The organism is Stenotrophomonas sp. PE591 (assembly GCF_018320795.1).
Classification (GTDB): Bacteria; Pseudomonadota; Gammaproteobacteria; order Xanthomonadales; family Xanthomonadaceae; genus Stenotrophomonas; species Stenotrophomonas maltophilia.
Genome location: NZ_JAAOKO010000004.1, coordinates 113,026 through 168,672, shown reverse-complemented (window position 1 = coordinate 168,672; position 55,647 = coordinate 113,026). Strand labels below are relative to the sequence as shown.

50 protein-coding genes (2 of these 50 cut by a window edge) are annotated in these 55,647 nt (G+C 66.3%); 16 read left to right on the top strand and 34 right to left on the bottom strand.

Annotated features, from left to right (window positions below):
* Positions 1–451 carry the 3' portion of a TIGR03885 family FMN-dependent LLM class oxidoreductase gene (locus JLDANKMP_RS12680; protein WP_212561291.1) on the top strand. It extends 536 nt beyond the left edge of the window, so the window shows 451 of its 987 coding nt (coding positions 537–987); its start codon lies off the left edge, out of view; it ends in the stop codon at positions 449–451.
* Here the strand turns inward: JLDANKMP_RS12680 and JLDANKMP_RS12675 are convergent.
* Positions 421–2,007 carry an alpha-amylase family glycosyl hydrolase gene (locus tag JLDANKMP_RS12675; protein ID WP_212561290.1) on the bottom strand — a complete coding sequence of 529 codons (1,587 nt, stop codon included), beginning with the start codon at positions 2,005–2,007 and terminating at the stop codon, positions 421–423. The genes JLDANKMP_RS12680 and JLDANKMP_RS12675 overlap by 31 nt on opposite strands.
* 161 nt (positions 2,008–2,168) lie before the next feature.
* Between JLDANKMP_RS12675 and xth the strand changes: the two genes are divergently transcribed.
* The 3 genes from xth to JLDANKMP_RS12665 all read left to right on the top strand — a co-directional run bounded on the left by xth (position 2,169) and on the right by JLDANKMP_RS12665 (position 6,171).
* Entirely contained in the window at positions 2,169–2,960 is a 792-nt protein-coding gene (gene xth, locus JLDANKMP_RS12670) for an exodeoxyribonuclease III (RefSeq protein ID WP_212561289.1), read from the top strand.
* Between the two features lie 218 nt (positions 2,961–3,178).
* Complete coding sequence (locus JLDANKMP_RS22410) at positions 3,179–3,304, top strand: hypothetical protein (RefSeq protein WP_254913561.1); 126 nt, start codon at positions 3,179–3,181, stop codon at positions 3,302–3,304.
* Between the two features lie 158 nt (positions 3,305–3,462).
* On the top strand, positions 3,463–6,171 hold the full coding sequence (locus JLDANKMP_RS12665) for a lanthionine synthetase LanC family protein (protein WP_212561288.1): 2,709 nt from the start codon (positions 3,463–3,465) through the stop codon (positions 6,169–6,171).
* A gap of 30 nt (positions 6,172–6,201) precedes the next feature.
* Here the strand turns inward: JLDANKMP_RS12665 and JLDANKMP_RS12660 are convergent, their stop codons facing one another.
* The 14 genes from JLDANKMP_RS12660 to JLDANKMP_RS12595 form a co-directional block, all read right to left on the bottom strand.
* The gene (locus tag JLDANKMP_RS12660; RefSeq protein WP_212561287.1) at positions 6,202–7,914 is read right to left on the bottom strand and encodes a PAS domain S-box protein; all 1,713 of its coding nucleotides are present in this window, start codon (positions 7,912–7,914) and stop codon (positions 6,202–6,204) included.
* 120 nt (positions 7,915–8,034) lie between these two features.
* Positions 8,035–8,229 (bottom strand): hypothetical protein, encoded by a 195-nt coding sequence (locus JLDANKMP_RS12655; RefSeq protein WP_005413550.1) that lies wholly within the window; start codon positions 8,227–8,229, stop codon positions 8,035–8,037.
* Positions 8,229–8,864, bottom strand: coding sequence for a DNA-3-methyladenine glycosylase (locus JLDANKMP_RS12650; RefSeq protein ID WP_212561286.1), 636 nt, complete (start codon positions 8,862–8,864; stop codon positions 8,229–8,231). The genes JLDANKMP_RS12655 and JLDANKMP_RS12650 overlap by 1 nt, the downstream gene beginning before the upstream one ends.
* Before the next feature lie 72 nt (positions 8,865–8,936).
* On the bottom strand, positions 8,937–9,896 hold the full coding sequence (locus tag JLDANKMP_RS12645; protein ID WP_033834272.1) for a cation diffusion facilitator family transporter: 960 nt from the start codon (positions 9,894–9,896) through the stop codon (positions 8,937–8,939).
* A gap of 69 nt (positions 9,897–9,965) precedes the next feature.
* Positions 9,966–10,538 (bottom strand): AprI/Inh family metalloprotease inhibitor, encoded by a 573-nt coding sequence (locus tag JLDANKMP_RS12640; protein WP_212561285.1) that lies wholly within the window; start codon positions 10,536–10,538, stop codon positions 9,966–9,968.
* A 191-nt stretch (positions 10,539–10,729) separates the two neighbouring features.
* A complete protein-coding gene (locus JLDANKMP_RS12635) occupies positions 10,730–10,987 on the bottom strand; it encodes a hypothetical protein (protein WP_005409784.1) in 258 nt (85 codons plus the stop codon).
* The gene (locus JLDANKMP_RS12630) at positions 10,984–12,336 is read right to left on the bottom strand and encodes a membrane protein (RefSeq protein ID WP_012480360.1); all 1,353 of its coding nucleotides are present in this window, start codon (positions 12,334–12,336) and stop codon (positions 10,984–10,986) included. The genes JLDANKMP_RS12635 and JLDANKMP_RS12630 overlap by 4 nt, the downstream gene beginning before the upstream one ends.
* Positions 12,337–12,356: 20 nt before the next feature.
* Complete coding sequence (locus JLDANKMP_RS12625) at positions 12,357–13,496, bottom strand: SPFH domain-containing protein (RefSeq protein ID WP_005409782.1); 1,140 nt, start codon at positions 13,494–13,496, stop codon at positions 12,357–12,359.
* Between the two features lie 137 nt (positions 13,497–13,633).
* The gene (locus JLDANKMP_RS12620) at positions 13,634–14,926 is read right to left on the bottom strand and encodes a transporter (RefSeq protein ID WP_212561284.1); all 1,293 of its coding nucleotides are present in this window, start codon (positions 14,924–14,926) and stop codon (positions 13,634–13,636) included.
* A 46-nt stretch (positions 14,927–14,972) separates the two neighbouring features.
* Entirely contained in the window at positions 14,973–15,722 is a 750-nt protein-coding gene (locus JLDANKMP_RS12615; RefSeq protein ID WP_212561283.1) for a hypothetical protein, read from the bottom strand.
* Between the two features lie 12 nt (positions 15,723–15,734).
* Positions 15,735–16,439: a C39 family peptidase gene (locus JLDANKMP_RS12610; RefSeq protein ID WP_212561282.1), complete on the bottom strand. Its 705-nt coding sequence runs from the start codon at positions 16,437–16,439 to the stop codon at positions 15,735–15,737.
* A gap of 99 nt (positions 16,440–16,538) precedes the next feature.
* On the bottom strand, positions 16,539–17,855 hold the full coding sequence (locus JLDANKMP_RS12605; RefSeq protein ID WP_005409778.1) for a hypothetical protein: 1,317 nt from the start codon (positions 17,853–17,855) through the stop codon (positions 16,539–16,541).
* Positions 17,856–17,898: 43 nt separating this feature from the next.
* Positions 17,899–18,516, bottom strand: coding sequence for a hypothetical protein (locus JLDANKMP_RS12600; RefSeq protein ID WP_212561281.1), 618 nt, complete (start codon positions 18,514–18,516; stop codon positions 17,899–17,901).
* Positions 18,513–19,043, bottom strand: coding sequence for a hypothetical protein (locus JLDANKMP_RS12595; RefSeq protein WP_033834313.1), 531 nt, complete (start codon positions 19,041–19,043; stop codon positions 18,513–18,515). The genes JLDANKMP_RS12600 and JLDANKMP_RS12595 overlap by 4 nt, the downstream gene beginning before the upstream one ends.
* Positions 19,044–19,438: 395 nt before the next feature.
* Here JLDANKMP_RS12595 and JLDANKMP_RS12590 point away from each other — a divergent pair, with 395 nt between their 5' ends.
* The gene (locus tag JLDANKMP_RS12590) at positions 19,439–20,794 is read left to right on the top strand and encodes a sigma-54 dependent transcriptional regulator (RefSeq protein ID WP_212561280.1); all 1,356 of its coding nucleotides are present in this window, start codon (positions 19,439–19,441) and stop codon (positions 20,792–20,794) included.
* On the opposite strand, the gene JLDANKMP_RS12585 is transcribed toward JLDANKMP_RS12590, so the two are convergent.
* From JLDANKMP_RS12585 to JLDANKMP_RS12570, 4 genes are all read right to left on the bottom strand, one after another.
* Positions 20,795–21,100 carry a hypothetical protein gene (locus tag JLDANKMP_RS12585; protein ID WP_057499415.1) on the bottom strand — a complete coding sequence of 102 codons (306 nt, stop codon included), beginning with the start codon at positions 21,098–21,100 and terminating at the stop codon, positions 20,795–20,797. It abuts the gene before it with no gap.
* Positions 21,093–21,629 carry a hypothetical protein gene (locus JLDANKMP_RS12580; RefSeq protein WP_212561279.1) on the bottom strand — a complete coding sequence of 179 codons (537 nt, stop codon included), beginning with the start codon at positions 21,627–21,629 and terminating at the stop codon, positions 21,093–21,095. The genes JLDANKMP_RS12585 and JLDANKMP_RS12580 overlap by 8 nt, the downstream gene beginning before the upstream one ends.
* A 68-nt stretch (positions 21,630–21,697) precedes the next feature.
* A complete protein-coding gene (locus JLDANKMP_RS12575; RefSeq protein WP_212561278.1) occupies positions 21,698–22,579 on the bottom strand; it encodes a PD40 domain-containing protein in 882 nt (293 codons plus the stop codon).
* Positions 22,576–23,616 (bottom strand): twin-arginine translocation signal domain-containing protein, encoded by a 1,041-nt coding sequence (locus JLDANKMP_RS12570; RefSeq protein ID WP_212561277.1) that lies wholly within the window; start codon positions 23,614–23,616, stop codon positions 22,576–22,578. Before JLDANKMP_RS12570 ends, JLDANKMP_RS12575 begins: the two co-directional genes overlap by 4 nt.
* 91 nt (positions 23,617–23,707) lie before the next feature.
* On the opposite strand from JLDANKMP_RS12570, the gene JLDANKMP_RS12565 reads away from it, so the two are divergent.
* The 4 genes from JLDANKMP_RS12565 to JLDANKMP_RS12550 are packed head-to-tail and all read left to right on the top strand — an operon-like array spanning position 23,708 to position 25,785.
* The gene (locus JLDANKMP_RS12565) at positions 23,708–24,634 is read left to right on the top strand and encodes a LysR substrate-binding domain-containing protein (protein WP_212561276.1); all 927 of its coding nucleotides are present in this window, start codon (positions 23,708–23,710) and stop codon (positions 24,632–24,634) included.
* Positions 24,631–25,092 carry an AraC family transcriptional regulator gene (locus JLDANKMP_RS12560; protein WP_099497459.1) on the top strand — a complete coding sequence of 154 codons (462 nt, stop codon included), beginning with the start codon at positions 24,631–24,633 and terminating at the stop codon, positions 25,090–25,092. Before JLDANKMP_RS12565 ends, JLDANKMP_RS12560 begins: the two co-directional genes overlap by 4 nt.
* 10 nt (positions 25,093–25,102) lie before the next feature.
* A complete protein-coding gene (locus JLDANKMP_RS12555) occupies positions 25,103–25,528 on the top strand; it encodes a VOC family protein (RefSeq protein WP_212561275.1) in 426 nt (141 codons plus the stop codon).
* Entirely contained in the window at positions 25,525–25,785 is a 261-nt protein-coding gene (locus tag JLDANKMP_RS12550) for a hypothetical protein (protein WP_212561274.1), read from the top strand. The genes JLDANKMP_RS12555 and JLDANKMP_RS12550 overlap by 4 nt, the downstream gene beginning before the upstream one ends.
* On the opposite strand, the gene JLDANKMP_RS12545 is transcribed toward JLDANKMP_RS12550, so the two are convergent.
* The 3 genes from JLDANKMP_RS12545 to JLDANKMP_RS12535 form a co-directional block, all read right to left on the bottom strand.
* The gene (locus JLDANKMP_RS12545; protein ID WP_212561273.1) at positions 25,761–26,456 is read right to left on the bottom strand and encodes an HAD family phosphatase; all 696 of its coding nucleotides are present in this window, start codon (positions 26,454–26,456) and stop codon (positions 25,761–25,763) included. The two genes, JLDANKMP_RS12550 and JLDANKMP_RS12545, sit on opposite strands and share 25 nt — an antisense overlap.
* A gap of 105 nt (positions 26,457–26,561) precedes the next feature.
* Positions 26,562–27,302 (bottom strand): DNA/RNA non-specific endonuclease, encoded by a 741-nt coding sequence (locus JLDANKMP_RS12540; RefSeq protein ID WP_212561272.1) that lies wholly within the window; start codon positions 27,300–27,302, stop codon positions 26,562–26,564.
* Between the two features lie 291 nt (positions 27,303–27,593).
* Positions 27,594–28,898, bottom strand: a complete 1,305-nt coding sequence (locus JLDANKMP_RS12535) for a hypothetical protein (RefSeq protein WP_249336905.1) — start codon at positions 28,896–28,898, stop codon at positions 27,594–27,596.
* Between the two features lie 150 nt (positions 28,899–29,048).
* On the opposite strand from JLDANKMP_RS12535, the gene JLDANKMP_RS12530 reads away from it, so the two are divergent.
* Together JLDANKMP_RS12530 and JLDANKMP_RS12525 are read left to right on the top strand one after the other, a co-directional pair.
* On the top strand, positions 29,049–30,623 hold the full coding sequence (locus JLDANKMP_RS12530) for an alpha/beta fold hydrolase (RefSeq protein ID WP_212561271.1): 1,575 nt from the start codon (positions 29,049–29,051) through the stop codon (positions 30,621–30,623).
* A gap of 87 nt (positions 30,624–30,710) precedes the next feature.
* On the top strand, positions 30,711–32,162 hold the full coding sequence (locus JLDANKMP_RS12525) for a S41 family peptidase (RefSeq protein ID WP_212561270.1): 1,452 nt from the start codon (positions 30,711–30,713) through the stop codon (positions 32,160–32,162).
* A gap of 58 nt (positions 32,163–32,220) precedes the next feature.
* On the opposite strand, the gene JLDANKMP_RS12520 is transcribed toward JLDANKMP_RS12525, so the two are convergent.
* From JLDANKMP_RS12520 to JLDANKMP_RS12490, 7 genes are all read right to left on the bottom strand, one after another.
* Positions 32,221–33,150: a DUF6708 domain-containing protein gene (locus tag JLDANKMP_RS12520; protein ID WP_212561269.1), complete on the bottom strand. Its 930-nt coding sequence runs from the start codon at positions 33,148–33,150 to the stop codon at positions 32,221–32,223.
* A 62-nt stretch (positions 33,151–33,212) separates the two neighbouring features.
* On the bottom strand, positions 33,213–34,232 hold the full coding sequence (locus tag JLDANKMP_RS12515) for a sugar kinase (protein WP_212561268.1): 1,020 nt from the start codon (positions 34,230–34,232) through the stop codon (positions 33,213–33,215).
* A 10-nt stretch (positions 34,233–34,242) separates the two neighbouring features.
* Entirely contained in the window at positions 34,243–35,430 is a 1,188-nt protein-coding gene (locus tag JLDANKMP_RS12510) for a GDSL-type esterase/lipase family protein (protein WP_212561267.1), read from the bottom strand.
* A gap of 21 nt (positions 35,431–35,451) precedes the next feature.
* Complete coding sequence (locus tag JLDANKMP_RS12505) at positions 35,452–36,204, bottom strand: glucose 1-dehydrogenase (protein ID WP_212561266.1); 753 nt, start codon at positions 36,202–36,204, stop codon at positions 35,452–35,454.
* Positions 36,205–36,246: 42 nt separating this feature from the next.
* Positions 36,247–37,551 carry an MFS transporter gene (locus JLDANKMP_RS12500; protein ID WP_212561265.1) on the bottom strand — a complete coding sequence of 435 codons (1,305 nt, stop codon included), beginning with the start codon at positions 37,549–37,551 and terminating at the stop codon, positions 36,247–36,249.
* Positions 37,548–39,776: an oligoalginate lyase gene (locus JLDANKMP_RS12495; RefSeq protein WP_212561264.1), complete on the bottom strand. Its 2,229-nt coding sequence runs from the start codon at positions 39,774–39,776 to the stop codon at positions 37,548–37,550. The genes JLDANKMP_RS12500 and JLDANKMP_RS12495 overlap by 4 nt, the downstream gene beginning before the upstream one ends.
* The gene (locus JLDANKMP_RS12490; protein ID WP_212561263.1) at positions 39,773–41,212 is read right to left on the bottom strand and encodes a polysaccharide lyase 6 family protein; all 1,440 of its coding nucleotides are present in this window, start codon (positions 41,210–41,212) and stop codon (positions 39,773–39,775) included. Before JLDANKMP_RS12490 ends, JLDANKMP_RS12495 begins: the two co-directional genes overlap by 4 nt.
* Before the next feature lie 241 nt (positions 41,213–41,453).
* On the opposite strand from JLDANKMP_RS12490, the gene JLDANKMP_RS12485 reads away from it, so the two are divergent.
* From JLDANKMP_RS12485 to JLDANKMP_RS12470, 4 genes are all read left to right on the top strand, one after another.
* On the top strand, positions 41,454–44,345 hold the full coding sequence (locus JLDANKMP_RS12485) for a TonB-dependent receptor (protein ID WP_212561262.1): 2,892 nt from the start codon (positions 41,454–41,456) through the stop codon (positions 44,343–44,345).
* A gap of 102 nt (positions 44,346–44,447) precedes the next feature.
* Positions 44,448–45,191: a FadR/GntR family transcriptional regulator gene (locus JLDANKMP_RS12480; protein ID WP_005409753.1), complete on the top strand. Its 744-nt coding sequence runs from the start codon at positions 44,448–44,450 to the stop codon at positions 45,189–45,191.
* Between the two features lie 117 nt (positions 45,192–45,308).
* Positions 45,309–47,075: a wall associated protein gene (locus JLDANKMP_RS12475; RefSeq protein WP_212561261.1), complete on the top strand. Its 1,767-nt coding sequence runs from the start codon at positions 45,309–45,311 to the stop codon at positions 47,073–47,075.
* A gap of 215 nt (positions 47,076–47,290) precedes the next feature.
* Positions 47,291–47,890: an NADPH-dependent FMN reductase gene (locus JLDANKMP_RS12470; protein ID WP_212561260.1), complete on the top strand. Its 600-nt coding sequence runs from the start codon at positions 47,291–47,293 to the stop codon at positions 47,888–47,890.
* 19 nt (positions 47,891–47,909) lie between these two features.
* Here JLDANKMP_RS12470 and JLDANKMP_RS12465 read toward each other — a convergent pair whose 3' ends face one another.
* On the bottom strand, positions 47,910–49,556 hold the full coding sequence (locus tag JLDANKMP_RS12465) for a fatty acid--CoA ligase (RefSeq protein ID WP_212561259.1): 1,647 nt from the start codon (positions 49,554–49,556) through the stop codon (positions 47,910–47,912).
* Positions 49,557–49,685: 129 nt separating this feature from the next.
* On the opposite strand from JLDANKMP_RS12465, the gene JLDANKMP_RS12460 reads away from it, so the two are divergent.
* Positions 49,686–50,360, top strand: a complete 675-nt coding sequence (locus JLDANKMP_RS12460) for a response regulator transcription factor (protein ID WP_212561258.1) — start codon at positions 49,686–49,688, stop codon at positions 50,358–50,360.
* 4 nt (positions 50,361–50,364) lie between these two features.
* Here the strand turns inward: JLDANKMP_RS12460 and JLDANKMP_RS12455 are convergent, their stop codons facing one another.
* The 4 genes in view from JLDANKMP_RS12455 to JLDANKMP_RS12440 are tightly spaced (at most 36 nt apart) and all read right to left on the bottom strand, a layout consistent with a single transcriptional unit that may run on beyond the window.
* Positions 50,365–53,694, bottom strand: a complete 3,330-nt coding sequence (locus JLDANKMP_RS12455; RefSeq protein WP_212561257.1) for a PAS-domain containing protein — start codon at positions 53,692–53,694, stop codon at positions 50,365–50,367.
* A gap of 36 nt (positions 53,695–53,730) precedes the next feature.
* Entirely contained in the window at positions 53,731–54,207 is a 477-nt protein-coding gene (locus JLDANKMP_RS12450; RefSeq protein ID WP_212561256.1) for a MaoC family dehydratase, read from the bottom strand.
* On the bottom strand, positions 54,204–55,082 hold the full coding sequence (locus JLDANKMP_RS12445; RefSeq protein WP_212561255.1) for an alpha/beta hydrolase: 879 nt from the start codon (positions 55,080–55,082) through the stop codon (positions 54,204–54,206). The genes JLDANKMP_RS12450 and JLDANKMP_RS12445 overlap by 4 nt, the downstream gene beginning before the upstream one ends.
* A 32-nt stretch (positions 55,083–55,114) precedes the next feature.
* On the bottom strand, positions 55,115–55,647 hold the end of the coding sequence (locus tag JLDANKMP_RS12440) for a TonB-dependent receptor (protein WP_212561254.1). The gene runs 1,642 nt beyond the window's last position; only the last 533 of its 2,175 coding nucleotides appear in the window; the start codon falls outside the window, past its right edge; its stop codon occupies positions 55,115–55,117.

Genomic DNA, 55,647 nt, shown 5'->3' with positions numbered 1-55,647 from the left:
CTGGGCCGATGGCCTGATCACCATCAGCCAACCGCTGGCGCAGTTGCGGCGTGTCGTTGCGGCGTTCGAGGACGGCGGTGGCCGGGGCAAGCCGATGTACCTGCAGGCCAAGCTCTCCTACGCGCGCGCCGAACAGGCGGCGCTGGAAGGTGCGATGGAGCAGTGGAGCGCCAACGTGCTGCCGCCGGAACTAGCCGAAGGCCTGGACCAGCCCGAACAGTTCGAAGCACAGGCCCGATCGGTCAGCGCCGACGAGGTGCGCCAGCACGTGCATGTCTCGGCAGACCTGGGCCAGCATCGGGCCTGGCTGCAGGAGCTGCAGGGACTGGGGTTCGATCGCATCTACCTGCACAACGTGAACCGCGAGCAGGAACGCTTCATCGACGACTTCGCCGAACATGTGCTGCCCGCGCTGCGCACTCAGGCACCTTCGGCAGCCAGCCACGTATAGCCGTGGTCCTGCAGGTAACAGCGGCGACCCTGCAGTTTGGCGCCGTGGCCCACCAGCGTGTTCAACGGACCGTGCAGGGGTACGTCCACCTCAACCGGCTCGTCGCCGAAGTTGATCAGTGCCAGTGCCTGATGGGGTGTCTCACCGTAGCGGAGCATCAGCAGTGCAGGTGAGGGTGGGTCGAGCGTGTGAGGACCCTGCTGCAGCACGGGATGTGCATTGCGCTGCTGCAGCAGCTCGCGCACCCGCAGCAGCAGTGAACCTGGCGTCACGCGTTGCGCCTCGACGTTCACCGTGCGGTAACCGTAGGGGCCGTCTGCCGGTGGCGCGCGCCAGGCATGCCGCGGTTCGTCGGTGAACCCAGCCTCTGGACCGTTATGCCAGTGCATCGGCATGCGCACGGCATTGCGTTCGGGCAGTTCCAGGCAATCACCGAGGCCGATCTCTTCGCCATAGCGGATCACCGGCACCTGGCCCAGCGACAGCAGCGCCGCCCAGGCCATGGCCTGCCATGCGATGTCGCCCTCCAGCATCGGTGCCAGCCGGCGGCGGATGCCACGGCCATAGATGCGCATGCCACGCTCAGGGGCGAAGCGTTCCATCACCGCTTCGCGCTCATCCGGCTCCAACTGCTCAAGGTCCAGTTCATCATTGTTGCGCAGCCAGGCAATGCGTGTTTCCGGCGGCGCGTGCGGGCCGTACTCGGCCATGACCCGCACCACTTCGCTGGCATCGCCGCGTGCCAGTGCCAGGAAGAAATGATTGTTGAGGTGGAAATCCAGCAGGTGCGAAAGCCGCCGCCCGTGGCACAGGAAGTCACCGTAGTGGGACGCTCGGACATCCGCTTCACCGATCAGTGGCAGCCCTGGTTGCTGCGCGTCTGCCGTGGCGCGCATCGCCTCCAGCAGCCACAGCCCGACGTCGCGCGGGTCGGCGTGGCGGGCGCGCTCGAGCATGTACGGAACGGCGTCCACGCGGAAGCCGGCCACGCCGCGCTGCAGCCAGAACGTCATTACCCGCAGCAGTTCCTCGCGTACCGGCGCATGGGCCAGGTCGAGGTCTGGCTCGTGCCGGTAGAACATGTGCCGGTTGAACGCGCCGGCCGTGGCATCCCATGTCCAGACAGCGGCTTCGATCGGCGGGAACATCGGCTGCAGGCCGTCGTCAGGCATGTGGTCGCTCCACAGGTACCAGCGGCGCCAGGCCGGGTCGCCCTGCTGTGCGGCGACGAACCACGGGTGCGCGCTGGCGGTGTGCTGCATCACCAGTTCGACGATGATGCCGATGCCGCGCCCGTCGGCCGCATCGACCAGGCGCTGGAAGGCGGTCTCGTCGCCCAAGCGTGGATCGATGCGGTAGTGATCGGTGACATCGTAGCCGCCATCGCGGCCGGCGTTGCAGTAGAACGGCAGCAGCCACACATGGCTGATGCCGAGCCACTGCAGGTAGTCCAGCTTTTCGGTGATGCCATCCAGGGTGCCCCAGCCGCGGCCTTGGCTGTCGCGGAACAGATACGGGTCGACCTGGTAGATCGCGCGCAGCGGACGCACCGCCATGGGCCTTCTCCGGCACTGTTCACGGGTGACCAGCCTGCTGTGCGCCGTGGCAGCGGTTCGTGAACCGAATGGCACCGCATCATGACGTGGCATCCACGGCCCGTGCATGCCCGGGCGCGCAGAGTCAATGCTCGTCCCGCTGCGCCGAGGAACCTTTATCCATGCCCCGCCGCAAAACGCTTCGTATTGCGACGTTCAACGTCAACGGCATCGGCACGCGCCTGCCGCAGCTGCTGGACTGGCTGCACAGGGAATCGCCGGACGTGGTTGCCCTGCAGGAACTGAAGGCGACCGACGCCGCGTTTCCCGCTGCGGCATTGGAAGAGGCCGGCTACGGTGCACTCTGGCAGGGTGAGGCGCGCTGGAACGGCGTGGCGCTGCTGGCCCGGGGGACCATGCCGGTCGAGAGCCGCCGCCGATTGCCGGGCGAACCCAAGGATACGCAGAGTCGCTACCTGGAGGCGGCGGTGCACGGCGTCATCGTGGGTGCCCTCTACCTGCCCAACGGCAACCCGCAGCCCGGACCCAAGTTCGACTACAAGCTGCGCTGGATGGAACGCCTGATCCGGCATGCACGCAGCCTGGTCGAGCTGCCGCACCCGGCGCTGCTGCTGGGTGACTTCAACGTGATTCCCACAGACGCCGATGTCTATGATCCCAAGGCCTGGCGGCGCGATGCACTGTTCCAGCCAGAGGTGCGCGAAGCCTTTGAACGACTGCTGGCGCAGGGCTGGACCGATGCGGTGCGGAAGGTGCACGGCGATGCCACGATCTATACCTTCTGGGACTATTTCCGCCAGCACGCCGAGCGCGACCGTGGGCTGCGCATCGATCATCTGCTGTTGAGTCCCGTACTGGCGGAGCGACTGAAGGATGCGGGCGTCGACCGTTGGGTGCGGCTGCAGGAAAAGGCCAGCGACCACGCGCCGGCTTGGGTGACGGTGCGGGCTTGATCAACGCGCGGCAGGGCCCGGATCCGGCATCTGCAATGGAGTAATCAAAGCAGGGTGGTCCATACTGTGATGGATAAAACGGAATTTGATAATGCGATTTGACATCGAAAACCCGCTGAGATTATAAGTGGCGCGCGGTGCAGCTATATTGAGCAAAAATGCTGATCTGCTGCACCGTATTCAGCAGTGTTCATCTCCATTAAATAAGGAAGTGACGAATGAACAATGTACTTGCCCTGCAGGCCCTTGAAATCGAGTGCCTCGATGTCTCTGAAACCTGCACTGCCTGCCTGTCTCTGATCAGTTCGGATGCAGGCATCGAAGATGGCATGGATCAAGCCTGATCGATCCCGCGTCCTGTTGCCGGCGAGCGCTTTTTGACGGCATCGGGCAGCTGATCTAACGTGCGCCGCCGGCATCGCGTTGGCGGCGCATTTGTACCTGGCCAGCGGGATGTTTCCGGATCAACCCAGCTTGGGCCGGGATGACAGGGAGGTTGTTCATGGTCGACACGACGGCACGGATGTATACGTTGTTAGACGATGTTCATTTCGAGAACATCGAACGCTATAGGCCGACGGATGAGTATTCTTCCGTTGCTCGTAACCTGCTCCCTGCCGACTGGCAGTTGCAGCCACGTGGATTCTGGACACACTGCCGGCCGCCGGGATGGAAGAGCCGCTCCCACGGCTGGAAGATCCACATATCGAGCATCCCGGAGAACGCCGAAGAGACCATCGCGGTAGCGTGCGAAGAGATCGCGGCCGCGGGTGCCATGTTCAAGTTCTGCTCCGATCCGCGCATGCTGGCAATGTCGCTGGGAAAGGGATGGTCACGGTTCCAGCTTGGAAAGTTCATCACGCTCTATCCGGCAGGCGAGGCCCAGTTTCTCAGCCTGCTGGAACGGCTGCACGTACGTACGCAGCACCTCGGTGGACCACACATTCTTACTGATCGCCCGTACAAGGGGAGCAGTGTTGTCTACTATCGCTACGGTGCCCACTCGGAGGGCTTCCGACCCGACATCTATGGCAGCAGGCAGCAGGGATTCCGGCTGGAGGACGGCTCTTGGCACGACGACGTGCGAGGTGCCCACTTCCGGCTCCCTCCAGGCTGCACGGACCCGGTGGTTCCGTTGGAACGTCCTGCGGTCGATCCGCCGCCGGCGGAGATACTGCTCAACCAGCGCTACCGGGTCCTGGGCGCGCTCAAATTCAATGGTACAGGCGGCGTCTACCACGGCGTGGATATGGATACAGGCCAGCGAATCGTGATCCGCGAGGTGCGCGGCTTCGCCGGCTCAATGCAGGCACTTGCTCCGCATGTGCTCGTGGGCGGTATCCAGCGTGAGGCCAGGATTCTGCAGAAGTTGTCGGGCACTGGCTTGGTACCTGAGTTCGTGGCGCTGTTCAAGGAGTGGAACAATTGGTTTCTTGTCGAGGAACAGCTGGAGGCTTCGACACTCTGGGACAGCGCAATGGACTTCTACTTCTCGGAGGAGCTGCAGACGGCCGCCGATGGCTTCAGGCGCATCCGGGAGAAGATTGTCAGCATTGCAGAGGCGCTCTCCGTCGTGCATTCACGTGGTGTCGTACTTCGCGACCTGACACGTAGTAACGTAATGTTCACCGCCGCCGGGCAGGTGAAGTTCATCGATCTCGAATTTGCGCATGAAATCGGTGTTGACGACCGCTGGGTGAAGGGGTGGACACCCGGATATGCATCGGCGGAACAGCGTGCGTCGCGGCGACCGACCGTGCAAGAGGATCACTATGCGCTGGGTGTGCTGATCCTGGATATGCTCACCTTCTGTGCCTCCGGTCTCGACCTGGCCCGTGGGCAGATCGTCGACGGAAAGTTGCCTCAGGTTCTGGCAGATCTGGGCCTGCCCGAGGCGCTGCGGGATATCGTGGTCGGGTTGACCGATCAGGATGCAGGCAGGCGCTGGGACATCGCCAAGGCGTTGAAAGCGCTGGGGAACATTGAAGTGCCATCGCCACGGCGGGTGATGTTTCCGTCCCGCCAGGAGCTGCTGACCGCGCCGGTGCCGGCTCCCTCCGGGTGCCGGGCGCTCCAGGACATCCTTTCAGGGCTCGCGGCCTATCTGCACTCCGTTGTCGACACCGGGCGTGATGATCGTCTCTGGCCAGCCGGACCGCAGCTGTTCTTCACCAATCCGGTTTCGCTTCAGTTTGGCGCGACGGGAACCGCATGGTTCCTGCTACGGCATGAGGGGCACCTCGACCCGGCGATTCTTGACTGGATCCAGGACAGGGCGGTCAGTGAGCGGTGCCCGCCAGGGTTGTACTCCGGACTAGCCGGGGTCAGCCTGCTGCTGTTGCAGGCCGGGAGACGGGAAGCGGCGATGCGGGTGCGCGCGGGCGTCGCGCAGTCGGGCGACGCAATGGCAACTCCTAGCCTGTACTTTGGTGCGGCCGGACAGGGCCTGATGGACCTGCACTTCTGGCAGGCCACCGGTGATGGCGCTTACCTGTCATCGGCGATCAGCATCGGCGAAGGCCTGCTGGAAAGCTCCCGGCGTACCCAGCAAGGTCGATTCTGGTCATCGCAGGGCAAGGTCTTCCTTGGGTTGGGTGATGGTCAATCCGGGATTGCACTGTTCCTTAGCTACCTTGGCCTGGCCAGCGGCGATGCCCGATTCCTGGAGGCGGCGTCGCAGGCGCTGGATTACGATATTTCCCATGGCATCCGTGTGGCCGGACGGCTGTTCTGGAAGAATCTGGCGGATGCGCCCGCCAATGCGAGCAACTCACCGCACACACGGTTTGGCGCAGCGGGCATCGGTACCGCCTGCCTTCGGCACTTTGCTGCAACGGGTGAGGTGCGTTTCCGCGAGATTGCCCTGGAGTGTGCCTATTCGGTCCGATCAAGGGTGACCAACAAGTTGTGGCAGGAGAGCGGCAATGCCGGATTCGGTGAGTACATGCTGGATCTGGCTTGCGTCTTGGGGGATGAGCGTTACGCGAATGCGGCCTTCCATCACGCCGAGGCCATCGCACAGCACGCAGTTCCCATGCCCGTCGGGGTGGCGTTCGCGGGCCCGGCACATCACCGGGTCTGCAATGAGTACAGCGTTGGGGGCGCCGGCATCGGCATCTTCCTGGACCGGCTGCTGAAGCGCTCTCCACGATTGCTGATGCTTGATGGCCTGCTCGACCGACGGTCCGGTGCATCGAAGCGACTTGCGTGAGCAGCGCGCGGTGGCGATCCGCGGGCGGTCCTAATCCTTCTGCGCGCGTGGCTCCCGACGCACGCGCGCGCGGGTTCGGTACAGGCGGCTGTCCGCCTTCTGGATGGTGTCGGCCACGGGCTCACCGGCCGTGTTGATGGCCGCACCCATCGAGAACGCGCTGGGCGAAAGCGCGGCGTGGTCCTGGTACCAGTGCTCGAGTTCGCTCAGGCGGCCATTCGCTGGCGCGACCAGCACTACCATGAACTCGTCGCCACCCAGCCGTACCACGGTCTCGTCCTTGCCCAGCGGCGAGCGCAGGAAGGTGGCGAACTCGACCAGCACGGCATCGCCACGGCGGTGGCCCTGGGTGTCGTTGATGTGCTTGAAATGGTCCAGATCGAACATCACGCAGGCCCAGCGCTCGTCAATCAGTTCATCCAGCCGGTGCAGGTAACGCCGGTTGTAGCACTGCGTGAGCGGATCCTTGAAGGACATGTCGCGCAGCTGCTGCTCCTGCATCCTCAGCGCGGTGACGTCCTGTGCATGCCCCAGCACGTAGGGCGGGCTGGCTTCGTTGTCGAGCACGTTGTGGTACGCCCAGTAGTGGCGCGTACCATCGGCGGCAATCAGCTCGATCACGCCAGCGTCGGTGTGGTTTGCCTGGATCCGGGCGAGGTAGGCCCTGAAACCTTCGCGTTTTTCCGGCGGCATCAGGTCACACAGGCTGCGCCCGATCATCTGGCTTTCCTCGAAGCCCAGCGACTGCACCGCCGCCGGATTCACCGAGGTCAATGTGCCGTCCAGCGTGTGGGTGCAGATCAGGCCCAGGCTGTAGTGGAACAGCCGACGGTAGCGGGTTTCGCTCGCTTCCAGCGCGTCCAGCGCGGCTCGTTCGTCCGTGATGTCCTGGATCGCCCCGACCAGGCGCGGATGGCCGTCGACCTGTTGCCGGCTGCCGACCACCCGGGTCCAGATCGCGCGCCCGTCGGCCGTGGTCATCGGCAGCTGTACTTCCCACGATGTCCCCTCGTCGATGCAGCGCTGTACCGCCGCCTGGATGATATTGCGGCTGTCCTCGCGATAGAACGAGAGTGCGGTCTCCAACGTGGGGGTGAAGTTGCTGCGTACGCCATGCAACTGCTTGGTTTCCCGTGTCCAGCGCACCTCGTTGGTCAGCAGGTCCATCTCCCAGCCGCCCACCCGTGCGGCACGGTTGGTACGCTCCAGGAAGTCCTCACTGCGTTTCAGCTCGCGATGCAGCGCCTTGGCCTGGCCAACCTGCGCCATCAGGGTGCTGCGCTGTTCCAGCACCTGGGTAGTGACCCGAGCCAGATGCACCATCAGTTCGCGCTGGGAGACGGACAGCACGCCGGGCATCGGGTCGAGCAGGCACAGCGTGCCGATGCGTGCGCCGTGCGTCGATCCCAGGGGAATGCCGGCGTAGTGGCGGATGCGCGGCCCACCGGTGACCAGCGGATTGGTGGAAAAGCGTGGGTCCTGGCGCGCATCGGGAATCTCGAACAGCTCGTCCTGGCGTATGGCATGGGTGCAGAAGGAGATCTCGCGGGCGGTCTCGCTGACGCCCTCCAGGCCGATGTTGGCCTTGAACCATTGGCGGTCTTCGGCCACCACGGTGATCAGGCCCATGGTCAGTCCGGTCGCGGCGCGGGCCGCGGCGACGATGGCATCGAACACCGGCTCCGGTGGCGTATCCAACAGGTGCAGTCGTTCGATTTCGAGCAGTCGTTCGGCTTCGTCCATGGCGCTTTTCAGGGCTGGGTGGCGAGGGCGGTTGCGGCGGCTGTCTGGCGCTACGCTAGTGCGCGCGCCGTTATGTATCGCCACGGCGGGGTGATGCCGATGTGAGGTGGGCGCGCCGGCTCAGTGCTGTTGGAGCGATGCCTGCAAGGCGGTGGCCAGCGCAGCGTCTCCGGATACCAGGTCCTGCCAGCGCAGTGTGATGCCCTTGCGTCGCCCCTTCTCAACCAGCTTGAGGCCCTCAGGGGCCACGGTGAGAGTGTAGGGTTGGCCGTCGATGTGCAGTTCGCGGCGCAGTGGTTTGTCGAGCGGGGTCATCATCGTTTCCTCGCTGGGGCGGAAGCGCGACGTGGCTGGATCGATACGTGACGGTGATCACGGATGTGCCAACGCCAGGGGAAATCAACAGCGCGGGTGATGCCGATGCGGGGCCCGACCACTGGATCCTCCGGCGGCGGCATGCCATCGCTGGCGATGACAATGCCGTGGTTGCCGGTCACCAGATCAGCGCCGTCGAAGCTGCGGTCCAGCCCGAAGGCCTGCGAGAGCTTGCCGGGCCCGCTGGCCAGATCGTGGTCGCGGCGCGCGGCGGGGCGCAGTTCGCGCATGCGCTCCAGGCCCAGCAGCGGCTCGATGGCCCGCAGCAGCACCGCCACGCCTTCACCCACTTCGCCGCAGACAACGTTGCTGCCCCAGTGCATGCCGTAAGTGAAGTAGACATACAGGTGGCCGGCCTCGCCGAACATGCTGGCCGTGCGCGGGGTCTGCCCGCGGTAGGAGTGTGCGGCCGGATCGACACTGCCCGCGTATGCTTCGACTTCAACGATGCGACCGGCCCGGCCATCGTCACGGACCAGGAGTTTGTTGAGAAGCTCGGGCGCAACCTCGACGGGCGGGCGCCGGTAGAAGCTGCGCGGGAGGATCTGAAGAGAGGCGGGCAACCAATCCGGCACGGTAGAGGCAGGCTCGGGCAAACGGTGATGGCACTGTGCCACCAGACAGGTGAAACGGGCGCAGACGCAGTGTCATTCCTGCGCAGGCGGAACGGCCAGTGCGGCCCGGCGGGAGGCATAGACCTCGGGTGTCTGCGGCTTGATGAACAGTGCCACCAGTTCCGGATACTCGCGCTTCACGGCTGATTCGATGCGGGTGATGCACGCCTCGATCTGCGGTGTCTTCCGGTCATCCTCGAACTCGGCGCTGAGCATGGCCACGACCTGTTCGGGGCCCATCTGCATGGTGGTCACGCCATTTGCGCGGCGCAGGTCCGGATCGGTTTCCGCCACGGCCATGATCCGCTCGGCCACGGCCGGGTGGGCCGGCTCACCCACCAGCAGACCCTTGGTTTCGCGTGCGAGAAGAAAGGCGGTGGCGGCAAGCACGCCGGCGATGCACAGCGACGCCACACCATCAAGCACCGGCATGTCCAGGACCTGGGCGGCCACGAGCCCGATCAGTGCGAAACCCAGGCCCAGCAGGGCCGCGCTATCCTCCAGCAACACGGTGAAGGTGGACGGGTCCTTGCTGCGACGGAAGGCTTCGAAGTAGCCCAGTTTGCCCTTGGTACGCCGGAACTCCCGTAGCGCGACCCACCATGAAGCCCCCTCGAACAGGATGGAGATGCCCAGCACGCTGTAGCTCAACGCGTGGTTGGTGGCCGGCTCCGGCCGGCGGATGTGCTGGATGCCCTCGTAGGCCGAAACACCGGCGCCGGCGGCGAACACCAGCAGGGCGACGATGAAACTCCAGAAGTACAGCTCGCGGCCGTAGCCGAACGGATGCACGGGGTCTGGCGCCTTGCCGGCGCGGCGCAGGCCGTACAAGAGCAGGAGTTCATTCAATGTGTCGACCAGCGAATGCACGCCCTCGCTGAGCATGGCCGAGCTGCCGGAGATGCCGGCAGCAATGAACTTGGCGATGGCGATGGCCAGGTTGCCCGCGAGGGCGGCGTAGATGACCAGACGGGAACCGGTGGGGGCAGACATTTCGGCGGCGGGGTGAGGCGGATTCCTGATCTTCCTGATCAGCGCGTGCCTACTGTGTGCACGGTGCGATCAGCGCCCCTTGGGATTGAGGTACAAACGCGCCCCATCCGATTCACGGTAGCCCGTCCAGCGCCCACCGCCGGACGCGCGGAAGCGCCCGAACACGGTGTTGCTGGTGTCGGTGAGCAGCAGCTGATTGCCCGACAGTACCCAACGGTTGGCCGAGAAGAAGCCATCCGGGCAGCCGGCGGGCACGTAGGCACTGTAGCCGCCGAACCACTCGATGTTCTTCAGCTCGATGGAGCAGGTGTTGCCGTTCTCCTGGCCCAGCGTCCAGCTGCCGAACAGATCGCTGTCGCGCACATCGCGGCCGCCACGGTCCCAGTCGTCGTTGTCGTCGTGGAAACCGAAGCCCACGTCGATCTCCTTGCTTTCGCTGCGTGACTCGGACTGCGAGCTGCTGCTGGTGGTGGTCTGGGTGGTCACCGCGCCACTGCTCTGGGTCTGGGTGCTGCTGGATTGCGTGGTCTGGTCGGTGTGGGTGGTCTGTTCGCCGAAGCCGAACGAGGCGTCCTGGGCCAGGGCGGGCAGGGCCAGGCAGCACAACGCGGACAGGCAGGTACGGGCGAGCACGGCAGCCATCGCAGGATCCTCGGAAGGGTGGATCGCGCGAGTATCGAACCGGTGGGGTGGGAGACGGTGTGAGGGTGTGCGCTGGGGCAGCCCAGCGAAGGGTAGTGCCGGCCGCTGGCCGGCTCCCCTTTTGACGCCCAGAGACCGAAGGAATGCCGGCCAGCGGCCGGGCACTTCCAGCAGCCAGGCATCGCCTGGCGCTACGGGTCCGGCTTCACCCTCACCACCCGTTTCCGGTACTCGTACACATTGTCACCGCGGATGCGCTTTTCCTCGGTGCCGGTGACCCGGCCCACCTGCTGGTCCGAACCGGTCACGGGCTGCGCCTCGATTTCGGTCTCGTGCTCGAAGGAATGTGATTTGTCGGTGTTGCGGTAATAGCGGTACAGGGCCCAGTACAGCGCGGTTGCGCCGGCTGGACCTGCCGCCAACAGCCAGAGGCCACTGTCGTCGCTCATGTCGATGCCACCAGGAAGGCAATTGCGAGGGCTTCAATGACGGTGCCGGTGGCCAGTGCCGCCAGCAGCATCTTCCATTGCTGCACGGGCACGCTGCCCATGGTTTCGCCGGTACGGCCGTTGACTGCGATGTAGTGCAGCATGCCGCCGTTCTTTCCGGGCTGGTGGTACGAGTACAACCACACCGGCAGGTACATCGACACCCAGCGGGTGCCATGCACCTCCAGCTGTTCCTGCTCCCAGCGCACGCCACGGTTGTAGCGCTTCACCGAACCTTCCACCTGTGCGCGGGCAATCGACAGCAGCTGGTCTTCCAGCCGCGGCCGCAGCTTTTCCACATCCAGGTTACGCTTCTCCGAAGTGAAGCCGGCCAGATAGGACGCGTTCCACTTCACCGCGTTCTTGGTGTCGAACGGCAGGATGGTGTTGATGATGTTGTTGGTGTTGGCGCGGATATCAAGATTCCCGCGCTCGGCCGAGGATTCCAGCGGCAGGTCATCAACGGTGAAATCGACCTGGCGTTCGACCTGGTAGACATCGGCGTCGTAGAGGGTGCGCTTGTTCTTCTCGCTGCCCACCGTGTACTCGCGCGTCTTGATCTCGCCCTTGCCGGCCACGGCCGCGCTGACATTGCTGTCGACGATCATGTAGGGCAGGAACACGCCCACCACGTTTTCCGGGGTGAACTGGTCCTTGAAGGCCTTCAGCGCGAACATGCGGCGTTTGTCGACGAACTGGCGGATGCGCGCGACCGCGTCGTCCTTTTTGATATGGAAGGGCAGCACTGCATCAGGTACCGCGCCATTGCTGATCTGTTCGTTGACGCCGAACACGTGGCGGCACCAGTGGCAGCGCGCCGTCATCGTGCTTTCGGTATTGACCGTGACTTCGGCGCCGCAGCCGGTGCACTTGAACGTCATCAACGCCGAGGTGTCGGCATCGATGTCGCGTGCGCCGGACGCGATGACGGTGCCGCGCAGCTGGTCGATGGCCTCGCCCAGCCCGAATTCCTCCTCGACCCGCGCGCCATGCCATTCGTGACGGCAGTACAGGCAGACGAGGATGTCGGTGCCGGCCTTGGGCCGGATGTCGGTGGCGCCGCACTTCGGGCAGCGGTTGAGGCCGTCCTTCAGCTCGCTGGCCGAGGTATCGATGGCCACGGGATCGGGCGCTTCCACTTCATCGCGGATCGCCTGCGGCAGCTTCGAAGTGTCCAGCGGGAAGCTGCCGGGCAGGGGAGGGACGTCCTGCGGCGAACCGGGCCCATCCAACGACGCCGCCGGCAGGGGCGGCGGCGTCGCGGGCGCGGATCCGGGCAGCGGCGGTGGGCCGTTTCGGGGATCGGACATGTCGGTTGTGCGTCCTGCTGTTACAGGCCCAGTGCCTTGGCCTTGAGCGCGTCGTAATCGCTCTGGGTGATCAAGCCCAGGTCCAGCATTTCCTTGGCCTTCTTCAGCTTGGCGACCGGATCGTCGGCAGCCGGGGTGGCCGGCTGCTGCATGCCGCCGACACCGAACATGCCCGAGGCCATGCCGACACCGACCAGGCCCGCCGCACCGCCGTTCTCGCCGGCCGACTGGATGCCCTGGGCGACGCTGGCCTGCAGGTTGGAATTGCCGCGCGAACCGGACAGCGCATCGGCGCGCTGCACGGTCTTCAGCAGTTCGCGGGTGTTGGCGTCGTACTCGATCGAGACGATGGCGGTCTTGACGATGGCCAGGCCGCGGTCGGACTTCCACTGGTAACCCTGCTCGACGGCGGCCGACAGGCTCTGCGCGAAGCCCAGCGAGTCCTGCTGCAGCTTGGTGATGCGGTTGCCCTTGCCCGGATCGTTGGTATACAGGCTGAAGGCCGGGGCCAGCGAACCGACCACTTCATTGAACAGTTGGCTGGCAGCGGCGTTGTCCAGATCGGTGAAGTCGAACACCTGGCCCGGCCGCAGGTAGCTGGCCGGTACGAAGTTCTTCACGAACAGGATCGGGTCGACGATCTTCAGCGTGTACGAGCCGCGGGTGATCGCACCGACCTGGGTATTGAGGAAACCGTCGTCCCAGTAGATTTCCGACTGGGTGCCGAAGCGGTTGTCCGGCAGTTCCTTCAGCGAGACGAAGTAGGCCGCCTGCTGCGCGCCCGGCTGGCCGCCGAACTTGAAGCGTTCCCAGCTCTGCTTGATGAAGGTGCTGACCAGGCCGTCGCCAGCGAAGATCGACTGCGAGTTCAGGTCGTCCGAACGCCATTCGTAGCCACCCGGTTCGGCGACGAATGCGGTGATCGCGCCGTCCTGGAACAGCAGCAGGCCGTAACCTTCGGGCACGATGATCTTCGAGCCGTTGGTGATGATGTTGGACGAGCCGCTGGTGTTGGAGCCGCGGCCGGCATTGGTGCCCTGCGGCACCGCCGCGAACAGGGCGGCCGTGGACGGCAGGCCCGCCGGCACGGTGTAGAAGTCCTTCCACTGGTCGGCCAGCACACCGCCAACCGCACCCTTCACCGCCTGTACCAGACCCATGTCCAACTCCCTGTGATTCGAGGGCAGGCACCATGCCTGCCGAGCTGGACTGAATATAGCAGCGGGCAGGGACCGCTGTGGTGCCGGAAGATGAATCCGGGCCATGCCGATGCACGGCGCCGTGCCTGGCGCTGTTGCTACAACATGTACGGAATCTTGAACGCCAGCGTGAAGTCCGGCGCATCCGGGGTCAGCCCGATGCCCAGCAGCGTCACCAGCGTGGTGTGCTGGTTCAACGCATAGGTCACGCCCAGGTTCAGGGATGCCGCATTGGCATCACTGCCGATCACCTTCATCCACTTGCCGCCCTGGAAGCGGGTGGAGGCGCGGGCGCTGATGCGGTCACTGAAGGACAGGCTCAGGCTGGTCCGCTCGTTGAACGCAAAGGCCACGCCTGCGCCGAAGTACACCGAGCCACCCAGCTTCACGTCGCCCGGATTGACCGTGTCCGGATTGCTATCGATGTCGTTGAATCCGCGCGGGATGGAGTGCACATAGCCGATGTTGGCGAACAGGATGGCCGGGTCGGCGGTCTTCACCATCGACAGGCCGAGGTTGGCCTGCCATACGCCGTTGCCCGTGGGCTGCTCGCGCGGCACGGCGAAGCGGATGTAGTCATCGTCATCGCGCTCGATCACCTTCCAGTCCAGACCGTAGGGTGCGCGTCCGGTGGGGGCGGTGACGCCGGCCGTGAGCACGGTCTCCGGGCGCCAGCCGCGTTCGCCGAACAGCCGGTAGTTCGCGCTCAGGCCAATGTCGCCCAGGCCGTTGCCGTCGGTCTGCTCCTGCGCGATGGCGGCTGCTGCACCGCCGGCGCCGCCTTTCTGGTACACGGTGCGCCGCGCCAGGTAGGGCACATCCAGGTTGAGCGTCAGGTTCGGGCTGACGCCCCAGCGGGCCGCCACGTTGTAGGTCAGCGAGTCGGACTCCACATTCTCGATGGCGATATTGCCGAGGAAGATGGCGTCCAACGCGAGGAAGCCGTTGAGGGTGAGCTGCTTGCGGTCGTAGCGTGCGTAGGTGAGGCTGTTCTCGATGGTGAAGCGGCGCGAGAACAGGGCCGATTGCTGCTGCTTCACATCGTCCACGCTGCGCCGCGACTCCTGCCTGGCCTGTTGTGCTTCTGCGGCGGTACTGGCGTAACCCTCGCTGCTCGGTGGAGCCGCGGCGGCCGCTGCCTGCGCCAATGGCGCGGCCGGTGGGGTCGAGGCTGGGCCAACCCGCCCGCCCAGGCGCGCCTGCATGGCCTGCACCTGCATGTCCAGTTCGCGCAACCGCCGCACTTCCTGTGCGTAGTTGGCCTTCAGCTGTTCCAGCTGGTTGGCCAGGGCCTGCACGTCGGCGCCATCGTCCGGCGTCGTCGGTGCGGCAAGGGCGGTGCCCGCCAGCGCCGCCAGCGCCATCGGGGTGATCCTCATAAGGGTGTGCATGTTCGTGTCCTGCGTTGTGGAGCGTGTCCCCCAATGCCGCGCCGTGCTACTGGCCCGGCCCCATGCCGCGGTTCAGCGCAATCGCCTGGGCCACGTTCTGGCTCAACGGCAGGTTGCCGCCTACGGTGTCGCGTACCAGTTCCAGCCGCAGCTGGTTGCTGGCGATCTGGCCGTCACCGGCGAGGGCGATGCCCTGGCCGACGCTGCCATTGCGGATCCACTGCTGTACCAGTCCCTGGCCGTCCACCTGCAGCAGCAGGCGTGCCTGGTTGCCTTCCAGCACCGCCGTCGCGCTGGCGCCGCCCTGCTGCGCACTGACACTGCCTGCGCCATCAGAAAGAGCCGCCGGCACGCCACCCTCGCGAACCGTCAGCGTGGTGACGTTGCGCGCAAGATTGCCATCGCCGGCCACCTGCACGCTCTGCACCAGACCGCTGGCGTTGGCCAGGCCGCTGCTGTCGATGCTGCGTCCGTGGGTATCGGGCAGCGGCGCATCGGCTGCCGTGACATGCACGCTGGGCTGGAAGCTGAGTTTCGGCGCGCCACCGCCACGGAAGTCCATGCCCAGGGTCAGGCCGCCCTGCAGGGTCGTGCCGTTGCTGACCTGCCACTGCGACACCATGGTGACCCCGAACCAGGCGACGTTGTTGCCGCCCACGGTGTAGCGCCCCCGCATCAGGCTCAGCTCCGGATCGGGGATTTCCGTGAGGCCACGCCCGGCCCTGCCGTCTGCGGCCTGCAGGGGCAGGGCAGGGGCCATCAGCAGCAGAGCCATCCATACGTGTTGGCGGAACATGGTCGTACCTCCTCAGAACAGGTCGGCGTGGCTGAAGCCGAAGTCGACCAGTTCGGCATCGGTGATCGGCCCTTGCCGCGCGAAGAGCGCGCGGGCACTGGGCCGTTCGCTGGGTTGCAGAAGAACGGTGTTGCGATCGAAGTCGCTGCCGATCACCACGAAGACCGCGCGCGATGGCCAGGCGGCCAGGAACTCCGGCAGCGCCAGGCTGCGGTCGCCGAGGATCGGGTCAGCCACTTCCACGATGCCGTTGCGCACCTGCTTGAGCACCACGAAATGGCGGAAACCACTCACGTCCATCAGCACCAGTCCTGGCACGCGAAGGGTGCGCAGTCGTGTTTCATCGATGCGGTAGCCCCGGCCACGCATGCCCAGCGATTCCACGTAGCGCTTGATGTCGAGCAGGGAGAAGCCGCGTTCGGCCACCAGCGCTGGATCGGACACCCCCATCATCCCTTCAATCACCGTCGCCTCGTCGGTCTGCAGGTGGTAGGCGTGGCGAAGGATGGTCGCCAGCGCCGCAGCCCCGCAGCTGTAGTCGGTGTGCTGGCGTACCACGTTGCGGTAGCGCCGCTCCTGCATGCTCTCCACCTTCTGCTGCAGCAGCGCGCCATTGGGCAGTACGCCACTGAAGCGCACGTCGCCTGCCCACGCAGGAACAGTGGCCAGCAGCAACAGGCAGGCCAGCAGGCACATCGAAAGACGGCAACGGATCATCACAGTCTCCGGCAGCAGGGGGGAGCCCCTGCCCCAAGGGGGAGGAGGGACAGGGGCTCCCGGGAACCCGGCCATTGGCGGACGGCCGGGGTGTTGCGCTTACTCGCCGCTGCCACCACCGCCGCCGGTGCTGGGCTGGGCGACTGCCAGGGCCAGGCTGTTGGCCTGCAGGTTGCCGGTGCCTGCAGCCACGTTCACGCCGATGTTGCCGGAGGCGCCGGAGAAGGCGCTGCCCGACAATGCCGAGGTGTTGGTGGCGTTGACGTTCACCCAGCGCGTGGTGCTGACCGTGCCGCTGAGGCTGGCATACAGGTCGGCCACGCCCAGTTCGACGAACTGGCTGGTGCCACTCTCACGCGTATCGAAGCCCAGGCCGCCCACCCCCGGCCGGTTGGGGTTCATCGTGGCGTTCTGGATCTGGTTGTCCAGGTCGATGTGGCCGGTGCTGTTGCCACCCGGGTGTGGCAGCTCGCCACTCCACGTATCCAGGTAGTAGTTGGCCATCTGGTAGGCGTTGCCGGTACCGCGGTAGGTGCCCGCGCCATAGGCCAGGGTCAGGCCGCTGACGCCGCCATGCATGCCGACCTGCACGGTATCGGTGTAGGACTGCACGAAGCCGGCGTTGCTGACCGTATTGCCGGTGGAGACCTGGTTGGAGCTGATGCTCGACTGGGCCACCGCCGTGGTCGCGACCGAGGCCGCGAGCGCGTTCTTCTGCTCGTTGTTGTTGCCCGAGGCGATGTTCACGCCGATGTTGCCGGACGCGCCGCCGAAAGCGTTGCCGCCAAGACCTGCGGCGTTGGTGACGCCGGAGTTCATGGTCGCGTTGCCGAAGCCGGCCTGGTTGACGAAAACCTCGGCGTCAGCCATGCCGAAGCTGAAGGACGCATCGGCAGCGGACAACGACGCGGCATTGTCCTGGGCATTGTTGTCGCCGGAAACCACGTTGAAGCCGAGATTGCCCGATGCGCCGGCACCCACGCTGTCACCGATGGACGCACTGTTGGTGACCAGGCTGTTGCTGGTGGCGTTGTTGCTGATCGACTGGCGGTTGTCGATCACGGCAATGGCCGCCGAGTCGAGGTCGATGTCGCCGGTGATGTTCGGATCGCCGGAGAAATTGATGTCGGTGCTCAGCCGCAGGTCCTTCTCCAGGTTCACGTCGACGCCGTGGTTGTTCTTCTCCTTGCGTTCGTCGGCCTGGATGTTGCTGTGCTTCTGCACATTGACGTTGACGGTGCGGTTGCGCACGTCGTTGTCGGTGTGGTTGTGCGTATCGTTGCGGGTTTCGCTGACGGTGTGGTTGTGGTTGATGTTCGCGTTGGCGTTCTGGTTGTCCCAGCCATTGGCCGCAGCGGCGGTCGAGGCAGTGGCAATCGCCATGGCGAGCATGGTCTGTTTGACGGTCGCTTTCATGGTGCCCTCTCTCTCATCAGGTGGTGCATCGGTTGGGTGGTTGTCACGGGCGGTCCTGCACGACCAGGCCCAGTACGTTGGCCGTGTCGTTGCCGTTGCCCGCGATCTGATTGAGTTGCAGGACCCCGTCGAATCCCCGCAGCGCGGTGCTGGCTACACCGGCGCTGCGGGTGCCCGTCGCGACGCCGCGACCGGTGTCGTCCCGCCCCCCTGCCAACGCGGAACCCTCGGCGGCCAAGGCCGTATCGTCGGTTTCGCGTATGCCCTGTCGGGCCAGCGTCGCGCTGACGACGTTGAGCGTCGTGTTGGCGATGCCGCTGGCCTGGTTGATGGATGCGATGCCACTGGCACCGGCCAGCGCGTCACCTCCAATGAATGCAGTGGCCCGCAGCGGCCCGGACAGCACGCGGTTGCGCTGCTGCAGTTGCCGCGCATTGATCGCCACGTCGGCGCGATCGCCCTTGGCGATACCCCGCAGGTTGGCCTGCACGTTGAGGTCGCCGGCGGCCTGGTTCACGGCGATGGCGCCATTCGCCCCGGCCAGTGCGTGGCCGTCGATCCGGGCCACGTCGAGATAGGCGAGCATGCCGCTGTAGTCATCGGCCCGGGTCGCCGAGGGCGCGGCAGCGAGCAGCAGAAGCACGCCGTGCAGGGGCTTCATTTTCCACCTGCCGGGGCCGTGCCCTGCAGCGGGAACTGGGCCAGTGCGCCGCGCACGGTATCGGCGATACCGCGGGTGCTGCTGCCGACCGCACCGAGCGGCCCACTCATGGCGCCCCCCAGGCTGCTGCCGACCATGCCGTCGCCACTGCGGCCCAGCGTGCCGCCCAAGGCCTGCTGGGTGACCCGTTCAACGGTGGTTCCGCCCGGCGCCGCGATGGACGCGGCCTGGCCGGCGCCCATGCCGGCATAGTCCTCATCGCTCAACTCGTCCATGCCGGTCGTCGTGCCGCCGACACCCAATGCGGCGGCGATCTCGCGCTGCGGCTTCGGGTCGGCAATCAGCGCCATGCCCGGTGGTGCCATGCGATAGGCCGGCCGCGCGGAGACGTCCCGCAACAGGACGATTTCGCCCGGTTGTGCCTTCACGCCCTGGCGGGCGCCCGACGCGGACGCGTCGGTGCCAACCGACAGCAGGGCTATTGCCAGCGCTGCGGCCAGGCCGCGAATCAGGGTGGTGCCGTCCATGCCGATCTCCCGCGATGGGTGCGGCGGAACCACGCATCAACCGTGCCAACTCCGAAGCGCCCACGCGCCAACAGGGTGACCGTGCAGCACCTGACCGGGTTGCTGCCATGCTGTTACAGGCACGTCGCGGAATTGTTGGGATTTCGAAGCGCCAAGCACCGCAGGGCAAGGCCTGCGGGCGACTGTCGCATCGGTGTTACAGGTGGCGTCGCCGTCTGCTACGGTGCCGCTTCAGCCAGGAATTTCTTGACGCACTGCTCATTGCGCCGCCGTTTAGGGAAGCGCTAGGATCCGCCCAACAAAGGCCATCCCGGTGGCCGTAGAGGTCCCGGCGGGGGGCGGCACGCCGGTGATTGCCTGACAGTCCGCCGACGGTGTCCGGATGCTGGGGAAGCATGGCAGCGGTCCCGGAGGCTTCTACGTCACGTTGCGTGCTCTGGTTTGGCGAGCCGTTGGCGAACGAGCGCAGTGCGCTGGCGGCAGCGGGCTGGTATGTGCGCAGCATCCATCCCGATCCCGCCATGGCGATTGGCCTGCGCGCGCGCGATCGATTGCTCGCCGTGCTCGATCTGCGCCATCTCGATGCGGTCGCGCTGCAGCTGCTGGCGCCGTGGATCGAGCAGCACCAGCATCTACCCTGGCTGGCGGTACTGCCACCGGGTGCCGGACCCACATCGCCGGCTTGGCTGCCGTTGCTGCAGCGATGCTGCGCGCGCTTCACGCTGCCGTTCGGCCTGCAGGACCTGGTCTGCGCAATGCGCCAGCAGTTCGACGCGGATGATCCGCCTGTCGACGCAACCTGCGCTGGGCATGGACCGCACGCGCTGATTGGCGAAAGCGCCGCGTTGCATGCGGTGCGCACGGTGCTGCACAAGTTTGCGCCGGTGGAGCTGCCTGTGCTGATCACAGGTGAAACCGGTACAGGCAAGGAACTGGCCGCACACGCGCTGCATGCGCTGTCGGGGCGTGCCGGCAGGCCTTTCATTGCAGTGAACTGCGGTGCGATTCCGGCCAACCTGGTGCAGTCGGAGCTGTTCGGCCACGAACGTGGCTCGTTCACCGGTGCCGACAAGCGGCAGATCGGCGTGTTCGAATCGGCCCATGGCGGAACGGTGTTTCTTGATGAGGTGGGCGATCTGCCGGCAGAAGCACAGACCAGTCTGCTGCGCGTGCTGCAGGAGGGAACCTTCGAGCGCGTGGGCAGCAGCCAGCCGCTGCGCGCAGACGTGCGTGTGCTTGCCGCGACCCACGTCGAACTGGAACACGCGGTGGCGCAGGGGCGGTTCCGCAGCGATCTCTACTACCGCCTGAATGTGCTGCGCCTGCTGATGCCGCCGCTGCGCGAGCGCGGTGCCGACGTGCAGCTGCTGGCCGAGCACTTCCTGCGCTGCTTCCGGTTGCGCCACAGCGTGCGTGCACGCGGCTTTGCACCGGCCGCAGTACAGGCCATGCGGCGCTTCGACTGGCCCGGCAACGTACGCGAACTGCTGAACCGTGTGCAGCGTGCAGCGATCATGGCCGAAGGCGAGCTGATCAGCGAGCGTGACCTGGAACTGGGCGCATCGGCGGCGGCCCTGCCCGCGGCGATGCTGCACGATGCACGGGGGCAGGCCGAGCGCGATGTGCTGCTGCAGACCCTGCGCCAGACCGGCTACAACGTCTCCGAGTGTGCGCGGCAGATGCAGATTTCTCGCGTGACGGTGTATCGCCTGTGCCGCAAGCACCGGTTGGAGCTGCCTGCGCAGCGCTGATCAACCGGCCAGGTGCTTGAACAGGCGCAACGGCTTGCCCGCGACGCGCTCGATCACGCCCTTGGCTTCCAGGTCCAGCTGCACGGCCTTCAACCACCAACCGGCAGTGGCACCTGCCGGGAACAGGGCGGCGGGAAGATGTGGCAGCAGTGCCTGTTTTGCCTGCGCAACGGTCAGGCCGGGCGGTTGCGCAGGCAGGGCCCGCAGCAAGGCATGGCGCATGGCGAGATACTTGGCACGATCCACGCGATGGATGTGCCCAGGCGTGGTGATGCTCTCGATCTCGATCCGCTCGGGCTCAGACATGGGTATCTCCCGCGACTTCGATGCGTGGGCTGCGGAAGCCCATGGCGACCCACGCCTTCATCAACCGGGCATAGAACCGCAGCGACCGGGTCTCCAGGTTCGGCACATCGTCGGGAAGGACAGACGCATCAGGAAGATCACTGACCATCGTCCGCATCTCCACGGCGGGTCTTGCCGATGCCGGCCACAACAGGCCATACAGGCTCAGCCAATGGCCGCCGCTGAACTCCAGGAAGAGTGGTGTGTTGCAGCATCCCGCCACGACGCGGCGGCTGCCGCCCCTGCCGGACAACCGCAACGCGCGCAGCATGGCATGCCCGGCATCGATGCTGACGCGATCCTTGCGGTGCATTACGAAATGCGTCTGGCCCTGTGGCCCCAGGACCTGCGGCGCTCCGGGCATCGACTGTAGTTGGGCGCCGGCCCTGCGACAGCTGTCGCAGCAGCATTCGACGGTGGCGATGGGACTGCCGGTGGTGGTCAGGCGCACCTGGCCGCAGGTACAGGCAAGGGATTGATGGGAGGGCATCTGCGTTTTTCTCCTGGGGTTTCATCCTCTCGACGAACCGGGGCGCCGAGAATCGACAACATCCGCCTTCAAGGCCGCATCATCCGATAGCGGATGCGGTACAGGTCCAACCCTGCACCGTCCGCGCGCCGCGCCGAATAGGTCAAGGTGTCGGGTTGCGAGCCATCCAGCATCGCGCCGTAGCTGTCGCCGGAGGCCTCGTTCAAGGGGGAGGGCAATGCAAGGCCCGCGTCATAACGGCCTCCACGCTCGTGGGCAATGAACTGGCGTACCGGTGCACTGCCGAAGTCCAGGGCGCGGGCAAACACCAGCGTCCGGCCGTCGCCCAGGAAGGTGGCATCGAACTCCTGCGCTGCGGTATTGAGGTCTCCCGGCAGCGGCCGTGCCGGCTGCGCCACGCCACGGACCATTGCTGCGACATAGAGGTCATGGCCACCCGCACCGCCTGCGCGATCGCTGGAGAACAGCAGCGTGGCCGCGTCGGGCGAGAGCATCGGCGCGAATTCATCGGCCGCGCTGTTCACTGCCGGGCCAAGATTGACCGGCTCCCCGAATCGACCGTCGCTCCCCATGCTGACCCGGTACAGGTCGTCGCCACCCTGGCCGCCTGCGCGATCCGAACAGAAATACACCACGCGGCCATCGGTGGAAAAGGCGGGATCGAAGTCGCGCCCCGGCGTGTTGAACGGCACCGGTGTCGCCGGCCGCCAGCGCTGCCCATCGTTGCGGGAGACCCAGATGTCATACCCGCCCGGACCGCCGGGCCGGTTGCGGCTGAACCACAATGCGGTTTTTCCGTCCGGGCTCAAGGTCAGTCGAATCTCGTCGTATTGCGTGGATGCAACGCCCGGGGCAAAGCGCTCGGCGGGGCCGACGATCCGCAGCCCCCTGGATGGAGACGCGGGAGGCGACGCAGCAACCAGCAGCATCACGGCCAGCAGCGCCTTCATGCCTGTCGCTCGAAGTCGCTGACCCAGTTGGTTTCCCAACTGCGTCCACCATCGGTCGAGGCCGCCTGTTCCCAGCGCGCCGAACGCGGGGTGATGCGTGACCAGATCACCCGTGTCTGGATTGTTCGACCGTCGTGCTGGTCTTCGCCGAAGAAGCGGCCGACACCGGCCTGGAAACCACCGCGCAGTGGCGCGCCGATCCGGGTTGGCTCCCGGCCATCCAGCCACCAGCTCAGCCAGTGCCGCTCCGCCGCATTCCAGGCGCGGATGCCCATGCCGCGCAGCGGCGCTCCAGGCATGTCCATCAAGTTGTCACCCACGTTGCCGAATCCTCCCAGGACCGGCCAGTTGTGCAGGGTGCCGTTGAACGCGTCCCATGCATCGCTGCCTGCCAGCCGAGCGCGCAGGCGACGATGGCGCACGTTCCAATGGCCCACCAGGAAATCAAAATCGCCCGGTGCATCCGGCAGCTTTGGAAGCGGAGAGGGGACCGCAGCAGTGCGGCGGAACCAGTTGCGCCAGTTCACTTCCCAGTGCGCACCGGCATCGTCGGAGAACGCCTGTTCCCACCACGGCTCCTCGCCGTGGATGTCATGCCAACGGAACCAGACCTCGATGGGGCGCCCGTCGATCCGGTCGGCGCCGCGGAAGCTGCCGGCATCGCCCTTGAAAGCGCCGCGCACAGGGGCTTCGATATGGGCAGGGTTGCGGCCATCGATCCACCAGATCGACCACGTGGAAGACACCGGATCGAATGCGCGCACGCCCAGGCCCCTGTAGGCGCCCGAAGGCAGCGCCATGACGTTGTCATCGATGGTGCCGAGTCCGCCCAGGGTGAGCCAGACCGCGCTGGAACCGGTGAAGGACTCCCAACGGGTATCGCCGACCAGGCGCTCCTTCAGGCGTCGGTGCCGAACCTGCCAGTTGCCCTGCAACCATTGCCAGTCTTTGCTGTGGCTGGGCAGGGCCCACCCGGGGGGCAGCGCCGTAGATGCCGCCGCGGCGGCCAGGGTGGCCAGGAACTGCCGTCGATCCATGTGCGTGATCCCCTGTCGAAGGTGCCTCCATCGTTGCGCTTACCAGGGGGATTGACCACGCAGATATCGGGGCTCAGGCTAAGTCACACTTATGGTCACCCAACGCCAGCTGCCATCGCTTGCCGCCATCCGTGCCTTCGAGGCGGCGGCGCGGCTGGGCAGCTTCGCGCGCGCCGCCGAAGAGCTCGACACCAGTGCGGCATCGGTGAGCTACCACGTGCGGCGGCTGGAGGCCCAGACCGGGATCTGCCTGTTCCTGCGCCACGCACAGCACGTGGAACTGACGGTGGCGGGTGCCAGCGTCGCCCAGGAGGCGACCCGGGCATTCGATGCACTGCGCGCCAGCTTCATGCGCGCCGCTGACAGGGATGCGGCGCGACTGCGCCTGTCCGTGCTGCCGACGCTGGGCACCAGTTGGCTGACGCCGCGGCTGGGCACGTTCCGCGCCCGCCACCGGCAGTTCGTGCTGGAACTGGACCTGTCGGCAGCGCCGCAGGATCTGGCCGCCGGTCACTTCGATGCCGCCATCCGCAATGGCCAGGGCGAATGGCCGGGTCTTCAGGCAACTCCCTTGTTTCCCAGCCTGTTCACACCGTTGTGTGCGCCGGCGCTGCTGCACGAGGCGCGTGGGCTGGGCAGCAGCGCGCTGGAGATTCCCCTGCTCGGGCGGCCGGACTGGTGGGCCCTGTGGTTTGCCGCGCACGGGCACATTCCACCGCCGGCACCGGAGAGTTTCGTCGCGCCCTTTGCCGTCGAGCATCTGGATGTCGGCGCCGCGATCGCCGGGCAAGGCATCGCCATTGGCTCGCCGATCCTGTTCCAGGCCGAGCTGGACAGCGGGCGGCTGGTGCAGGCGCATCCGGGCGTCGCCAGCGACGGTCGCAGCTTCTGGTTCGTGGCACCCACGGCGCGAAATGGTAGTGCCAAGGTCATTGCATTGCGTGACTGGCTGGTCGAGCAGGCCGCTGAGGCGCGGCACGCGGCACGCCACTACCTGGCCCAGGCGGTGGTGCCATGAACCAGAGCCCCGAACTGCTGCGGCGCCTGCTGCGTGCCAAGGACCGGATGGACCGCGCCAGCCATGAGGAATGGCCGGTCGCGCGCCTGGCCGAGGTCAGTGCGGTGTCGCCGGCGCACTTCGCCCGCTCGTTCAAGCAGGCCTTCGGGCTGCCACCGCACCGCTATCTCCTCAGCCGGCGCATCGAACGGGCCGTGGCGATGTTGCGTGAGACCGAGTTGCCGGTCACCGAAATCGCCGCGCAGACCGGGTGGAGCAGCCTGGGTACCTTCGGCCGCATCTTCCGTGACATCACCGGTGACAGCCCGGGCAATGTGCGTGAGCGTGAGCGTGCGGGCCAGGCGGCGTCGGCCAGCGTGCCGGAATGCCATGCACGCGCCGCGCAGCGCCCGGACCTGAAGATCGCAGTTTTGGAGAAGCGCCGCCGCGAGGCGGTTGCTAACGTGGACCCTACCTGAGGGAGGTCCCATGACGAACACTGTGAACACGGTCGGCCTGTATGTGCGCGACCAGGATGAGGCGCTGGCGTTCTACGTCGGCAAGCTCGGCTTCGAAGTGCATACCGACGTACGCAATGGCAGCTACCGATGGCTGACGGTACGCAGTCCGGGCCAGGACGGTTTCCAGCTGGGCCTGTTCGTGCCAGGCCCGCCCACCCACGACGCCGCTACCGCGCTTTCGCTGCAGCAGCTGGTCGCCAAAGGCGCAATGCCGCCGCTGGTACTGGCCGTGGATGACTGCCAGGCGCGCTACACGCAATGGCTGGCACAGGGCGTGGAATTCACCCAGGAGCCGATCGAGCGCTATGGCGCCGTCGACGCCGGATTCCGTGACCCATCAGGCAATGGTTGGAAGATGATCGAAGCCCGTTCCGATGCGAGGCGCCGGCAATGAGCCGCGGTGGCTGGGCACGGCCCGTGCATCGTTGGACCTCGATCGTGTTCACCCTGGCGGTGATCGCCAACTTCGCCGTTCGCGGGCTGGGGCAGGGCGAACCTGCAGCGTGGATCACCTATTCGCCGCTGCCGCCGCTGTTCCTGCAACTGTTCACCGGCCTGTACCTGTTCGCGCTGCACTACGCCGGAAAGCGCCGCAGCGCCGCACTGGCACTGCGGGCTGAGCAGGGTCAGGCGACGGCGTCCACCGCGTAGGCGGCAAGCAGGCCCGGCAGCTGGTCCATGCGCTGGAAAATCACCTTTGCACCCGCAGCACGCAGGGCTTCCGGCGTACTGTGGTGCGGGCCACCCTCACTGAAGCCGAACACGGTGGCGCCTGCGGCAACGCCGGCAGCGGCGCCGGTGACGGTGTCCTCGATCACTGCACAGCGCGTCGGGTCGGCGCCCAGCGCTGCAGCTGCAGCCAGGTACACGTCCGGGTGGGGCTTGGTGCGCGGCATGTCCTGGCCACTGAACACATGGGCACCGAAGGCATCAAGGATGCCGACCTTGCCCAGCTGCAGCTTCACCTTGTGCAGGTCGGCACCGGATGCGCAGGCGATCCGCCCGTCGGTGGCCGCAGCGATCTCACGCACGGCCTCGGGTGCCCCCTGGATCGCTTCAAGGTCACGTTCCAGTGCCCGGTTGCGCTGCTGGCGGAACTCCTCCAGCCATTCCTCGGTGAACGGCTTGCCGGTGCGCTCTGCGATCAGCCCTGCCAGATGGGCCACGGACTGGCCGAGGAAGACTTCACCCGCCTGCGCCGGGGTCAGCGGCCAGCCGCGTGCGGTCAGCATTTCCGAGAGAACGCGGGCGACCAGCGGCTCGGAATCGACGAGTACGCCGTCGCAGTCGAACAGCACGGCATCAAACGGGAAACGGGACATCTACAGCTCCAGGGGGGCAATGCAGTGGTGCAATTGCCCGCCATTTTCCCACAGCCATCCCTGTGTGGCACCCGGACTGGGTGCCACCCATTCCCGGCCGGCCGGTCAGCCCAGGTCACAGCCCGCCGGCTGCGGCCAGGTGCTGGCCGGCAGCATGTTCTTCAGCGAGGCCGGTGCGTTGATCGCGACGTAGCTCGCACCCAGCAGCTCCTCCAGATCGGCGATGGTCACCAGATAGCTGTCGAGGCTGCCCAGATTGGCTTCGTTGGGAATGATCCAGCTGATCGCCTTGGCGGTGCCGGTGTTCGGGTCACGGGTGATGATGGTCTTCCAGAAGAACTCCGGCGTCGGGATGCCGTGGCTGGAAAGGAAGTAGTCGTTGGAGGCGTCGCCGTAGACCACGCCACCATAGACATCCACCGGCGCGATGTCGCGGTAGCACTCGGCCACGTTCTCGGCCTTCACCCAGATGCCCTGGTTGAAGCTGGACACCTGCGGAACGATGTTGGTCATGTAGTTGGCGCGGCGGATGTAGGTCGCGTTGTAGTCCATGTGGTTGGACGTCACCAGATGGCCCCGGTCATAGCCGGACGTGATGCTGGCGTAGGAGGCGGTGCTGGTCTGGCCGAGGCAGCCTGCCGGCAGGTCCGGATCCTTGTAGAAGCTGGACGGGCGCGCGGCCGAACCGGTGTCTGCGGTCAGGGTGTATTCGTAGCGGGTGGCGCTGTGGATGCTGCAGTCGTAGGTGAGCACGAAGCCGCCCTTGTTGAGGGTGACGACCTGGGCCTGGGCAGCGCCGGCGAAGGCACTGAGGACGAACGCGAAGAAGAAGCTTGCAAGGCGCATTGCGGTTCTCCAGCAGAAGTTCAGGGCGCAGCCGTCCGCCACGACCAGGCCGGGGCGAAGTCATGGGAGGGCGTTGCGGGGACGGGTGCTACGGATTGCGGTGGGACCTGACCGCACGGTGGGGCCATGCAGGCCCTGCGGTGTCGCAAGCGTCACAAGCTGTCGCCTTTCGGTCAACGACGAAAAGGCGAAGCTGTGACAGCGCGCAAGCACTGGTGATGTGTCAGATCAGGCGGCGCGTGGGTGACACGCGCGAGTGCTAGGGCGTGGCGGTGCCTGTCGCCGCCAGGCTCAGGGCTGTGCCCGCAACACGTAGTCGCCGCAGCGCGCTCCTGGTACCAGCGACCATCCGGGGGCCAGGCTCAGCGCCCATCCGTGACCCTGCAGGGGCAGTTCGCCCGAGGCAGGCGCCTGCACGAACACGGCCTTCCAGTCGTTCTGCAGCAACGCTCCATCGGTGACCGTCAATGTTCCCCATACGTCGCTCAGCTGCATCGTGGGATACACCGTGCCGATGCCAGGTAGCGGCTGCATGTTGCTGGGGTCGAACTGGATGCGCATGCTGCGAAGATCCAGCCGCAGTACCGGCCCGCTCACGAAGCGGGCCTGGTTGCGTTCAAGCTGTGCAAGGCGCTGCTGTTCGCGCTGCACTTCCGTTTCGCGCAGCGCAGGCCCGTCATAGCGTGCTGCCGTGGTCAACAGTGCAGCTTCGCCGGTGAGTGGAGTGCTGTGCATGCGCTCTGCCAGAAGTGAACCGAGATCGCGGGCGGGATGGCCAAGATTGCGATGCCAACCGGGCGCAACCTGGTCCAGCAGCAGGCCATAGGCCGGGCCGGTCGCGTAGGCGAACGAACGGACGAAGCTGCGATCATCCACATGGGCGCGAAGGTCATGAAGTGCGGCCTCGATGCGCGCAGAGGGCGTTGCGTTGCCGACGAGAACGCCGGTGTACTCGGCCAGGCCTTCGTTCAACTCCAACGCGGCTTCTTCCTGGGCGGCAGCAGGGAAGCGACGGTAGCGCTCAGCACGGAATGCGAGCGCATCGTTCATCGCGTTGCGCTGTGCGCCGGGGTCGGGTGCGGACAGTGCGGCGGCAAGTGCGCGCCATTCCAGCTGCAGCCAATAGCGTCCTTCAAGCGTGTCGAGGTGCTCATTGCCGCCCTCTGCAGGCGCTTCGATCGACAACGCGGGTTGCAGGCGGTGGAACATCTCGTGGGCCAGCAGCGTGCGTCGACGGCTTTCGTCCTGTGGCAGCGGCCAGAGCAGCTGCGTCCAGCGGGTGCCGGACCATTCGACGGCGGTGTTGGCGATGATCGCGTCCGGCGGAAGCTGGCCGATGAAAACCTCTCCACGTGCCTGCAGGTTGCCCTGTGCATCTGCATGGGATGCCGTGACCCGACGGCTGGTCCGGTCCACCAGCATCATCGGCCCACACAGCGACGCTCCCCAAAGTCGACCGTTGTCGGCCTGGCACAGCGTTTGCGCCTCTTCGAAGACTGCGCCAGCGGTTACGTCGGACAGCGCAGGATCCTCCGCGGACACGGGGCCAACGGCAACCAGCAACAGGGCGACAAGTGAAAGCGGCGGGGGTCTCATTATCCATCCGTCCTTGGGAAGGTCCCGTCATAGCATCGATTCAAAGGTTGCGACAGTGCAGCAACGTCATGCTGCGTCGCAAGGTGCCACCCACCATTCGCACTGGTACGGTCCGATCCGTTGCACCACCACCGACGGGGAGAGACCACGATGCGCAAGGTAGTGCTGCTGTTGATCCTGCTGACCGGGCTGGCGCCCACCGCTTGGGCGGCCACGGTCAAGACCACCCATCGCACCATTCCCAGCTGGGATGGAACGCCTCTCGGGGCCTTCGTCATCGAACCGCAGGACGCGGGCAGTGGACGGTATCCGCTGCTGGTGATGCCCAGCAGCTGGGCCGTGCCCAGCGTGGAGTACGTGGGCGTGGCGCAGTCGTTGGCCCGCCGCGGCTATGTGGTGATCAGCTACAGCTCGCGTGGTTTCTGGGAGTCCGGCGGCAGCATCGACATCGCCGGGCCGGCCACGGTCGAGGACGTCAGTGCACTGATTGACTGGGCGCTGGACAACACCCGCGCCGACCCGTCACGAATCGGCGTATCGGGCATCTCCTATGGGGCCGGCACCAGCCTGCTGGCGGCCGCACGCGATCCGCGCATCAAGGCAGTGGCTGCACTGAGTGGATGGGCCGACCTGCAGGCCTCGCTGTACAGCAACGACACCCCCAGCGCACAGGGCATCGCGCTGTTGGTTGCCGCAGGCCTGGCCACCGGTCGCCCGGGACCGGAGCTGTCCACCATCAATCGCAATGTGCTGGTCGGCAACTACCAGGGCGCGGTGGACTCGCTGTTGCCGGTGGCGGCGCAGCGCAGCCCCGGGGCCAGCATCGACGAGATCAACGCCAACCAGCCAGCGGTGTTCCTGGCCAACGCCTTCAACGACAGCCTGTTCCCGCCGGGCCAGCTGGTCGATTTCTTCAACCGCCTGAAGGGCCCCAAGCAGCTGCAGTTGCGCCATGGCGATCACGCGCTCAACGAAGCCTTTGGCGCACTGGGTGTTCCCAACGAGGTCTACGATTCGGTGGGCGACTGGTTCGACCATTACCTGAAGGGGGTGGCCAATGGCATCGACCGGCAGCCTGCGGTGCAGCTGAAGTCGCAGAAGGGCAGCTGGAGCCACTATCCGGATTGGCAGGCTACCCGGACGGGCGCGGTGAGCTACGGGCTGACCGCGCCGAGCGGGCTGTTGCAGCCCACCGGTGGACTGGTGGCGAACGGTGGCGGCACCGGCTGGAGCTACCGCATCGGCAGCGGCCTGCTGACGGCCGCCAACTCGGGCGTGGTGATGGCGTCCGGCGCGCTGCAGATGATCAACCTGCCACCGGGCGCCTATGTGCCGTTCGTCGGGCGCAACGCCGCGGGCGTCTGGCAAGGGCCGATCTACTGGAGTGCACGCCGGCTGGATGGCGCGCCGGAAGTGCGGATGACGGTCACGCCAAGCCGCGCCGACACCACGTTGTATGCCTATCTCTATGCCGAGGACGTGCTGGGCAATGGCCAGCTGATCAGCCACAAGCCCTATACGCTGCGGGGTGCCACGCCGGGGCAGGCGAAGACCATCGACCTGCGGCTGGAAGCCAGCAGCTGGGACGTGCCGGCCGGCAGTCGCCTGACCCTGGTGATGGACACCGTGGACCTGCGCTACGCAGGCATCAGCCAGTTGGGTGGCACGGTGACCTTCAGTTCACCGGCGAACGCGCCGTCGATGCTGAAGCTGCCGCTGCATTGATGGAAGGCCGCGCCCGTTGCGGCGGGCGCGGTACGCCAGGCTGGAAAACTGCGAGACTGGCGTTTGTTCCGGCAAAGGGATGAATCCATGGTCATTGCAGGGCTGCTGCTCGGTGCGGCGCTTGCGGCGCCCACCGCGCAAGGCGCACCGAGCGACTGGTCGGACACGCTGTTGAAGGATCTGGACGCTGCCGACGCCGCCATGCGCGGCAGCCATCCGGGCGCCGTGGATCTGCGGAATCCGGGTTTCGTTCCGCAGCTGGAGGCCGCCTCGGCGCTTGCCCGCTCGCGCGCGCCCAATGTCGACAGCTTCGCAGGCTACTGGTGGGCGATGAAGGGTTACGCAGCCTCCTTCAATGACGGCCACGTCAGCCTCAACGCGCTTGCCGGCGCTCCCGATCTTCCGACGCAGTGGCCCGGGTTCCTGACCGGTTTCGACGGTGATGCGCAGGTGGTCATGACCGTGGACGGTGGTCCGGGCCATCCGCCGCTGGGGGCTCGATTGCTGTCCTGTGACGGCATCGATGCGCAGACACTGGCTGCGCGCCGGGTGGGTGACTTCAACGGGCGCTGGAACCTGCAGGCCAGCCGCATCCAGGGTGGTGGTGAAGTGCTGCTGGAGCAGGGCAATCCGTTCGTGCCCACGCTGCGCAGCTGCGTTTTTCAGGTGGATGGACGCGAGAAGCCCTACGCGCTGCAGTGGCAGCCACTGCAGGCGGCACAGCGCAAGGAGCGCCTGGCCGATACCCGGCGCAGCTTCCGCCCGGCCAATGGTTGGCACACGATGCCAGGCGGTGGCTACTGGATCACCACCAGCAGCTTCAATGCCGACCCTACGGAGCAGAACTTCAAGGAACTGACCGCGCTGCTCGAGCAGCTTGCTCCAAAAGCCGCAGCACTGCAGCGGGCACGGTCGGTCGTGCTGGATGTGCGTGGCAACAGTGGCGGTGCTTCACAATGGAGCATCGAACTGGCGCGACTGATCTGGGGCCGTGCCGCCGTGGACGCGCTGTCCGATCCCAGCTGGGTGGAGTGGCGGACCTCCGAGGCCAACATCGCCCAGTTGCGCGGCTTCCTGCAGAAGCTGGTGCAGGCGCCCGACGCGTCGCCAGAGCTGCGTCGCATGCTGGAATCGGTGACGGCGGGCATGGCACAGGCGCGCGGCCGGGGTGAGGCAGTGTGGCGCGAGCCATCCGATGCCAGGGCAGATACAGCATCAATCGCGGGCCCAGCCGCACCGCTGCGCAAGGGCAGGGTGGTGATCGTGGCCGATGCCTCGTGCGGCTCGGCCTGCCTGGATGCGCTGGACCTGTGGAAGCGGCTGGGCGCGGTGCAGGTGGGCGTCGAGACATCGGCCGACAGTCTCTACATGGATGTCAGGCCGGAGCGGCTGCCGAGCGGCCTGGCCAGGATTTCCGTACCGATGAAGGTTTTCCGAGGCCGGGTGCGCGGTTCGAATGAACCGCATGTTCCGGATCGTCGCTATGACGGCGACATGCGGGACACACGCGCACTGGAAGCGTGGCTGCTGGCGCTGTGAGGACGCGCCTGCCCATGACGCGGGATGCCCACGTGCTGTTGCCGGACGCAACGCTGGGTCAGCGCAGGTCCGGTGGATTCATCGAAGCGTCGCGGACACAGGGATCACCGGCGTCCGGTGTCAGGCGCGCCTCGATGTCCGGTGGAAACCGCGGAATCCTGCTGGTCTGCATCACCACCCAGCGCATGATCGTGTGCAGGTAGTTGAGTGGCAGCGTCGTGAGCCACATGAAACCCGGGAGCTGCGCGTCTTCGGCGAAGATGCGCTCCTTGCCGGACGCGAAGCTCTCGTGCTTGCCGTCCAGCGGCATGCAGTAGTGCACCGCGTCCACGACGGCTGCCGGTCCCTCTTCCATGTAGCGCCGCAGGAACTCCCAGTGGGCATGTGCGTTCTCGATGCGAGAGGTCGCGATGCAGAACGCGAACGTCTCCCGTACTGTGACGCCATCAGCGTCCAGGATCAGTCCGCGGACATCCCAGTTGTACCATCCGAAGGTTCCGGTTCCGCGGCCAAGCGTGAAATAGACCTGGTCCCAGGGCACGCTGAGGGTGGTGCCATCCAGCCGGAACACGTGTATCTGCCGGTGCTTGCGATCGAGCGCGATCGGATAGTAGGTCCAGCGGAACAGCTCGAGGCAAGCCACCCGGATGCTCGCTGCAGTGAAGGCGGCCAGCATCGCCATGCCGATGAATATCGCCTCCCACAGGCCGTTTTCATTGGGCAGCCTGTTCACGATCAGCAACCAGAGCAGCATCAGCATGCCGCCCAGCCCGAAGGCAATGCCGATCGCGCCCAGCAGGGCTGCAAAGCCACGCGCGGCGAACCAGCGATCCACCGAAACCAGGCCGTTCGAATTCATCTTCACCACGCACAGCTGCGCCAACGGCACGACATCCAGCCGCTTCTTCTGCAGCAGGCGGTGCTCGCGTTCAAACGCATTCAGCGGGCGGTTGTTGGGAAACTTGCGCGTGTATCCGGTGTAATCCATGGGCGATCCCTGCGCGATTCCAGCGCCCGTTGGATTCTAGCGGGATTCTCCCGGGGGGGAGATCAGCGACGAACGTCGAACGGGTGGCTCTCCATCAGTGCCCGGACTTCAGCTTCGCGGGCAGGGCTGAAGTCGCCGGGAATGGCGTGCTTCAACGCGCCCGCGGCCAGTCCGAAGCGGACGGTGCTTTCTGCGTCTAGACCGGACAGCAATCCGTGCAGGATGCCGGCGGCAAAGGCATCGCCACCGCCGATGCGATCAACGATGCCGGGCAGCGGCCTCGGAGCAGCCTGCGCGCGGGTTCCATCGCGTCCCAGCAGCAGCGCACCGAGCACGTGATGGTCGGCGCTGATCACCTCGCGCTGGGTGCAGGACAGCCACCGCAGGTGCTGGAACGCGGCAAAGGCAGCGGCCGCAGCGGCCTCGGTTCGGGCGACCGCATCGTCCTGCGCGAAGTGCAGCCCCAGCACCAGTTCGATGTCCCGATGATCCGCAAAGACAATGTCGGCCTCGGCGAAGACCTCACGCAGGATCGCCGCTGCGTCGCCATCCCAGCGTCGCCACAGTGAGGGACGGTAATTGCCGTCGAAAGACACCTGCACACCGGCCGCGCGAGCCGCACGCACGGCACCCAGCACCGACTCGGCCACGTTGGCGCCCAGCGCCGGACTCACGCCCGAGACATGCAGCAGGTGCGCGCCGGACAGCAGGGCGGGCCACGCATGGTCACTGGCATTGCTGCTTGCGAATGCAGAATCGGCCCGGTCATACACCACTTCACTGGCGCGCTGCACCGCACCGGTCGCCAGGAAGTACAGGCCCATGCGATCACCCTCCACTTCACGCACGGCGGCCACGCCCACGCCATGCCGCCGCAGCTCGGCCACAGCATGCCGGCCCAGCGCGTTACCGGGTACCGTGCTGACCATCTGCACATCGTGGCCCAGGCTGGCCAGCGAGACCGCCACATTGGCCTCGGCACCTCCCACATGAACCTGCAGCTGCGGCGTCTGCAGCAGCAGTTCACGACCGGGTGCGCCCAGGCGCAGCAGCAACTCACCGAAACAAACGACGCGGCTCATCGGTTCTCTCTCACTCGCGGGTGGTGCAGCCCAGCATGCGCAGATCGATGGCATCGGCCATGCGCCGGTAGCCTTCGTCGTTGGGATGCAGATGGTCGCGGGTGATCTCGTTGGGCAACGATTCGGCTGCCTTCGGGTCACGCAGCGCCGCATCGAAATCGATGATGCCGTCGAAGCCGCTGTTGCCGCCGCGTGCCCACTGGTTGATCGTGGTGCGGGTGGCGGCGGACACGGGCTCGTAGCGCTCGGAACCGCCGAACGGGGTCAACGTACCCAGCCAGGTGCGGATGCCGTGCGCATGCAGCCGCGCCGCAACCTGTTGATAGCCCAGCAGCATGTCCGCCGCATTGCGTCCAGGCAGCGGCTGCGCGCCACCGCCGTGGCGGATGTCGTTGATGCCTTCGAACAGGATCACCTGATCGGCGTCGGCCACCGCGATCACATCGCGATCCAATCGTGACAGCGCACTGTGGCTGCGGCCATGGTCAAGCAGCTTGTTGCCGCTGATGCCCTGGTTGAGTACCACGAACCGGTTCGGGCAGGCCTGCTGCAGGCGCTGCGCCAATCGCTCCGGCCACTGGTTGAAGGTGCCGCGGCGTGCGGTGGCGCCTTCCGTGATGGAATCGCCCAGCGCCACGATTACCTGGGGACGATCTTCACGCTGCACCATCACTGCCGAGAACACGTTCTGCTGGTAGCTCAGCCGCACGCTGTCGGCGACGGCTGTCTGCCTGCCATCTGCGACCCGCAGCTCGGTGCGGCGCACGGCGGGGCGGGTGGGCTGCGGGAAATACGCACTCACGCTGATCTCCTGCAGCGCCGCCACCGGCATCCGCACCGGGTCGCTCAGCAGCGCGGCTCCGACCGGCACCTCGATGACCGCGCGGCCATCCACCGTTACCGGCAGCGGTGCGGCCTTGCCGTCCTTCACTCCCACACGCAGGTCCTCGACCCGCAAGGGCGTCGTGCCGAGCTCGTTGCTGATGCGCAGCCGCAGCGCATCGCCACGGCTGCCAATGCGCATGTCCTGGCGCACGGTCTGTGCGGCGAACTGTACCGGCGCATCGGACGTTCCGTCCTTGCGGGCGGGCGCGGGCGCGGCCGTCCAGGCAGTGACCCACACGGGTGCGGCCCACACAGCGGGCGCCGTCATGGCGGAGCAGAGCGTCAATGAAAACAGAAGTGTCCAGCGCTGCATGGGCAGGAGTCCGGTCAGGTGTCAGGAGAAGTAGGTGCCGCCGTTGACGTCCAGATTCGCGCCGGTGATGAACGCCGCCGCATCCGAGGCCAGGAACACCGCAGCGTCGGCGGCTTCGTCCGGCGCCCCCTGACGGCGCAACGGGGTGGCACCGGCAACGGCCGTGCGTACTTCCGGCTTGGTGAATTCGTCGTGGAAGCGGGTGGCGATCATGCCGCAGCACAGCGCGTTCACCCGGATACCCTTCGGCCCCAGTTCCTTGGCCATGGCACGGGTGAAGGTCATCACCGCCGCCTTGGCGGTGGCGTAGATCGACGCGCCCGGACCGCCACCATCACGCCCTGCCTGCGAAGCGAAGTTGACGATGGCCGCGCCTTCGCGCATGTACGGCACCACCGCGTGCGTGGTCAGGTAGGTCGAGGTCAGGTTCAGGTCCATCACGGTGTGGAAGAACGCCGGGTCGATGTCGGCCAGCGGCCGGCGCTGCACCATGCCACCGGCCACGTTCACCAGCAGGTCGATACGCTCGCCGAACGCGGCCTGTGCCGCAGCGACCAGGCCGGCGACGGCCGTGGCGTCGGTGACGTCGGCGCGATGCACCATGGCCTGGCCACCGGCCGCCTGGATCCGTGCCAGCGTTTCCTGGGCACTGGCCTCGTCATTGGCGTAGTTGATGCAGACGCGTGCACCGGCGGCAGCCAGCTTGATCGAAACGGCGCGACCGATATCGCGGCCACCGCCGGTGACAATGGCCACCTTGTCCTGGAACGACATGCGGAAAACTCCTTGGTTTGCGGGGGAATGAAAAACGTGGGCTCAACCGCCGCGGCGGTCGAGCTTGTGGATACGGCCGGTCCACCACCACAGCGCGGCCAGCGACAGTGGCACCAGGGCGGCAACGAGGATGAAGATCGGGGCATAGGAGTGGCGGGTCAGCACCGGCACCAGCCAGGTGGTGATCAAGGTGCCGGCCACGGCGGCCAGGCCACCCAGGCCGGCCAGGGTGCCCACCGAGCGGCCGTCGAACAGGTCGCCCGGCAGGGTCTGGATGTTGCCGATGGCCACCTGGAAGCCGAACAGCACCGCAGCGATTGCCAGCACCGCCAGCAGCGGCTGGTTGGCCAGCACAGCGCCGAGCAGGGCAGGGGCCATGATCACGCAGCCCAGCGTGATGGCCAGCTTGCGGGCGCGGTCCACGCTGTGCCCGGCGCGGATCATCCGCCCGGAGAGCCAGCCGCCGCTGAGGCTGCCCAGCATCGCGCCGACAAACGGCACCCAGGCGAACAGGCCGATCTGCTTGATGTCGAAGCCGAAGGTTTCAGCCAGGTAGATCGGCAGCCAGGACACGAACAGCCACCAGATCGGGTCCAGCAGGAAGCGGCAGGCGAGCATGCCCCAGCTCTGCCGGTGGGCCAGCAGCTCACGAACGCTGGCCTTCGGCGCCACCACCGCCTGTTGCCCGGCCTGGTCTTCCTGGATCAGCCGGCGCTCGGCATCGCTCACCCACGGGTGCTTGTCCGGGCCGGCGCGGTAGACAAACAGCCATGGCAGCAGCCACAGGAAACCGATTGCACCGACCAGCACGAAGGTACCGCGCCAGCCCAGCCACAGGTAGAGGCCGGCGATGGCCGGCGCGGACACGATCGCGCCGATCGACGCGCCGGCGTTGAACACGCCTTGCGCCAATGCGCGCTCGCGCGCCGGGAACCACTCGGCATTGGCCTTCACCGCGCCCGGCCACGCGCCTGCTTCGCTGATGCCCAGCATCGCCCGCACCAGGCTGAAGGACAGCATCGAATGGGTGACCGAATGCAGGGCGATGGAGATCGACCACACGCTGATCGACAACGCGAAACCCAGGCGCGTGCCGATCATGTCGAACAGGCGGCCGAACAGGAACTGGCCGGCGGCGTAGAACAGCATGAACACCGTCACCAGCAGGGCGTAGTCATCCTTGGTCGCGCCCACTTCCCTGGCGATTTCCGGCCACATCACCGCCAGTGCGTTGCGGTCGATGTAGTTGATGACCGTGGCCACGGCAATCAGGCCCACGATCAGCCAGCGCACGGCTGAACGCACCGGCACCTTGCGCAGCTTGGCCACCACCGCAGGGCCGTTCATTTGCCGTCACCCTTGCTGCGGTCCAGGCGTGCATGGCTGCCGTTCCAGCGGTAGACGTGGCCGTCGACGGTCACGCTGTGCTCGCTCGTGGTGGCGCTGTTATCGGCGACACCCAAGGCGATGCGTGCACCGCTGGCCAGGCGCAACTCGATCACCTCGGCATCGCTGCCGCGGGTGCGCACGATGTCCCTGATGCGGCTGTCGGCGCCGTGCACGTACTCGGCGGTGCCGTTGTACTCGCCATGCGGCTCCAGCACGCTGAAGAAGGTGACGTCCTTCTGGCCGTCCACGCGCTGCAGCAGGGCAGGCTCACGGCGCAGGTTGAATTCCGGATCGTTCGCGCCGCTTTCCACCAGCAGCGCCTGCGCCGGCGCACTGCTGCCGAAGCGGTAGGTGTAGAAGCGCCCGTCCAGCAGCCACGCCAGCGACCGCGGCTCGCTGCCGGGTTTGCTGCGTGCATCCAGCCACAGGTGCTGGTAGCCGTTGTCCTTGCCCAGTACCGGGCGCTGGCTGGGGAAGTGCTCGGCCTCGAAGCCGGTGGTGACGATGTGGCCGTTGAAGTGCAGCGGCAGGTCGTAGCGCGCGGCCTTGTCGCCGTGCACCTGCAGCAGGTCCAGCACCACCGGCAGGCCCAGGTCGGGGTGGCGCAGCAGCGCCTGGGTGCGGGTGAACGCCACGCCGGGATAGGCATCGCGCATCGTTGCCGAGGCAATCTGGGTATCGGCATCGGCCTGGAAGAAGCGCACCTGCGGGGCATGTTCCTCGCCACGCTTCCAGTCGCCCATGAAGTGGCTCTGCTGGTCCACCACCAGGGTGTTGTGGGCCACGGTCTGCTTGGCCCAGCTGCGGTTCTCGGCCAGGTAGATGCCACCGCGCTTGGCTTCCACGTTGAGGAAGCGGGCGGCGCCGTAATCGGTCACCACCGGGTTGCCGTTGTCGTAGAACAGCCAGTTGAGCTTGTCGAAGTGGCCGTGTCCCATGCCCTGCATCGTGTCCTTCTGCACCAGTGCCTGGCCGCGTTCGCCGTTCATGCGCAGGATCGCCAGGCCGCCGCGGTCGCCGTCGGGGCCATCGCGCAGCAGCATTGGGCGGTAGTCGAAGGGCTTGGCCTTGTGGGCGGCCAGTGCCTGCGCCACCTGCAGGCCTTCGGGTGACAACAGCAGGCGTTTCTGCTGCTGGGCCACCGACAGCAGGCGGTCATCACCGGTGCGCGCATAGGCGATGCCGATGCCGGCCACCAGCTCTTCGGTGTCGATGCCCTTGTCCAGGATCGCATCGTTGATCGGGAAGAACAGGCCGCCATAGCTGGACTGCACCAGCACATCCACCGCCTTCAGCAGCACGCCATCGCGACGCGCGAAGATCTTCCGCTGCGGCTCATTGCGTTCGATGGCGTTGGCGAACAGCAGGAACGGCGCCAGTGCATAGCGCTGGTAGTAGGGGCCTTCCTCGTAGTAGCCATCGGGCGAGAACAGCAGGTCGATCTGCCGCAGGAAGCCGAACGTGTCGTCCTTCTGGCTGCCGCGCAGGGACTTCTCCACCAGTTCCTGGTCGCGCAGCACGTAGCCGGTCATGCCGGTGGCGGCCACCGCCCACGTGGCGTGGTTATGGATCTGGTCGTAGTTCTTCGGTTCGCTGACGAGGAACTCGGCCATCGGCCGGAACACCTTCGATTCGATGGTGTTGCGGTCCTCGGCGGACAGCACGTCACGGATCGCGTCATAGCCTTGGATGGCGTTGACCAGCCATACCGAATCGTTGAGCACCTGCCAGAACACGCGGCCGGGAATCTGGCCCCTGCCTTCCGGGTGCGGGCCGAGCGTCGGGTACAGCTTGGCATACTGCAGCAGCATGTCGCGCGCGTAGTCCACGTAGGTCCTGTCGCCGGTCAATCGGTACAGCGTGCCCGCCGCCAACAGTGCCTGGTAGTTGCGCTTGTGCTGTTCATGGGTGCGCCCGCCGCCCTTGTCCCTGGGCACCGGCACGTCGATGCCGGCCTTCATCATCTTCTTCAGTGTTGCCTCGGTACGCGCCTGCTCCTTGGCGAACCACGGGTAGCGGCGGCCTTCGCCGGCCATCTGCTGCCACTGCGCAGCGGTGACCAGCACCGGCGCGGTGTCGGCCTGCCGCGCAGCGGCAGCGGGCGCTGCGAGCAGCGACGCGGTCGGCAGCAGGGCGAAGGGGGCGGCCAGGGCCAGGGAAACGAACAGCGGCTGCAACCTCATCGATCAACTCCATTGCGGGTGCGTGACAGGGCAACTTCGCCCACCTTGGGATACCAGGCGACGCCGGTCGCCTCGCGCGCGGTCATCGCCAGGGCAGGATCGGCGCCCACGGCGGGCAGGGCAGGCGTGGCCGCCCACAATCCGCTGGCAGCCCGCTGCAGGCTGACGCCACGGCCTTCTACGCCTCCCGGGAACACGGTGCTGGCTGCCGGCGACTGCACGTTGCCGCTGAAGTCGATGCCGGCCAGCGAACTGGTGGCAGTTGGTGGGTTGCTGCTGTTGCGGTTGACGATCAGGTTGCCGGTGAAGCGGCTGCTGCTGGCGGCGACCACGATGCCTTTGGCTTCATCGTGGCCGACGCCGAAACTGATCTTCGCCACGTCCACGAAGGTGTTGCGATTGATCACGGCATTCACCACCGGCGCATAGCCGGACAGCGGAGGACTGGCCTGCGCATCCATCACCGCCAGTGCCGAGCGGTTGCTGGACCCGGCCAGCCGCTCGAAGTAGTTGTTGCTGACGGTCTGGTCGGCGTTGATGATGCGTACGCCGCCGGTGCCGGCCTTGTCATCGCCGAGGAAGACGTTGTCGATCACCCGGTTGCCGTTGCCATGGCGCAGGGTCAATGCGCCGGCCGAACGGTAGAACACGTTGCCGCGGTAGGTGTTGCCGCCGGACTTGTTGCTGATGATCTCGGTCTCGCCGTCGCAGCCTTCGAACCAGTTGTTCTCCACCGTGCTGTTGGAATCGCTCAGTGAGCTGTCGCTGGTGCCGACGCGGATCGTTTCGCCCCCGTTGACGCCCAGCGCCGGGCGCGGCCCGAACCAGTTGTGGTCGATACGGTGCTGGTTGTCGAGGCCCTGGGTGGCATCGCGCACCACCACCACGGTCGGCCCGGCGTTGGTCTTGCCGCGCAACTGGCTGTGATCCAACCGGTTGTTGCTGCCATACAGCGATACCCAGTAGTCCTGGTCGCTGGCATCCGGGTTGGTGTAGTCATCGATCACCAGGCCGGTGACGCGGCTGTTGCTGGCGACGGCCTTGCTCGACTCGCGGAACGCCACCACCGCATCACCCGGCGCATAGCCGTTGCGGAACACCAGGTTGGACACCTGCAGGTAGCTCCCCGCCAGGCGCAGGTCTGAGCGCCCGCTGAGGACAACCTTGCCGGCGGTCTGCGCGCGCAGCACGATCGGCGCGTCTGCCGTGCCCTGGCCCTTCAGCAGCAGCCGGGCATCGGTCCAGGTGCCGTCAGCCAGCACGATCTCATCGCCAGGCTGCAGCGCCGAGGCGGCGGTAGTGAACTCCGCGACATCGTGGACGAGCCAGCTGGCTGCACTCGCCGCTGAAGTGGTCAGGCACATGACCAGACCAGTGGTCAGGCAAAACAGTGATGGGTGATTGGACGGGTGACGCGCCAGCGAGTGAATGCGCATGAAATCCTTCCAGGGACGGCCGGGCCGTCGTTTCAGGGTGGGCCTGCATACCACTTTCGGGTCTGTTGTAAGCCAGCTTTCGCGCAAAGTCATGCTGCATGAGCACATTAAATTGCGATCAACTGGTATGGATCAAAGGCATTTGAACATTCGCATACCAATTGGTTGACATTTTCATGTCGCCGTGCCGAAGCTGCGTCCCACGCCTGGCATGCAGGCGATCCTTTGGGAGGAGGAAACCATGCGGCGACCCGCCGGAGCAGTGCACAGCATCTCGTTGTCCCCCACACCCCTGATCGTGGCGCTGCTCGCCGTGCTGGCGGGCCTGCCCACGGCCCAGGCGCAATCCAGCAAGGACGCGGCAGGGCAGGATCCCACCACGCTGGACCAGGTGCAGGTCACCGGCATCCGCGAATCGATGCAGAGTTCGATCAACAAGAAGCGCGACGACACGGTCATTGCCGACGTGCTGTCGGCCGATGACATCGGCGACCTGCCGGCGCCCTCGCTGGCCGACGCGATCGAGACCCTGACCGGCGCCGCCTCGACCCGCGACAAGACCGGTGCGTCGGAGATCTCGATCCGTGGCTTGGGCGCCTTCCTCAGCAGCACCAACTTCAACGGCCGCGAGATCACCAACGGCAGCGGCGACCGCTCGGTGAACTTCAACATGTTCCCGGCCGAGCTGATCAACACGGTGGCCATCTACAAGACCCAGCGCGCCGACATCATCGAAGGCGGCGTGGCTGGCACCATCGGCCTGGAAACAGTGCGTCCACTGGAGTACGGCAAGCGTGCGGCGCAGCTGGACCTGCGTGGCAGCTGGGCCGAGTATGACAAGAAGTACCGCGACGACGACGGCATCGGCTATCGCGGCACCGCCAGCTACATCGACCAGTTCGAGTTCGGCAACGGGCAGAAGCTGGGCATCTCGCTGGGCTTCCAGCGCCTGGATGGCACCGATCCAGAAGAGAGCATCACCAGTGGTTCCACCTGGTATGCCTGCGATGGCACGCAGAACGTGGGCAATGCCAACTGCAATGAAGTGTCCGCGCAGGCCATCGCCAACGGCGCGCCGTACTACCTGGTGCCAAGCAGCCGCATCTACCGCCTCAAGCAGGAGCGCAACGACCGGCAGAGCGAGTTCGCCGCATTGCAGTGGCGGCCCAACGATGTGGTCGAAGTGAACCTCGACGTCGAACACACCGAGCGCAACTGGTACGAGAACCGCAGCGATCTGAGCCTGTCCAACGCTCGCCGCGGCATCACCCGGCGCGATGTGGACGCAGGGGGCATCGTGCGTCACCTGCATGGCAGCACCTCGATCGACTCCACTTCCAACCGCTACTGGCGTGGCGAGGAATACACCGGGGGTGGCCTGAACCTGATCCTGCGACCGACCCCGGCCTGGGAACTGTCCACCGATCTTTCGTACTCGCACACCAATCGCCTCGACAGCGAGCGCATGACCCGCCTGCGCGCCAACCAGCGCGACGTCAACAATGCCATCGTGCCGGGCATCAGCAGTGGTGCCACCGGCTACGTGGACTATGACTGGGACTGGCACGGCGAAGTGCCCAGTGTTGCCCTGGCGCCGAACTTCGACCCCAACAACTGGGACGCCTACACCGGCGCGGCGCGCGTCACCTCCAGCGCAACGGAGAACGACCACAGGATCAAGGCCGGTCGCTTCGATGCCAGCTTCATGCCCGAGTCCGGCTTCTTCACCCGCATCAAGGGCGGCGTGCGTGCCAGCCAGGCTGACTACCGCCTGCGCGACAACACCCTGGTAACCGACTACGACCAGCGCGTGGCGGCCGACAAGGCGAAGATCATCGCCGCCAACCAGGCCTGCCGCGCACCGTTCCCGCAGGATGACTTCATGGATGCCGCCAGCGGCAACACGATCTCCTCGTGGGCGTACTTCGATCCGAACTGCCTGTACCAGTCGTTCCGTGGCAGCCTCGACAGTGGGTTGGATCCGGGTTTCCAGGATCCGAACAATGTCGATATCACCGAGAAGACACGCGCGCTCTATCTGATGGGGGAGTTCAGCAGCAGCCTGTTCGGCTTGCCGGTGACCGGCAACCTCGGCCTGCGCTGGGTCAAGACCGATGTTCGCTCCGAAGGCGTGCGTACCGGGCTGCGTATCGAGGACAATGGTGACGGCACGATCCGCCTGCAACCCACCGGTGCGTACAGCACGCAGGTGTTCAAGGCGGGCAACGACAAGCTGCTGCCCAGCCTCAACGCGGCCTTCGAACTGCGCCCGGACGTGTTGCTGCGGGTCGGTGCATACCGCGCGATGTCACGGCCGGACATCGCCGCGCTGGGTGCCGGGCGCACCATCAACGTGAGCAGTGATGCCACCTACGGCAATCTGGCCGACGCGCTGGATGACATCAGCGCCAGCGGCAACCCCGCCGCGCAGCCGCTGATGTCCTGGAACGGCGACCTGTCACTGGAGTGGTACCCGAACCCGGACACGATGCTGGCCGGCGCGGTGTACTGGAAGCAGTTCAACGGCGGCACCGCCACCGCGCTGGTGCCGGAGACCTACACCATCGATGGCCAGAGCGTGACCGTGCCGGTACGCCAGCAGGTAACCACCGACGAGGACAGCACGCTGACCGGCTTCGAGCTGACCGCCACCCATCGACTGTCGTACCTGCCCAAGCCGTTCGACGGACTGGGCTTCAAGGTCAGTTACAACTACGCCGATGCCGACTACCAGACCCAGGACTCACGACTGGGCGAGCAGCTGGCCAGTGACGGCACGATCATTCCGGCGATCGTGCCGCCGGCGGGCCTCAGCGGCTTCTCGCGGCACGTCCTGTCCGGCTCGATCTACTGGGACGTCGGGCGCTTCAACATCCAGGCCATCGGCAAGTTCCGCTCGCACTACTACCAGGACTTCACCGGCAACACCGCACAGCAGAACCGCTACTACGATGACAACACCAGCGTGGACCTGCGCCTGCGCTACCGGGTGAACAAGCGGTTGTCGCTGTCGCTGGAGTTGATGAACCTGACCAACGAGCCGCGCGTGGCCTACCAGCCGCTTTATGGGAACTTCCGCGAAGTGGTGACCTACGGGCGACGTGCGTATTTCGGTGTACGATACAAGTTCTGAACAGGGCGGCGCGGCCAGTGGTCGCGCCGTCGCTCCAACCGGACCCTTGCCGGCCGCGGTGGCAGGGCAGGGACCGGGAAGGAATCGCCAAGGGTCAGCCGCATGTCCGCCAACCGCCTTTACCAGACCATCGCTGCCAAGCTCCGCAAGCTGATCGAGGACGGCGAATTCCCGCCGGGCTCGCGGCTGCCGGGCGAGCGTGAACTGGCCGAACGGTTCGGTGTCAGCCGGGTCACCATCCGCGAAGCCGAGATCGCACTGGAAGCACAGGGCTGGATCGCGATCCGCATCGGTTCGGGCGTGCATGTGAAGCCGCGCCCGACGCAGGCGCCCGGCGGGCTGCCGGATGTCAGCGCCTTCGACCTCACCGCTGCCCGCGCGGTATTCGAGGCCGAGGCCGCCGCTCTGGCGGCAAGCAATCTGGATGATGCCGGCATTGCCGAGCTGCAGGCGTTGGCCGAAGCGCTGTGCCGTCGCGACCTGAGCGACGCGGAAGCCGGCGAGTACGACCGCCGTTTCCACCTGGCCATCGCACGGCTTTCCGGCAACCCGGTGGTGGAGTTCTTCGTGCAGCAGATCTGGCGCATGCGCAGCGAACTGCCGCGGGTAACCGAGGTCTATGCACGGGTCTGCCATGATGATGGCGCCAGCCGTGCCGACGAGCACATGGCGATCTTCGAAGCCCTCCGCGCGCGCGATCCGGTGGCCGCGCGCAATGCGATGCGCCATCACTTCCAGCGCCTGTTCGAGGCCATGCTGCAGGCGACCGAAAGCCAGGCGCTGGAGGAGATCCGCCGCCGCACGCAGCAGGACCGCGAACGGTTCATGGCCACGACGCGTATCTGAGTAACGGCGTTTCCAGGGCCGCCGGGGCGGGTCAGGACGCTGTGACGTGCGGGGAATCATCCTTGCCGGTGCCGACGAGCGCGAAGTAAGCTCTGCTTCGTCGACGAGGGGGACACCATGTACGCAAGGATCGCGGCAGCTGCGCTGCTGTGTATGACGGCCCTGCCTGCGTCGAGCGCCAACCGCGGCTCGACGGTGATGGAGGATTACGCGGCGGCGCTGAATGCCCGCGGGCAGATTCTGCAGTTGGATACCGGTGACATGTTCGGGGAAAGGATCGGGCTGTTTACCGGCTCGGTGGAATTCCTGCAGACCGACGTCGACCTGCCGGGCAACAGTGCGCTGGAGGTGGGCATCAAGCGGCGCTTGGTGGCAGGTGCGCAGGGCCGGCAGGGATTGGGCATGTTCGGGGTGTGGGACCTGGCCCTGCCCAGGGTGCATGGAACGTTCAGCACCCAGGGGGGATGGAAGAATTACGTGGTGGCCGAGCCGCTCAACCGCTGTTCGAAGTTCACCCCGCCTCCAACCGAGATCGTCACGGTGAAGGCACAGACGCCGACAGGACCGGGGACATTCACCGAGTACTTCAACTCCGACGAGTTCTGGCATGGAACGCAGCTCTACCTGCCAGAGACCGGTGACGAGGATCTACTCGCGCAAAGCAACGAATGGCCCGTGCCGAGTACAGGCCATGCGTACCCGATGCGAACCAAGAGCGGCAATGTCATCCGCTGCGTCGCCATGGACGATGGGGCGGGTGAGGGCTTCGAAGTCACGACGCCTGCCGGTATCACCTATACGCTCAATCATATGGCCAGCCTTGGCAGCGGACCGCCATTGATCAAGAAGGGATACTCGCGGGGAAACTTCGGCTCGGTTACGGAGTTCGAGTTCGTTCTTTTCCGGCAGGAGTTCCATATTCTTCCGACCAGTGCCCGAGACCGGTTTGGAAATTCGGTGACCTACACGTGGGATCCGGCAAATCCACGGCAGTTGCTGCGCATCGCAGCCAACGATGGCCGCACCGTCGATCTCGAATGGACGGCTGGATCGCCCAGCACGCTGCCAAGCGAAGTGAGCGCGGTCCGTGCGGGCGGGAGGACGTGGACCTACGGTACCGTGGTGGGTGGCTACAAGGTCACCTTCCCGGACCAGTCCTACTGGCAGACTACGGGGTTCAACGTAGGCACCATGGGTGCCGGTGCCGTTCCCGCAGAGCGGGGTTTCTGCCGGAATCCGGGTGTGGTGACCTACGGCCATTCCGGTTCGATCCGCCATCCCAGTGGTGCAGTGGCGAAGTATCGCTTCGAGCCGACGCTGCATGGCCGCTCGTGGGCGCGTTATGGCTGCAATATGCCCGACAGCACCGGTAGCGGGTTCCTCGACTCGATCGAATACACGCCCGCCAGGTACTACACGTGGTCGCTGGTTTCCAGGACAGTCACCGGGCCGGGCATCGACCAGCCTTATACGTGGGCCTACAGTTACGGCCCGGCCAACGGGTGCTATGCCGACGGCAGCAAGGAACTGTGCCAGGCCAATTCGCCGGCCACGAAGTGGGTGGACGTCAAGGATGCAGAGGGTGTCACCACCCGACACACCTTTGGCAATCGATTCAATGTGGACGAAGGCTATCTGCTTTCCTCGGTCCAGCCGGGCCGCGCCACCACCCTCAGCTATCAGCTTGACGCTTCCGGCAGCTATCCGGCATTGGCCGGGCGACCGGCATATCAGCGTGCCAGCGGAATCATCGCAGCCAAGCAGATACCGTTGTTGCAGAAGGTCATCGAGCAGGATGGCGTACGCTACCTCTGGAAGGTCAATACGTTCGACAGCATGGCACGACCAGTGTCCATCACTGAAGCCAGCCAGCCCGTGCAGTAGGCGTACGGTGTGGCGGGACAGGGGCGGCAACGCGGGCAGTGGCACGTGCTGGATTGCCCCGCCGCGCCCTGTTCACCCTGGAAGAGGGAGCAGCAAGGACGAAGGCACTACACCGCCGGAACCGTGATCCTCTGCAGATCCAGTCTGGCCCTGGCCCACCCGTGCTGTCGATGCCTGGCCCGTGACCCCGCATCGACGCATCCGAGGAATCCCGCATGTCCGACACCCCTCCACCGCTGAACATCCTGGCGTTTGCCGGCAGCCTGCGCAGCAACAGTTACAACCGGCGCCTGGTCAGGGCTGCAGCAGGTGCCGCACCTGCGGGCCTGCTGCTGACCGTGCATGACACCCTTGCCGATATTCCGCTGTTCGACGAAGACCTGGAAGCCGCCGATCCGGCCGGTCCTGCCGGGGTCAAGCGCCTGCGCGCGGCCATTGCATCCGCTGACGGCGTGCTGATCGCCACGCCGGAGTACAGCCAGTCACTGCCCGGCGTACTCAAGAACACGCTCGATTGGCTGTCCCGCGACGATGCCGAGTACCGCACGGTCCTTTCGGCCAAGCCGGTGGCGATCATCGGCGCTACGCCGGGTCACTGGGGCACCAAACTGGCACAGTCGCAGCTGCGCCATACACTGACCGCCATGGGCGCATTGACCATGGCCTCGCCACAGCTCTATGTGGCCGAAGCAGCGGCCGCCTACGACGATGACGCGGAAGATTTCGACGCGGCGACGCGCAAGCGCCTGCAGCGCTTCCTGGAGGGATTCCAGAGCTGGGTCCAGCTGCTGCAGGGTGGGGCGTCGCGCGCTTGAGCGGTGCCGGCAGAGGCCGTCATCGCCCGCCGGTGCCAAGGACCGGATCATGCAGCCCGCGCAGCTTCTTCTTGTTGATCTTGCCCACGCTGGTCCGCTCGATTGCATCCACGAAGCTCACGCGCTCCGGGATCGCATAGCGTGAGATGTCTCCGGAACGGCTGCGCGCCGCGACCAGTTCGATGATCTCCGCTTCGGCCACATGGCTTCCCGGCTTCCTGACCACCAGTGGCAATGGCCGCTCGCCCCATTTCGTGTCGGCGATACCGATCACCGCGACCTCGCTGACCGCCGGGTGCAGTGCGATGATGTCTTCCAGCGCGAGCGATGAGATCCATTCGCCCCCGGTCTTGATCACGTCCTTGATGCGGTCGGTGACACGCAGGTAGCCAGCTTCGTCGATGTTGCCGATGTCGCCGGTGTGCAGGTAGCCGCCCGCCCACAGCGTTGCCGAGGCGTCGGGATCGTGCAGGTAGCCCTGGGTCAGCCAGGGGGCGCGCGCCACCACTTCACCGGTGGCGATGCCATCATGGGCGACATCGCCCATGTCCGGGTCGACGATGCGCAGGTCCACCAGCGGCACCGGAATGCCGGCCTTGGTGCGCAGTGACAGCACCTCGTCGGCATCGGTCACGCTGTCCACGTCGATCTGGGCGATGGTGAGCAGAGGGCAGGTCTCGGACATGCCATAGCCGCCGAAGATGTCGATGCCCCGCGCCAGTGCGCGCTGCGCCAGGGCACGGGGCAGGGCGGCACCGCCGATGATCACCTTCCAGCCCTCCAGGTCGGTCTGCGCGGCGTCCGGGTGCTCCAGCAGCATGTGCAGGATGGTTGGCACGCAGTGCGAGAAGGTCACCTTTTCGCGGGCGATCAACGCCAGCAGTTTTGCAGGCAGGTAGCGCCCCGGATAGACCTGCCTGATGCCCATCGCGGTAGCCACGTAGGGCAGGCCCCACGCGTGCACATGGAACATCGGGGTGATGGGCATGTAGACATCGTCACGATGCAGGCGGCCCTGGCGGGGTGCGCCGCCGAGCGCGGCCATCGCCGCCAGCGAATGCAGTACCAGCTGCCGGTGGCTGAAATAGACCCCCTTGGGCAATCCGGTGGTTCCGGTGGTGTAGAACACCGTGGCACGGGCATTCTCGTCGAAGTCCGGGAAGCGGACGACCGGCGTGGCACCGCGCAACCCCGCTTCGTACTCGGTGGCGAAGCCTGGCGGCGGCGGGCCACCGGCGTCGTCCAGCAGGATGCGCGTGCGCAGGTCCGGCAGCTGCTCGTCGATGGCGTCCAGCAGCGGCAGGAACTCGCGGTTGGCCAGGATCACCCGCGCGCCGCTGTGGTTCAGCGTGTACGCGATCTGCTCGGGGGCCAGGCGCACGTTCACCATCATCAGCACCGCACCGATCATCGGAACCGCGAAGTAGGCCTCCAGGTAGCGGTTGCTGTCCCAGTCCATCACCGCCACCGTGTCGCCGTGGCCGACGCCCAACGAGGTCAACAGGCCGGCCAGCCGGCCGATGCGCGCCTGCAGGGTGCGGTAATCGAATCGGAGCTGGTCGCCATAGACGATTTCCTGTTCAGGACTCACCGCCAGCGGCATCAGCAGCAGCTGCTTGATCAGCAGTGGATAGGCATGGGCATCGGGAGAGGGGGCGGATGACATGGCGTTTCCTCGTGGGCGGCGTTGCAGTCGCCGGCCTTCTCCGCACCACACTAGCAAGCCCTTCCTGCTGTACCAGCGTACCTAGGTACCTGTTCCCGCCCGCACGCTATTTGATAATCTCGCCGGGACATGCCAACCCTGCTCATTGCCGACGATCACCCCTTGTTCCGTGCGGCACTGCATCGCGCGGCGGAAGAGGCAGTCGCCGATCTGCAGATCAGCGAGGCGGATTCGCTGGACAGCGTGCTGGAGGCGATCGAGAGCCAGTCGATCGACCTGATGCTGCTGGACCTGCACATGCCGGGCAACCACGGGTTGGCCGGTCTGGCCACGATCCGTGCGTTGCAGCCGGGCCTGGCGATCATCATCGTCTCCGCCAACGAAGAGCCGCAGGTGATCCGTCGCGCCATCGACCTCGGCGCCGCGGGCTACCTGCCCAAGAGCTCGGGTTTGAACGAGCTGCAGTCCGCGCTGCAGTCCGTGCTGGAGGGCGAACGCTGGATCCCGGCGCTGCTGCGCGAGCCGGTGGCGCGGGTAGCGCCGTTCAGCAGGGATGCCGACCTCGCCGCGCGCCTGGCCAGCCTGTCGGCACATCAGTACAAGGTGCTGGGGCTGGTGGCCGAGGGCTTGCTCAACAAGCAGATTGCCGACCGGCTGGGCGTACAGCTGCGCACGGTCAAGGCGCACATGACACGCATCATGGAGCGGCTGGGCGTGCGCAACCGCGCGCAGGCCATCCGCGTGCTGCACGAAATGGGGTTGGCCGATCCGTCCCGGCAGATCGAAGAGCTGCCCGAGCGCTGAACGGTCAGCGCGTGGCAGTGGCCGCCAGCAGGTGGTTGATCGCCCAGCGCAACGCCAACGGCTTGAACGGCTTGTTGAGCAGGGACAGCCCAGCGCCGCGCACCGCCTCGCGTGTATCGCTGCCGGTATCCGCACTGAGGATCACCGTCGGCCGCGGTCCATGCATGTCCGCCAGCCGCTGCCACAGCGCAACACCGGTATCGCCGTCATCCAGGTGATAGTCGAACAGCCACAGCGCCGCCTCGTGCGCTGAGGCCACGATGTCATCGGCGCTGCCTGCCGCGATGACGTCGCAGCCCCAGGAACGCAGCAGTTGCCGCATCGCCTCCAGCGCGTCCGGGTCGTTGTCCACTGCCAGTACGCGGATACCCTTGAGGGCGTTGCTGCCACCCGTCGGTGCCGAACTGCGCGGGGTCACAGGCGGTGCTGCGCGTTGCACGCTGATCGAGAAGGTCGAGCCGTGCCCGGGCACGCTGCGCAGGTGCAAGGGTGCATGCAGCAGATCGGCGATGCGGTGGGCGATGGTCAAGCCCAGTCCCAGTCCCTGGCCGTTGCTGCGATCGACCCGGTGGAACTCCTCGAACACCACCGCGTGCTGCTCCGGAGCAATGCCGGGGCCGGTGTCATGCACGCCGATCATCAGTGCCTGGCCCTGGCGGCGCACACCCAGCAACACACCGCCATGGCGGGTGTAGCGAATGGCATTGGCCAGGAAGTTCTGCAGCACCCGGCGCAGCAGCAGGGGATCGCTATGGACCCAGGCCTGGCTCCGCACATGGCGGAACTGCAGGCCGCGCGCCGCCGCCAGCACCGCGAACTCCTGCGCGAGCGGATCCAGCACCGTCGACAGCGCGAACGGGCGCGGATCGGCCACCAACCCACCGGCTTCCAGTCGCGAGATATCGAGCAGGCCGGACAGCAGGTCATCGGTGGAATCCAGGGCGCCGCGGATCTGCCGCAGGAAACTGTCGAGGAACTCGGATTCGATGTGCTGCGACATCGCCTCGGTCAGCAGCTGGGCCGCATGCAGGGGCTGGATGAGGTCATGGCCGACCGCCGTCAGGAAGCGGGTTTTCGCCGCGTTCGCGCGCTCCGCCTCCTGGACCGCCTGCTGCAGCCTCGCGGTGCGGTCCTGTACGCGGCGTTCCAGGGTTTCATTGCTGCGCTTGAGCGCATCTTCCGCGCGGCGGAACGCCGTGACATCGGTGAAGGTGGCTACATAGCCGCCGCCCGGCATCGGGTTGCCGCGGATCTCGACAATGGTGTCATCGGGGAAGATCCGTTCGGAAAGGTGCGGCGTGCCACGGCGCATGTGCGCGACGCGGCGCTGCAACGCCCTGGTGGGCGTGTCGCCGGGGCCATCGCCGATCTTCAGCTGCCCCAGTGCCCACGCCGTGAGGTTGACCACCGGCTGCCCGACCTGCAGCAGCTCCGGCGGGAACTTGAACAGCGCGGCGTAGCGGCTGTTCCAGGCCACCAGCTGCAGCTGCGCATCGACCACGCTGATGCCCTGGCTCATGTTCTCCAGCGCGGCTTCGAGCAGTTGCTGGTTGAAGCGCAGCACCTGGGTAGCTTCGCCGACGGCGCGGGTCACCGCATCCAGCGGCGCGGCGCCGCCCTCGCGTGCGGCTTCGACCAGCAGCCGTGCCATGCCTGCGCCCACCACGGCCGTCAGCTCACGCTCGACGGCGGTGACCCGGTCGTCATCCAGCATCTGCCCGGCGTGGCCCTCCAGCAGCTGGCGTGCACGCTCCTGGCCAAGGAAGCGTCCGGCGGTCCTGCGCAGGGACGCCGCAGCCACCGCATCCCGCCTCCGCGGCAATGACGGACGCACGGCCCGTGACACCAGGGCCACGGTCAGCAGGTTGACCGCCAGGCTGGCCCCCATGCTGATGGCGATATGCCCCGGCTGCACACGCAGCGAGACCACCGCCAACCAGTGCAGCCCGTCGGCGCCGACCGACGGCGTCGCGGCCGGGATCACCATCGGCAGCAGTACCAGCCACAGCCAGGCCAATGAGCCCAGCACGATGCCGGCGATGATGGCCGCGGAGGGCGTACGTGGGCGATACACCGCCAGCAGCACAGCCGGTGCCAGCTGCGAGAGGGCGGTGAAGGACATCAGGCCGAAATCGCTGAGTGCCTCGGTGTCGCTCATCGCGCGGCTGTACAGCCACGACATCAGGAACACGGCGAGGATGCCGGCACGGCGGAACGCCAGCACGCGCGGGCGCAGATCGGCATTGGCCACGCCGCCCCCGATGCCGCCGAGCAGGCGCGAACCGAATCCATGGTTGCCAAGCATGATTGACAGGGTCAGCCCGGACAGGATCATCATGCCGGTGGCCGCGCTCAGGCTGCCCAGATAGGCCAGCAGCGCCAGCAGATGATGGCCGCCGGCCTGCGGCAGCGCCAGCACGTACAGGTCAGGCGATACCGAGGCCGGCAGCTGCGCGGCGCCGGCCAATGCCATCGGCACCGACGGCAGGCCGATCAGCAGCAGGTAGACCGGGAACATCCAGCGTGCCGTCTTCAGGTCCGATGTCTGGCGAAGCTCGACCACGCCAACATGGAACTGGTGCGGCAGGGTGAACGCGGAGATCGCCCCCAGCGCGACCATGGTGAGATAGTCCGGCACGATGGCCGGTGGCGGCAGCTGCGCCATCTTCTCCAGCAGCGGTGTGCCGGCGTTGTGCACGGACAGCGCCGCATACAGGCCAATGGCCAGCAGCGCCACCAGTTTCAATACGGACTCCAGGCCCAGCGCGACCACGATGCCGCGGTTGGGCTCGGTGGCCGAGGCCTTGCGTGCACCGAACAGCAGGGTGAACGCGGCCATCGTCAGCGCGAACCAGAAAGACATGTCCAGCTGCGCACCGGCAGGCGCGAACCCATCACCCAGCAGGGTGCCCAGCCCCTGGCTGACGGCTTTCAGCTGCAGTGCGATGTACGGAATGATGCCGAACAGCGCCACCAGGGTGATGGTGAAGCCGAGGCCGCGATCGGCACGCAGTCGTGCAACGACCAGATCGGCGATGGTGGCACTGTTGTGCTGCTTGGTCAGCCGCCCGAGACGGAGCAGGAACGGCAGGCCGAACGCGAAGATCAGCGCCATGCCGGCCAGGGTTGGTGGAATGGGGAAACCCCATTGCCGCCCCTGCGAGGCCGCACCGTAGTAGGTCCACGCGGTGCAGTGCACGGCCAGCGACAGTGCATAGATGAGCGGCCATGCCTTCGAAAGCCGGTGCCCCCGGCGCTCGCCCCACAGCGCCACGCCAAACAGCAGTGCGGTCCATGCAATGCAGGCGAAGAGGACGATGGAGGGCGTCAACATCGCTCCAGTGTAGGGAGAGAATCGGGCGGGGTGGTGCTAGGGCGTGATCACGATCAGTGACAGCTGCTCAGCGACCAGTGCCAGCTCGCCATCGGCGACCCGCTCGACGGCCTTGCGCTGGATCAGCAGCCACTGGCCGGGCTGGCGCGCATCCAGTGACACCAGCTGCGAGCGTACCCGCACCTCGGACCCGCTCGGCACTGGCGCCAGGAAGCGGACCTTGTTCAAGCCGTAGTTGAGCACATGGGCGATGCCGGGGAAGCCGGCCAGGGCGACCACATCGTCCTCCACCGTCAGCGAGAGCAGCAGGAAGCCGTGTGCGATGGTATGCCCGCCCGGCATCTGCGCCTGCGCCCGCGCTGGATCGACATGGATCCAGTTGTGGTCGCCGGTGGCGTCGGCAAAGGCATCGATGCGCGCCTGGTCCAGGCAGGTCACGCCACTCAGCCGCTCACTGGCGGCCCACTGCTGCACCGCCTGCAGGGCGGGAGGCAGGTCGCTGTCCGCACTCATGCCACGCGCTCCAGCAAGGTCAGGATCGCGTCACGTGCCTCTGGCTCGGACAGCATCGGCGCGTGCCCGACATCGGGCACCTCCACCAGCCGGGCACTTTCCGAGGTGGCCGCCATCTGCCGCGCGACATCGGCCGGCAGGATGTCGGACAACGCACCGCGTACCACCAGCACCGGCACCCTTGCGGTCAGCCCACGGACCGCACGCCACAGCAGCGGACGCAACAGCCACAGCAGCCATGGCCCGGTGGTGCGGATCACTGCCGGATCGTAGTCCAGTTCCAGCAGGCCATCGCTGCGCGGGCGGAAGGTGCGCACCGCCATCTGCCGCCAGTCGTCGGCGCTGAAGCGAGGGAACGCAGCCTTGCCGATGGATTCCACGTAGGCCGTGGCCTGCACCAGGTCCATCGGCGGTACCGGCTTGCCGGCATACTTGCCGATCCGTGCCAGCGCCTCACGCGGCACCCTGGGGCCGGCATCGTTGAGCACCGCGCCCGCGACCCGCTCGGGCGCGCGCGAAGCGAGGGTGATGGTCACCAGCACGCCCAGTGAGGTGCCGACGAACACCGCCTTGTCGATGTTCTGCGCGCGCAGCAGCGCGACCATGTCATCTGCGTAGGTGCGCGGGTTGTAGCTGGACGGATCATGCGCACGTTCTGAACCGGCGCGGCCACGCAGGTCGACGGCGATCACGCGCCATCCCTCGGCGGTGAGTGTTTCGGCCAGTGCATCGAAATCGGCACCATTGCGGGTCAGGCCGGGAATGCAGACCACGGTGCCGCGGGGCGCCTGCCGGGCATCCGCTGCATGGTCGCGCGCGTGCAGGCGCAGGCCATCGTCGCTGTTCCAGTACAGGTCGTCGTAAGACTGCGTCATGCAGAAGCTTCCTGAAGATCGTAACGGATGCGCTAGAAATCGTAACGGACGCTGAGGCTATATTGGCGCGGCGGACCATAGAAGCCAATCAGCGTGCCGACTGCAGGAATGTTGTAGCCAGTAGTGCGGTATTCCTTGTCGGCCAGGTTGGTGCCCTGCAACGAGAAGGTCCACGCATCATCCAGGCGCCAGATGACGCCGGCGTTGACCAGCCCGTAACCCTGCTGGCGGATCACCGGGCTGAGGTCGGTGGTCGGCCACACTTTGCTCTGGTAGCTGTAGCTCACCCGTGCCGACAGGTTGCTGCCGTTGGCCAGGTCGGTGCGGTATTCCACGTTGAACGCACCGGAGAATTCCGGCGCATTGGTGAACTTCATCTGCCTGGCCACGTTGATGCCGCGGTCCATGTACTCGTCGTATCTGGTATCCAGCCACGCCAGGTTGCCGGAAATCAGCCAGTGCTGGCTGGGCAGGTACTGATACTCGACTTCCAAGCCTTTGACGGTACCGGCCCCGGCATTGGTGAAATCGCCGAAGAAAGAATCATCGATGCCATCGCCATTGG

What these genes read in the sequence shown, in the direction of transcription:
- JLDANKMP_RS12595 (WP_033834313.1), bottom strand. Translation starts at nt 19,043, where the DNA reads ATGGACGGCACCACCCTGATTCGCGGCCTGGCCGCAGCGCTGGCAATA.
- JLDANKMP_RS12495 (WP_212561264.1), bottom strand. Translation starts at nt 39,776, where the DNA reads ATGAGGTTGCAGCCGCTGTTCGTTTCCCTGGCCCTGGCCGCCCCCTTC.
- JLDANKMP_RS12620 (WP_212561284.1), bottom strand. Translation starts at nt 14,926, where the DNA reads ATGCACACCCTTATGAGGATCACCCCGATGGCGCTGGCGGCGCTGGCG.
- JLDANKMP_RS12630 (WP_012480360.1), bottom strand. Translation starts at nt 12,336, where the DNA reads ATGTCCGATCCCCGAAACGGCCCACCGCCGCTGCCCGGATCCGCGCCC.
- JLDANKMP_RS12445 (WP_212561255.1), bottom strand. Translation starts at nt 55,082, where the DNA reads ATGACGCAGTCTTACGACGACCTGTACTGGAACAGCGACGATGGCCTG.
- JLDANKMP_RS12585 (WP_057499415.1), bottom strand. Translation starts at nt 21,100, where the DNA reads ATGTCTGAGCCCGAGCGGATCGAGATCGAGAGCATCACCACGCCTGGG.
- JLDANKMP_RS12560 (WP_099497459.1), top strand. Translation starts at nt 24,631, where the DNA reads ATGAACCAGAGCCCCGAACTGCTGCGGCGCCTGCTGCGTGCCAAGGAC.
- JLDANKMP_RS12450 (WP_212561256.1), bottom strand. Translation starts at nt 54,207, where the DNA reads ATGAGTGCGGACAGCGACCTGCCTCCCGCCCTGCAGGCGGTGCAGCAG.
- JLDANKMP_RS12600 (WP_212561281.1), bottom strand. Translation starts at nt 18,516, where the DNA reads ATGAAGCCCCTGCACGGCGTGCTTCTGCTGCTCGCTGCCGCGCCCTCG.
- JLDANKMP_RS12575 (WP_212561278.1), bottom strand. Translation starts at nt 22,579, where the DNA reads ATGAAGGCGCTGCTGGCCGTGATGCTGCTGGTTGCTGCGTCGCCTCCC.
- JLDANKMP_RS12660 (WP_212561287.1), bottom strand. Translation starts at nt 7,914, where the DNA reads ATGGACGAAGCCGAACGACTGCTCGAAATCGAACGACTGCACCTGTTG.
- JLDANKMP_RS12510 (WP_212561267.1), bottom strand. Translation starts at nt 35,430, where the DNA reads ATGCAGCGCTGGACACTTCTGTTTTCATTGACGCTCTGCTCCGCCATG.
- JLDANKMP_RS12550 (WP_212561274.1), top strand. Translation starts at nt 25,525, where the DNA reads ATGAGCCGCGGTGGCTGGGCACGGCCCGTGCATCGTTGGACCTCGATC.
- JLDANKMP_RS12625 (WP_005409782.1), bottom strand. Translation starts at nt 13,496, where the DNA reads ATGGGTCTGGTACAGGCGGTGAAGGGTGCGGTTGGCGGTGTGCTGGCC.
- JLDANKMP_RS12505 (WP_212561266.1), bottom strand. Translation starts at nt 36,204, where the DNA reads ATGTCGTTCCAGGACAAGGTGGCCATTGTCACCGGCGGTGGCCGCGAT.
- JLDANKMP_RS12615 (WP_212561283.1), bottom strand. Translation starts at nt 15,722, where the DNA reads ATGTTCCGCCAACACGTATGGATGGCTCTGCTGCTGATGGCCCCTGCC.
- JLDANKMP_RS12535 (WP_249336905.1), bottom strand. Translation starts at nt 28,898, where the DNA reads ATGAGACCCCCGCCGCTTTCACTTGTCGCCCTGTTGCTGGTTGCCGTT.
- JLDANKMP_RS12530 (WP_212561271.1), top strand. Translation starts at nt 29,049, where the DNA reads ATGCGCAAGGTAGTGCTGCTGTTGATCCTGCTGACCGGGCTGGCGCCC.
- JLDANKMP_RS12555 (WP_212561275.1), top strand. Translation starts at nt 25,103, where the DNA reads ATGACGAACACTGTGAACACGGTCGGCCTGTATGTGCGCGACCAGGAT.
- JLDANKMP_RS12665 (WP_212561288.1), top strand. Translation starts at nt 3,463, where the DNA reads ATGGTCGACACGACGGCACGGATGTATACGTTGTTAGACGATGTTCAT.
- JLDANKMP_RS12655 (WP_005413550.1), bottom strand. Translation starts at nt 8,229, where the DNA reads ATGACCCCGCTCGACAAACCACTGCGCCGCGAACTGCACATCGACGGC.
- JLDANKMP_RS12525 (WP_212561270.1), top strand. Translation starts at nt 30,711, where the DNA reads ATGGTCATTGCAGGGCTGCTGCTCGGTGCGGCGCTTGCGGCGCCCACC.
- JLDANKMP_RS12540 (WP_212561272.1), bottom strand. Translation starts at nt 27,302, where the DNA reads ATGCGCCTTGCAAGCTTCTTCTTCGCGTTCGTCCTCAGTGCCTTCGCC.
- JLDANKMP_RS12605 (WP_005409778.1), bottom strand. Translation starts at nt 17,855, where the DNA reads ATGAAAGCGACCGTCAAACAGACCATGCTCGCCATGGCGATTGCCACT.
- JLDANKMP_RS12465 (WP_212561259.1), bottom strand. Translation starts at nt 49,556, where the DNA reads ATGTCATCCGCCCCCTCTCCCGATGCCCATGCCTATCCACTGCTGATC.
- JLDANKMP_RS12570 (WP_212561277.1), bottom strand. Translation starts at nt 23,616, where the DNA reads ATGGATCGACGGCAGTTCCTGGCCACCCTGGCCGCCGCGGCGGCATCT.
- xth (WP_212561289.1), top strand. Translation starts at nt 2,169, where the DNA reads ATGCCCCGCCGCAAAACGCTTCGTATTGCGACGTTCAACGTCAACGGC.
- JLDANKMP_RS12645 (WP_033834272.1), bottom strand. Translation starts at nt 9,896, where the DNA reads ATGTCTGCCCCCACCGGTTCCCGTCTGGTCATCTACGCCGCCCTCGCG.
- JLDANKMP_RS12580 (WP_212561279.1), bottom strand. Translation starts at nt 21,629, where the DNA reads ATGCCCTCCCATCAATCCCTTGCCTGTACCTGCGGCCAGGTGCGCCTG.
- JLDANKMP_RS12475 (WP_212561261.1), top strand. Translation starts at nt 45,309, where the DNA reads ATGTACGCAAGGATCGCGGCAGCTGCGCTGCTGTGTATGACGGCCCTG.
- JLDANKMP_RS12675 (WP_212561290.1), bottom strand. Translation starts at nt 2,007, where the DNA reads ATGGCGGTGCGTCCGCTGCGCGCGATCTACCAGGTCGACCCGTATCTG.
- JLDANKMP_RS22410 (WP_254913561.1), top strand. Translation starts at nt 3,179, where the DNA reads ATGAACAATGTACTTGCCCTGCAGGCCCTTGAAATCGAGTGCCTCGAT.
- JLDANKMP_RS12590 (WP_212561280.1), top strand. Translation starts at nt 19,439, where the DNA reads ATGGCAGCGGTCCCGGAGGCTTCTACGTCACGTTGCGTGCTCTGGTTT.
- JLDANKMP_RS12500 (WP_212561265.1), bottom strand. Translation starts at nt 37,551, where the DNA reads ATGAACGGCCCTGCGGTGGTGGCCAAGCTGCGCAAGGTGCCGGTGCGT.
- JLDANKMP_RS12520 (WP_212561269.1), bottom strand. Translation starts at nt 33,150, where the DNA reads ATGGATTACACCGGATACACGCGCAAGTTTCCCAACAACCGCCCGCTG.
- JLDANKMP_RS12470 (WP_212561260.1), top strand. Translation starts at nt 47,291, where the DNA reads ATGTCCGACACCCCTCCACCGCTGAACATCCTGGCGTTTGCCGGCAGC.
- JLDANKMP_RS12610 (WP_212561282.1), bottom strand. Translation starts at nt 16,439, where the DNA reads ATGATCCGTTGCCGTCTTTCGATGTGCCTGCTGGCCTGCCTGTTGCTG.
- JLDANKMP_RS12455 (WP_212561257.1), bottom strand. Translation starts at nt 53,694, where the DNA reads ATGTTGACGCCCTCCATCGTCCTCTTCGCCTGCATTGCATGGACCGCA.
- JLDANKMP_RS12545 (WP_212561273.1), bottom strand. Translation starts at nt 26,456, where the DNA reads ATGTCCCGTTTCCCGTTTGATGCCGTGCTGTTCGACTGCGACGGCGTA.
- JLDANKMP_RS12635 (WP_005409784.1), bottom strand. Translation starts at nt 10,987, where the DNA reads ATGAGCGACGACAGTGGCCTCTGGCTGTTGGCGGCAGGTCCAGCCGGC.
- JLDANKMP_RS12460 (WP_212561258.1), top strand. Translation starts at nt 49,686, where the DNA reads ATGCCAACCCTGCTCATTGCCGACGATCACCCCTTGTTCCGTGCGGCA.
- JLDANKMP_RS12640 (WP_212561285.1), bottom strand. Translation starts at nt 10,538, where the DNA reads ATGGCTGCCGTGCTCGCCCGTACCTGCCTGTCCGCGTTGTGCTGCCTG.
- JLDANKMP_RS12480 (WP_005409753.1), top strand. Translation starts at nt 44,448, where the DNA reads ATGTCCGCCAACCGCCTTTACCAGACCATCGCTGCCAAGCTCCGCAAG.
- JLDANKMP_RS12485 (WP_212561262.1), top strand. Translation starts at nt 41,454, where the DNA reads ATGCGGCGACCCGCCGGAGCAGTGCACAGCATCTCGTTGTCCCCCACA.
- JLDANKMP_RS12565 (WP_212561276.1), top strand. Translation starts at nt 23,708, where the DNA reads ATGGTCACCCAACGCCAGCTGCCATCGCTTGCCGCCATCCGTGCCTTC.
- JLDANKMP_RS12490 (WP_212561263.1), bottom strand. Translation starts at nt 41,212, where the DNA reads ATGCGCATTCACTCGCTGGCGCGTCACCCGTCCAATCACCCATCACTG.
- JLDANKMP_RS12515 (WP_212561268.1), bottom strand. Translation starts at nt 34,232, where the DNA reads ATGAGCCGCGTCGTTTGTTTCGGTGAGTTGCTGCTGCGCCTGGGCGCA.